Raw genomic sequence first — 42,531 nt, 5'->3', positions numbered from 1 at the left:
AGGTGTTGGAGCCATTGTGTGCTTTGCACACATGTGTCGGTCCCTAGCCGGGCGCGGTCGATTCCGCCTCGAGGCACCATTACAAAAAGGTGCTGAATTCTTTGTATGCTTTCATACATGTGTCAGTGCTTAGCCATGCGCGGTAGATTCCGCTTACAGGCAACCGTATATTGATGTCCAACGTGAATTCGTTGAACAATCAATTCCCCCTTAGTTCAGTTGGTAGAACGGCGGACTGTTAATCCGTATGTCGCTGGTTCAAGTCCAGCAGGGGGAGCCACCTTCAAAGCCCTGGTCGAGAGACCGGGGCTTTTTTGTATTTGCTCTAAAGCAAAGCTTGCTAAGACGGATACAAAAAATGGGCCGCTATGACCCATTTTTTAAGAACGCTCTGTCGTATTGTGAAACCGCTATCGATAGCAGCAACAGATCACGAAGAGAGTGCAGTTCTCTCTATCTTTACTTTGCGACATTACCAGCCACATTCATAATGTCCCAAGTACGGGCGAACGGAGGCGCATAGGCAAAATCCATCATCCCAAGCTGGGGCGTCGTGACGCCCATGGTGATAGCGACAGCCATGGCATCAATGCGATGAACAGCGCCTTTGTATCCCACAATCTGTGCACCGAGAATGCGTTTTGTGTCGGCTTGGTATATCAGCTTCATGTACATATCAGATTGTCCGGCGCAGTAATTGGTATGACATTTGTCTTTGATGGTTTTGGTTTTAACCTCAAAGCCTGCTGCAATCGCCTCTTTCTCCGACAATCCAGTGCGTCCGGCTTCTAATCCAAGTACTCTGACACAACTGGTACCCAGTGAGCCCGGAAATGAATGACCGTCGCTGTCGGTCATCGCGATATTCTCACCAACCATGCGGCCAAGCTTGTTGGCACCCGTCGCGAGAGGAATATAGGCATCCGCCCCAGAAATAGCGTGAGGAATAGACGCACAGTCTCCTGCCGCCCACACATCGATTAGCGAGGTCTTGCCATGATTATCGATACGAATTGCGCCGTTACCTAGCAAATCAATTCCTGTTTCATTCAGAAACTCGGTATTGGGTTTCACACCCGTACAGACAACAACGAGATCAGTGGGATATTCACCCTTGTTGGTGACAATTCCTCGCACGCTCTCTTCGCCAACCAAGGCAGTGACGCTTTCCCCAGTCAGAATTTCCACACCAGCTTGTTGCAACTCATCATAAAAATGTTGACCAATCTCAGAATCAAATGCTTCTGGGATCAGTCGTTCCGCTCTTTCTATCAGACGGACTTTTTTGCCGCGATGAATCATTGCCTCTGCCACTTCAAGGCCTATAAAACCGGAGCCTATAATGGTGACGTGTTGGCAGTCTGGCTGTTCAACGGCCGCTTTCAAATCAATACCGTCTTGCATTCGGCGCAATGAGTGAACCCCTTTCTTATCCAGTCCTGCAATCGGTGGAAGGACTTCTCGTGCGCCAGTGGCAATCATCAGCCTGTCATAGTGAGTAACAAAGGTATGATCGCCAAAACTGATTTCCAGCTTTTTGTTGTCAGCGTCAACCTTGTTGACTCTATGACCAATGTTGACTTCGACACCACGCTCAGCAAACTGTTCTGGCGTAAATTCGGCCATATATTTGGGGTTTTGGAATTCGTCACCGACAAAATAGGGCAGGCCACAGGCGCCAAAAGATATGACCTCTGAGGCTTCATAGACCACAATCTCTGCCTGAGGGTTCACCCGGCTTGCTTTCGCTGCTGCACTCATGCCAGCGGCTTCGCCGCCAATGATGACTATTTTCATACTACTGTCCTGAAACTAAAAATACGGACGGGGAGCCAGTGCTCCCCGTAAAAATCAAAAAAAGCTGGAAAACGTGTTACGCGGTTGCATCTTCGCCATCTACGCTGATGGCTTCATTTTTATTAAAAACTGACATATCGGTTTCACCCAGTAATTTACTGGTTACTGTGCCTGCCATCGCTGAGCCTGATACGTTCAGTGCTGTCCGGCCCATGTCGATCAGTGGTTCAATGGAGATCAGCAGACCAGCCAAAGCGACAGGGAAATCCATTGCGGATAGCACGATTAACGCGGCAAAGGTCGCACCGCCCCCAATACCTGCCACACCAAAAGAGCTGATGGTAATAATGGCGACCAAAGTGGCAATGAAGCCGGGATCCATAGGGTTGATACCGAGCGTCGGAGCAATCATAACTGCCAGCATGGCGGGATAAATACCTGCACAGCCATTCTGCCCGATGGTAGAGCCAAATGATGCTGCGAAGTTAGCGATACCGTTCGATACACCCAGAGCTTTCTCCTGCGTTGCCACATTGAGCGGTATTGATGCTGCGCTGCTTCGTGAGGTAAAAGCAAATGTCAGCAGTGGGATGATTTTTTTCAGGTAGCGGAGTGGGTTGATACCGACCAGTGCGACCAGAGAAAGATGAATAGCAAACATGGTGAAAAGTGCACCATATGACGCCATGACAAAATTCGCTAGATTAATAATATCGCTATAGTTGGAGCCTGAAATGACCTTAGTCATCAGCGCCATCACGCCATAGGGTGTCAGTCGCAGTACCAGTGTCACCATTCGCATGACAATTGTCTTAGCAACATTCATAAAGTGCTCAAAGGAAGCAAAGACTTCTGGGTTTTTACGTGCAACGCCTGTGGCGGATATACCGATGAATACTGAGAATATAACAGTGGCGATGGTTGACGTACTTCTTGAACCTGTCATATCGAGGAACGGATTGGCAGGAATAAACTGAATGATCATATGGGCAAAAGAAAGATGCTCAACACTATTCAGCCGACCTTCCAGCGCCTGACCTCGTGCTGCTTCTGCCACACCTGCGGTGAGTCCCTCAGCCGTCAGGCCGAATATATTTGACCAGACAATGCCCACTAATGCGGCAATACTGGTGGTGAATACGAGAGTGCCTATGGTCATAGCACTGATCTTGCCGACCGATGAACCACCGTTAAGCTTAAGAATCGCGGAAATAATAGATACCATCACTAACGGGATGATGATCATTTGCAGCAGTTTTACATAGCCCTGACCGACAATGTTAAAGTAGTCGATGCTGGTCGCGATGATCTCCGATCCTGCACCATAATAGAGTTGAAGTAGCCCGCCGAAAACAACACCCAAACCGAGTCCAGTAAATACTCGTTTAGTGAACGAAATATATTTTTTTTGCTGCGCATACAGAAAAATAATGAGTGCAGAAAATATAGCCAAATTTATTACGACACTAATGGTCATCATCAATCCTTTTTATCTTTATCGCTAAGGTATTAATAGATATAGATTTTATTTTTCAGGTGAGGTTATAAAAGTCAGCAACTGAAAAAATATTTTTATTTTGTATTTTAATGACTTGGTTGAAATACAACCAAAAAACGCAAGCTATTGATTATTGTCACTAAAATTTTAATATTAAATCGATTACCAATTTTTAAATAAATTGTTAATTAAGTTAAAATAAAGCGGTTTAAACGTTTGATTTTATATTTTTTGTTATAATTTTTTTTCGTTTTAGATTATCTTTTCTTTTAAGGATGAGGATTATTATTCTTTATATTTTATTTTGGTAATGAATTTTAAATATACTTAATTACTTTTAATTATTTATTTGAATAATAATTGTCCATTCTTTTATCTATTTATTAGATACCTATCATTAAGATGTTGGTACTCCATTTCTGGGCACCAAGATTCAAGTAGCCCTTCATGGCCTTTTGCTTCCTTTGTTCACCTTTTGTGCAGTTGATCTGTATCACGCTTTTCCTACTAGATGTGAGTTTCTCCATCAGCTTTAACTCGTCAGCTACTGTAACTTCCTGATCTTATTTGAAGCTTATTAATAGGAATAAAAATATTTTTTGAGATTTTTGTTGTAATGATAATAATTCGCATTACAATTTTCACCGCCCAATTCAGCATACACCGAGTATGAATTGAGCATGAGGTTAGGTTGGGTTTAAAACCAAGGACTTGTCGTAAGTACCTCTAGGATAAGAGAAACACCACTCACTGACAGTGATGGCCATGAGAGTTGCCGAAGGATAAATGTTCTCTTCGTCTGAACGTCTTTGGTCGATACAAAGGGATTTGGGTCGTTGTAAACGCCTTTCCCCGGTGACTATCCGATGAACTTAAGACGCTTCTTCTCCTTCTCTGCCTCGAAATGACAGTCCACTCCTTGTTTGGACAAAATTGATTTAGTTGGGATGACTATGCGAATTAATTATACGCCATGGCCGGAAAAAGATGCCGAAGAGTTCAAATCAAAGGGTTTTTGGATAGATAAAGAGCTGACTGATATTTTGTGTAGACAGAGCGGACAGCGCCCTGAGTCTCCTGCCATCATCTCAGAAGACGTCACTTTAAGTTACCGTCAGTTAGAGAGTTATTCTGATCGTCTGGCAAGTTATTTGAGTCAGCGTGGCCTCGAAGCGGGTGACACCGCTTTGGTACAACTGCCTAATGATTATCCCTTCTATGTGGTGTATTTCGCACTCCTCAAGCTGGGTGTAGTGCCAGTTAACGCGTTGTTTAATCATAACAAAGATGAGCTTTTTCATTACGCAGACCAACTGCGCCCCACACTGATCATTGGTGACTCAACGCAGGCCTTGTTCAGCGATAGCACCTTTACCGACTCGCTACAACAAGACTTGGATCTCTCTTTTACGCTGCTGATTGATGGTGACAGAGAGCGGTCACTGCGAGATACGTGGCTCAGTGATAACGACAACGAAAAATCCTTCCCTGAGCGTCAAGCCACACCGAATGAAGTGGCCTTTTTCCAGTTGTCAGGCGGCAGTACCGGAACACCCAAACTGATCCCAAGAACACACAACGATTACTACTACAGCATCCGCCAAAGTGTTGAGGTCTGCCAATGGGATAGCGACACCCGCTATCTGTGTGCGTTGCCCGCTGCACACAATTTCTCGCTCAGTTCACCCGGTGGATTGGGGGTACTTTACGCTGGCGGCACTCTGATATTGGCGAAAGACCCATCGCCATCAACCTGTTTTCCTCTAATTGAGCAACATCATGTCAACTGGACCGCATTGGTTCCTCCAGCGGCTATCTTGTGGCTGAATGCGGCAGATAACAAAGCGGCATTAGCCAGCCTGCGTTATCTGCAGGTTGGAGGCGCAAAACTGAGTGCCAACCTTGCCCGCCGCGTCGAAGTGGAGCTAAACGTGACCTTGCAGCAAGTGTTTGGTATGGCTGAGGGACTGGTGAATTATACCCGTCTCAATGATGACGCCTGGACTCGCCATAACACCCAGGGCCGGCCTATGAGTGAAGCCGATAAAGTCATCGTGGTTGACGAGAACAATCAACCCGTATCTATCGGAGAAGAGGGGTTGCTGACTACCTCGGGTCCTTACACCTTCAGAGGATATTTCAACGCTGACGCACACAATTCCCACGCATTTACTGAAGAAGGGTTCTACTGCAGTGGTGACCGGGTTATCCAAACCGAAACCGGGCACTTAATTGTTGTTGGCCGCGACAAAGATCAGATCAACAAAGGTGGCGAAAAAATTGCGGCGGAAGAAATAGAAAATCATTTGTTGTCGCACCCTGACGTGTTCGATGCCGCCGTGGTTTCTATGCCCGACGACCTCTTGGGAGAGCGAATTTGCGCATTCGTTATTGCACAGCCCAACGGCACAACACTCAAGCCCGTCACTCTTAATAAGTTCATGCGTGGTAAGCATCTGGCCGATTATAAATATCCGGATCGATATGAACTTGTCGACACTTTCCCGAAAACAAAGGTGGGTAAAGTAGATAAGAAATCACTTCGTTCGCAGGTCGAAGAAAAGCTTGCATCGCACAAATCATCCAGCCGCACCTCAGTTTAGGGAAAGAAATCATGGCGATACCAAAAATAGCTGCATATAACCTGCCGATGGCAGACGTGTTTCCAGACAACCGGACTGATTGGCAGCCAGATCCTGCCAAAGCTGTTCTGCTTATCCACGATATGCAGGACTATTTTGTTAATTTCTTTGACGTTAGTGCGTCTCCGATCCCTGAATTGGTGGCCAATATCCAGCGATTGAAATCGGCCTGTAAGGCTGCGGGTATTCCAGTGGTTTACACCGCTCAGCCCGCTAATCAGGATCCTAAAGAGCGGGCCTTACTGACAGATTTCTGGGGGCCTGGTCTGAAAGACAGCACCCCAATCATCACAGCGCTCACCCCAGAACAAGACGATATTGAATATGTTAAGTGGCGCTACAGTGCATTTAAGAAAACCCCGTTGCTCGACCAAATGCGTGAAACCGGTCGTGATCAGTTAATTATTTGTGGTATCTACGGCCATATCGGCATTTTGTCCACCACCTTGGATGCCTTCATGCTGGATATCAAACCCTTTGTGGTTGGTGACGCAATTGCAGATTTTTCTCTTCAGGATCATCAGCATACCCTCGACTATGTGGCGGGCCGGGCTGGAAATGTCAAAACCGTGGAACAGATAGAGCAAGCTGTCTCCAAAACAAAGTCAGCACTTAGTCTCGCCGTCTTACAGCAGGATGTCGCTGAAGCCCTGATGCTGGATATTGAGGATGTGGATGTTGAAGAAAACCTGACCTACATAGGTCTGGACTCCATCCGAGCCATGGTACTGCTTGATAAATGGCGCGCTCTCGGCGCAATGGTGAATTTTGCTGAATTAGTCAAAACCGTCACTTTGAAAGAGTGGTGGCAGACAATTGAAGCCAGTCTGGCGGCTAACACAGCCAATAGCCGTGAAGAGGATGTGGTGGCATGAATGAACAGGTCAGACTGCCACTGACTCAGGCGCAGTTTGGGATCTGGCTCGGGCAGTCGATCAGTCCCGATAGCACTCGTTACAACGCCGCAGAATACCTGAAGTTTGAGGGTGATCTTGATGTCGCTGCCTTTATGGCAGCGGCAAATACCGTCATGCAGCAAACGACGGCATTGAACATGGCGTTTGAGAAGGTTGGTGAGCAGCCTCATCATCATTTTATCGGCAATGAAACTGCCGCCCAAAACACGATCACGTTTATCGATCTATCTGCTGAAGCTTCGCCATCTGAGACGGCTATTGCCCGCATGAAAGCGGATATCAATATGCCGCTGATGATTGCTGAAGGGCGGAACTATCGTCAGGCTCTGATTAAGACCCGTGAACAGCAATATATCTGGTATCTCTGTATTCATCATATTGCCAGTGATGGATACAGCTTCGCCTTACTGGCTCAACGAGTGATTGATGAATACAACAATCGTCTTGAAAATATTGACGCCTCAGTCGGCGAGCTAAGTGATCTTGCGGAGTATGGCAAGCTTGCTCAGGAAGATACCGCTTACCGTCAGTCTCCTTACTTTGAGAAGGACCGGACGTTCTGGCGCGAGCAACTGGCTGAGGTCGGGCCGGCGAGAAGCCTGATAAACCAATCTGTCACCGTGAGTGAAAACACGATATCTTCGTCCGATGTGCTGTCTGAAACGGAATTGACCCATCTCGCAGAGGTGGCGATGAGGTACCAGACCAGTTGGGGCGATATGCTGTTCAGTTTGGTGGCAGCACAGTTATACCGCTTCACTGGTATGCGTCAGACCGTGATGGGAATGCCATCGGCGGGGCGTATGGGCTCTGTCGCATCCACCATTCCCTGCATGCACATGAATATTGTCCCTGTGTGGGTTGAATTTGAGGGTGTCGAAACATTACAAAGCCTTCACCAGCAACTCAGTCACCGCATTCGCAAGAGCCGTCGACATTTCAGGTATCGCTATGAAGATCTGAAACAGGATCTGGCAAAAAACACGCCTGACAACCGACTGTTTGGCGCCGTAGTCAATATTCTGCCTTTCGAGCGCGCCTATTCAGTTAAAGGTTGTGATATCAGCGCGCATACCCTGAGTGCAGGCCCGGTCGAAGACATTGCTTTTTCCTTTGTAAAGCAGCCAGATGGTGGCCTGAGGCTCTCCATTGAAGCGAATGCTGAATGTTATGAGCAGACAAAGCTTGATGAGATTAAACAGTCACTGTTGACTACCATCAGGGATTTAGAGGCTTGTCTGGAGGCACCACTCGCTGTTGATTACCAACACCTCTCCATATTGTCTGCTGCCGACCTACCGGACGACGCAGCGCATTCAACATCCTTGTTGGCCCGTATTTATCACCAGTCAGAGGTAAACCCTCATAGCCCGGCACTCTCGGTGGCGGGCGGGAAGCCCCTGTCATACTGTCAGTTGGTCGCCAAGGTTAACCGATTGACATTGGCGCTCGGTGAACTGAACCTGACGCCCGGACAAATCATTACGCTTGCGATGCCGAAAGGTCAGGACGCCATCATTAGCATGTTGGCGGTTTTGGTGTCTGGGCAGCGTTTTGTCTGCGTTGATCCCGAAGCGCCGCTGAGCCGCAATCGTCTTATCCTTGATGATGCTGACCCCGCTTTGGTGCTGTATGCCAGCTCAGTCTGCGATGAACTCAAGACTGCCTTCACTGATATACCTCATCAGGATATTGCATTACTTCTTGGCGATGAAGCTGATGCTGAGGATGCCAGAGACTGGCGTGATCTCGACAGACAAGATGACCAGCAGGCCTATCTGATTTATACCTCGGGTTCTTCTGGTACGCCAAAAGGCGTGATGATCTCAATGCAGGCATTGAATGACTTCTGTCTGGCGGCGGCACACGATTACGGTATTCAACGCGACGATACCCTGTTGCAGTTTGCTCCCCTGCATTTCGATGCCTGTATTGAAGAAATTTTCGTTGGCCTTTCGACCGGGGCACACGTGGTGGTGCGCAACGATGCCATGCTGGAGAGTATGTCAGCTTTCCTGACGTCGTGTCAGGCATGGCAAATCAGTGTGCTGGACCTACCGACTGCCTTCTGGCATGAGCTGACGCTGGCTATTGACGAGCAAGATCTGGTACTGCCTGCGTCGATTCGAACAGTGATCATTGGTGGGGAAGCAGTCAAAGCACCTTATGTTGAGCGTTGGCGTCAGTCAGTGCCAAATGGGGTCCGCCTACTTAATACCTATGGACCGAGTGAGGCGACGGTGGTGGCAACTTTCGCCGACCTGTCAGTTTCTGCCTCACCGACCAGTATTGGCACGCCGCTCTCTGGTCGTCATATTGCGGTTGTTGACGAAACACTGACACCGGTTCCTACCGGTGAAAGCGGTGAGCTGGTTCTGCTGGGGGCTGGGCTGGGTGACGGTTATCTCGGGTTAACAGATAAGACAGCAGATAGCTTTGTTTCGCTGAGTTTACCCGGCCATTCACTTGACGATGAACGTGGTTATCGCACTGGCGATCGTGTTTGTCTGATGCCTTGTGGCAATATTGAATTTCTTGGCAGAATTGATCAGCAAATCAAGATCAGTGGCTATCGTATTGAACCGGGTGAGATTGAGCATGCCTTGCTGTCATTGCCGGATGTCGCGGATGCTGCGATCACTGTCAGTATCTCTCCCGACAGCCAACAAGCTGTAATTGCAGCACACTTAGTCTCAGATCCTCTGCCTGATCTGACAGCGCTCAGACAATTACTGGCTGAACAACTCCCTGCACCTATGTTGCCGTCAGCACTGAGAGGTTACGAGACACTACCCGTCAACGCCTCAGGTAAAGTGGACAAAAAAGCCCTGCTGGAAAGTCTTGAGTTGGACAAACCGACAGAACAAGAGGACCAGCAGTTCTCACCATTTGAGATCAAAGTTGCCGGTATATGGCGTGATGTGCTTGGCATTGATCATATCGGCCGCTTTGACGATTTCTTCCTGATTGGCGGTCAATCGCTGCAAAGTATACAGGTAGCATCGCGTCTCTCCTCTTTATTGGCGAGAACCGTGCCCGTCTCGGTGATTTTCGATCATCCAAGATTTCAGGACCTGTGTGCTGCGCTGATTTCCAATCAAACAGCAGCCAGTGTGGATATGTCGGCGACACTGACTGAAGATGTAAAGGCCGCAGCCCAGCGCCTACCTGCACAAATCCAGCCTTGTATTTCCCACGACGCGAACACCGTGATGTTGACCGGTGCCACCGGGTTTGTCGGCAGCCAACTACTGAACCAGCTTCTTCTGCAAACATCAGCGACCATTATCTGTCCGGTTCGTGCTGCAAACTCAGAGGGAGGACTGTCGCGGGTGAGACAGGCGCTTCAGGCGCAAGGGCTGGATATGTCACAGCTTCATCGGGTTGAGGTGTTGGCGACCGATCTTGCCAGTCCTTATCTCGGCCTTGATGAGTCGGCATACCAGCAGTTGGCACAGCGGCTGGATGGCATTATTCACAATGCCGCCGTGACCAGCGTGATGCGTGACTACCAGAGTCTGAAATCTGCCAATGTCGATGCCACTGAAGCCATGCTGCAACTGGCGTCGATCAGAGGCATTCCATTTAGTCATGTGTCTACCATTGCGGTTGCTCCCTCGGATCAGGGCAGTGTGCCGGAAGACTTTGTTGCATGTCATCAGGGCTTGAAAGATGGCTATCAACAGTCGAAGTGGGTTGCTGAAGCCTTGGTGGAAGAGGCGAGTGCTCGGGGTTTACCCGTCAATGTTTACCGCCTGGCTAGGGTTACGGGTGACAGGCATCAGGGCTATATCAATGCCAATGATCTGGTCTGGAGCATTATCCGGGCGGGACTGAACAACAAGGTCTTGCCTGATATTCAGGTTCATGAGCCATGGACACCCGTCGATATCATCAGTGAGTTTATGGTCCGCCATTCTCTCTGCCAACCGGGGGAGGGAGTGTTTAACCTCACACCTGAACGTAGCGTTGGTATTCAGCAGGTATTCAATTGGTTGTCAGCTCTATCCTTTGATTTCCGTTCAGTGTCTATCGGCGAATGGTGTCAAATTTTGGATACCGAAGGCAGCGATCAGGACAAGACTATTCTCAGTTTCTTCACGCGCGGAGAACAGGAGCAAAATCAGGCTCCAGTCTCTCTGGCACCTTTTTGTTCAGGTAAATACCGCCAATTCAGTCAAAAGCACAACCTGATAATGCCGTCTATTGACCGGCAAATATTCAGCTTATATCTGCAATATGGGGTAGAGCATGATCTCATCCCCTCACCGAAAAACCCGTTGAAACCTCAAATCAGTGCCTTTGTTAATGCAGGGCAAATAATAGATTCAGCGGAAACACATGGAGACAAGCAATGAGTGATAACAGAGCGCCGCAGCGCGTACCACCCCGACTGCTGGAGTGCGTGCGAACCGCCCAAATTTCAAAAAACCTGATTCGGGTGACGGTTACCGGAGAAAGCCTGAAAGGTTTTCCGACCGATAAAAAAGGTGCCCACATTAAGCTGTTTTTTGCCAATCGAAAAACAGAGACGCTGACGCTGCCACGCTCGACGGTGACCGCATTATCTGGCCTGTCGATAAACCCGTGACCCGGGCCTATACCGTGCGTGACTACCGGGAAGAGGTGAACGAGCTGGATATCGACTTTGTGACTCATGGTGACAGCAGTCCTGCCTCAGGCTGGGCAGTGAATGCCAAACCGGGATCAAAAATTGGCGTAGCGGGACCGGGGGGACCGGATCCTCTGTTAGCGCCTGCCGACTGGCACATAATGACAGGTGATCTCACCGCCGTGCCTGCGATCAGCGCGATCCTTGAAACCTTGCCTACAGACGCTAAAGGTCATGCTCTGATCGAAGTGGATTCTCTTGAGGATCAGCATGACATTACCCATCCCGAAGGGTTTACCGTTAAGTGGCTACAGCGCGATAAAAGCCGACGAACTCCTCAGCTTGCAGAGCAAATCGGTTTGCTTGCGCCACCCGAGGGAACGACGTCAATTTCTGCTTTTATTGCAGGTGAAAACAGCAGTGTCGTGGCCTGTCGTGACAAGCTGATTGCAGACTATCAACTGACGAAAAAACAGCTCTACGCCATTCCTTACTGGCGTCGTGGACAGGATGAGGAAACTTACCACGAAGAGCGCCATACCATTATGGACAAAGTGTACTAACCCCCAATATCAAAAATTTATCAACAGGGCACAAGACGATGTGCCCTGACACAATATGTTTTAGGGAAGACTATGACTACGCATACCAGCCAGACGCTAAACCTGACCGAATCCTTGTCATTGCATCAGGAAGGTGAAAAATACATTGCCGGCTTTACTCAGTCGATGATGAAAAAGCCTGAGCAGTTCGCCAAAGGCCACTTTCCTGTTTACCTTGCGAAAGGACAGGGTTCCAAAGTGACAGATGTCGATGGTAACGAATACATTGATTTTATCTGTGGACTGGCCGCTAACACCCTCGGCCACAATCATCCTGCGGTTGTGAATGCGATTACAGAAAACCTGACTAACGGCCTAATCCACTCGCTCCCCGCACCTGTAGAAATTAAGACGGCGAAAAACCTGATCAGTATTATTCCGGGCGCGGAAAAAGTCCGCTTCTTCAAAACGGGAGCCGATGCCAACTCAGCGGCTATCCGTCTGACGCGTCACCTGACCGGGCGTGAGGAAATCGTCACCATCGGCTACAACGGCTGGCATGATCAATACCAGTTTGATACCCCGGGAGTGCCCGAGGGCATTCAGAAATATACCCATCGTATGCCTCTATTCACCCCGATGGATGAGCCAAAAATCCTTGAGCTGCTTGAATCTCGCGGCGATAAGATTGCAGCAGTGCTGATGTCTGTGCCATATAACCGCACCCTGACCGCTGATTTTGTTAAAACCGTGCGCCAGCACTGTTCAGACAAAGGCATTTATCTGGTGTTTGACGAAGTGGTTACCGGATTCCGTCTGGCACTGGGTGGCGCGCAAGAATTCTTTGGCGTACAGGCAGATCTCGTCACCTTGTCAAAGGGAATTGCAGCAGGTATGCCATTGTCAGCGGTTGCGGGTCCAAGCGATACTTTATCGCGGATGGACGAGCTTCAGGTTTCCACTACTTTTGGTGGCGAAATGCTGTCGCTGGAAGTCTGTAATGCCGTGATTGATGAATACAAGCGCACCGATTATATCGAGCGCATCGCCAAACTGGGCCGGATCCTGAAAGAGGAAGTAAATGCGATCTCAGCATCGCTAGGCACGCCTTTGAATGTGGTGGGCTACGATCCGATTCCTATGTTCCTGTTTGCCAAAAATCCTGTTGAGCATGTGAAATATGCCGAACCTTTCCTCGCTGAAATGGCTAAACGCGGGGTGCTGATGCGTCGTGAAGTCAACTTTATCAGTGGCGCGCATACCGAAGAAGATATCAACGTTGCGATTCAGGCGGTCAAAGCATCGCTGGAAGCCATGAAGGCCAATGGCCTGTTTGAAAATGCCGCGAAATAAAGGGGAGAGACGATGAGTTGCACTTGTCTACGCCCCTCGTGGCTGGAAGGCTTGATGTTGTCCCTCTCTGAAAATCACGGTGCTTCGGCACCGTCTTTTGCTGCGGGAAATCAAAAAGATTCACTCAGTGGGTTTTCTCCCCAACCGGCTAACAGAAAAGTGGCGAAAACGTCTGGTAAAACACTGATTAAAAATGGTTTTCTCTATGCTGCGGATATCAATAATACCGTCATTGAAAACGCCTGGATATTGGTAGAAGGCGATCGCATACAGGCGATCGGCAACATGGCGGATCCTTTACCTGAGGCTGAACACCATGTTGATGCCAGTGGTAAATTACTCTTGCCCGGATTTGTCAATCCGCACTGGCACGAGAGCTTTGTAGCCCCAAATCACGAAAAGCCAGATGACAGCGATCTTGTACCAACAGCCTATTCGAATGGCGGAAATATTGAAGCCTTGGGTTCGATGTTTGGCTTTATCTCTACCGTTGGACAAAAGCTGACCCTCAACGAGGGGATTGCAATTGCACGCTGGAGCATGTGGACCCAATTGCGATCAGGGACTACAGCGCTGGGCGATGTCGGCTCAGCAAACACAGCAGATGCGATGGCAACAGCGGCGATTGACCTTGGCATGCGCTTACGGGTGAGTCGCTGGGGGTCGGACATTATGATCCCTAACGGCGCGTCAAAATACAAAACCATTGCCAACACTCAGGCTCAGACTGATGACTGGGTTGAACTCCTTGAACGCTGGCACAATCATGAGTCTGGTCTGATTGGCGGTATGCCGTCAGTGATGGGCGCGTTCGGCAGTTCAGACGAGCAACTGATGGCGCTGCGTGAAATTGCCAGCCGCTATGATGCTCCTTATGCCACCCACCTGGCTCCCCTGAAAAATGAGCGTGAAGCCGTCAGAGGTGTTTTTGGTCTCACCCCGGTGCAACGTTTTGACCGTTTTGGGTTGTTAACCGATAAGCTGGTGGCCGTTCACACCGCCTATGCCTCTGAAGAGGAATATGCTCGATTGATCGAGACTGGCGTGAATATCTGCCATGCACCAGCACACTATGGCATGTTGGGCGAAACCACGATGAGTGAAACCGGACAACTGGGCCGCTTCCTGCGCGATGGCGTCTGGGTGTCGTCCTCGACTGACGGTGATATCACCTTCACAGGTGGCATGTGTGAAGCGATGCGCGGTGCACATCTCGGCCATAATGAGGCACAGAACTGCAACACTGCATGTCCTCCAACACTGGCGTTAAAAACCGGTTCATTGTTTGGTGCGAAGGCACTGGGCTGGCTGGACAGAATCGGTTCACTGGAGGCGGGTAAGCAGGCTGATATTGTGATGGTTGATATTGATGATTATCGATATCAACTTGGCAATCATCCACTGAGAACCTATTTGGTGACGGGTTCCAGCCACGATGTCGACAGTGTCATGGTTGCGGGTGACTGGCTTGTTCGCGATAAAAAGAGTACCCGTTTTGATGAGCAGGCACTGTTTGCGGATTATCAGCAGGCGGTCGAGTCAGCCCGTGCCCGAATAGGGAGGCCATCGTGAGTAATCTCTCTCCCATATCGTCAAATGCTCGTAAGTTACATTTGCTGTTAGCCAGCACCATGACAGTGATGGCGGGTGCCACCTTGGCACCTGCGCTGCCCGGAATGCAGGCCGCTTTCGCGGCTTTGCCGCAGTCAGAATTTTGGGTGAAGATGACGATGTCTCTGCCCGGCCTGATGATTGCGCTATGTGCGCCTTTTGCTGGCATGCTGCTTGATAAACCTTACAAGAAAGTCATGTTGATCTCGGCGATGCTCCTTTACGCAGCGACGGGCGTCATTGGCTATCTATCGCCTGATTCGCTGTGGACCATACTCGCGAGTAGGGCGGCTCTCGGTGTGGCGGTGGCCTTTATTATGGTTGGCTGCACCACATTGGCCGGTCACTATTTTCAGGGGCCCAAGCTTGCGGGCTATATGGGTCTACAGGCTGCATTTGGTGGTTTTGGTGGCGTTGTGTTCCTATACTCCGCCGGGCTGTTAGCTGATATTGAGTGGCACTACGTGTTCACTATTTACCTGCTGGCATTGCTGATTGTTCCTGGTGTTTTGCTGTTTATCAACGAACCTGAGAAGACTGGCGCACCGCCAACCAAACAGGGAATCCCAGCGCAATCTGAATTGAATAAAGCGTCACTGGTCACCTGTTATGTGCTGGCAGGGTGCGAGATTCTGGTGCTGTATGGCATCACGCTGAATTTGCCGTTTATGCTGCAATTTCTCGCCCTTGGGTCACCCTCAGAGACTGGCTTTATGTTGTCCTTCTTCCTTTTAGCGATGTCGTTGTGCTCGCTGGGATATGGCAAGTTGAGTGCCCGTTTCAGTATTGCAGCCATTCATTTTACTGGCTGGACAATGATTGGACTTGGACTCGTCGCCGTCAGTCTGTTTGAGACAGAGGCCACCCTATTGGCAAGTCTAACGTTAGTCGGCATTGGCTTGGGTGTGATTCGTCCCAACCTGATTTTTTGGCTGTTCTCGTTTACGCCGTTGCATTTGCGAGGAAAGATGATAGGTGGGATCACTACTTGCTTCTTCCTTGGGCAATTTATCAGTCCGATTCTGATGGAGCCTGTGGTGCAGTTATACGGTGAGTTGTCTGGTTATAAGGCTCTGTTTTTAATCATTGGTATTCTCTCTCTGTTGACCACTGGTGGGTTAGGATTAAGGTATTTCGCCCGCCAAAAGTTCACGGCTAAGGCCTCAACGCCGTAAGCCCTGTATATACATAAAGATAGATTTATAAATTAAGCGGCCCACAACTGTTTACATGCATTGTGGGCCTATTTTTTTGTTTGGAATATAGATAAGTATGTAACTGACAGGCACTTGAGGCTTCTGGGCGGATTCGTTGCGAAGCCATGAGCACCTTACTTATACCTGAGTAATACTTCATCCGTTATATCTGAAATCTCACCCAGACCAACCAAGTTACTCAGTTCCTGCTCAAAGTCCCTAATTTTATTACTGGCTGATACAAGCAGCGCGGTGACCTCGGGCCCTTGAAGGCTATCTAGGATATCTCTGACAGGCATAATCTGATTTCTCAGAGCGATGAATTGGCCCAGTGTTCTGGCATTGTGGATGAATTCTCTTCTTTCTTGATAGCTGGCAAAATCTGAAGGCTGCTTAACAAGGGTTTTTGTCTTTTTTCTTGTTACCTGAAAAATGCCTATGTACAGCTCGATATATTGTGGATATTGGGTGGTTTCTTTTCTGCAGGTTTGTTTAAGCAATGCGATTAACTCTTCATGATATATGGCTTCTAATGTTAGGTTAACTGCCTTTCTCTTATCTATTAATATATGATTGATGAAATCTGTTAGCTGACTAATAAAAAAGGTGTAGACAGATATCCTCCCCTTTTCTTTACTCAAAAAATAAGAGGTTGATTTTTTATTCTCTAGCAGGAAATTAACTAATTCATCACCCTCTACAGAGGTTTCATTTGATTTTATCACTTTTATTTGACGTGATTTTCTCTCAAAAATAGTATATTTATTTAAATTTTCAGTATTTTTGTGCGATAACTGGTTGAAGAGGTAGTCATCTTTAGTAGATGTGTTGGTAATGTCATCTATTGTTACCATATGAGAGATTGAATTAATGTTCTTAACATGTATTTTTTTTGTGTTTTCTTTAATTTCCTTAAGTCTAACTTTAAAAATTCGCCATGTGTCATGTGGTGCGGACAACTGCCATGCTAACAACAAATCATCCTCGATAAGCTCTTTATCAGTCACACAAAAATAGTACTTTCTCTCGACGTCATAGTAGCTGAAACAGTAAATATTAATTTCTTTATGTTTAATTAATAATTCATGCTTTTTTCCGCTAATAATCTGATCAAGGTAGCTAGTGCTATTATCATCTAACCAATAATGCCATATTTGAGAGTTATTATGATTAAGATACACATATTGAATAATATCATTGTTTAGGAATAGTGTAAGTGAGGAGTTATTCTTTGAAATATAAGACTGAAGCGTATTCATCTTCAGGCTATTCATTTTTCCACCGCTTTCCTCTATCAACTTATTTTGTGGATCACTATTTTTTTTATTAATCGAATTGATGACCACTGAATAGTCATCTACTGCAGCAAGGCCAAGCGAAATATAATTTTTTGAGTGACTATATTCACCAATTCTGACCACCCGATAGGCGTAAGCATTATCAATTTTGGATAGTTCATTGATATTTGGTGAAGAAAAGAAGTAAATTTGTAGGATATCATCAAGTTGATAATCGTATTTAGATGATACTTTTATTTTCAGACCTGACTTTGAAATATCAAGTGAAGTTGCATGGAGTATTTTTCCGGACTGATTAACGGCTGTAATCGCTGATACCAACTTATAACGGCTTTCTTTTCTAACAAAACTATTTTGGTATTCAAAAAAACTAGCCCTGAGCCAAGGTTTTTCATTGTTTTTTATTGGATCATCTACTAAGTGGCTTAGCTCGTTGGGTTTTATCAACGACAATATTTCCTCTTTTAGTCCTTGAGTGAATCGGCTTTTGTAAATTGGCTCGCGAGACATGAAGTAATTTAGGCAGGTATCATTCATCCAGAGAGTTTTACCGTCAATGATATATTTACGGCATTCATCTATCACTCTTCCACGGAGATCTATGCCCTTATCGCAGGGTTCACTCAGGCGTTTTATCTCCATTTTTATCGATAATTTTGCTGATGAGGGCAATGTACTTGTCGTCTCTATCAGGTGCTCCTCAAACATATCGGTATTAAAATACGGAAGTAGCTGATTGACCTGTTGAGTATATTGGTGAGTGTTCCGCTTATTATTTTTCAAACGATAGTCACCTGCCGATAAGAGAGTTGATATAAGTGTAGACGTTGTCTCGTTTTTTATTAATTTCGGAGGGGGCAGTCAAACAACGCTCTAGCCGAAGTTACAGTTTCTGACAACACGTATTCCAGATACCGGTAAAAAGGATAAGACGGTGAGCCATGGTAAGGTTAATGCCGTAAGGTAGGTTTCAAATAACTTATATGGAGAGGGATTTATGCGTTCGTTGATTATTCTTTTATTTGCTATTGGCCTGACAGCCTGCACAACACGGTACCCAGCACAGTCAGTGAAAGGCAAAGTGTTTCCTTCCGTGACGGGCCAAACGTTGGAAAAAAATACTGTAAGCATTCCACAAGATTTCAACGATGACGCGACCTTACTATTGGTAGGTTATGTGCAGGATACGCAATTTGATATTGACCGCTGGTTGATTGGTTTGGATATGACAAAAACTCAGGTTGCCACTTATGAAATTCCAACCATTCAAGGCATGTTTCCACGCATGTTCAGTACGTTTATTGACAATGGTATGCGTTCTGGAATCCCCAAACCTTTGTGGAAAGGCGTGATCACCGTTTATCAGGATGGCGACAAAGTACAAGCGTTTACGGGTAACGACATGCCAAGAAACGCACGGGTTCTATTGCTGAATACTGCAGGTGAGATTTTATATTTTTACGATGACGGCTTCTCTGTACAGGCTCTCAATGAGCTGCGTGAAGTACTTGCTAACAACCGCTAACCCAAACGTGGTCATGGGAATGTAATCACCTCAGCCAAGCGTTTTTCCAGTGAAGTATATTATTGCCTCATTGTACAACAGGGATGAAAACGGGGATGGAAAAGCTATCTGTTCCCTGTTTTATCTCCCAAGCGAACAAAGTTGGTCAGTGACAAGACGTAGTGTATCTTTTTGGTTTATTCTGAAAACCCTATTATAACAAGGGATTATTGATGCTTTTCGCAATAATCCTTGACATCGTTTAAAGCAAATTTCAATAATGCGCCCCTGATTATGATAATCATTATCATTCTCTTGTTGGTGTTCAGTGAACTCTGTACGCCAATATTTAGCCCGAAAAGGATGTTCCAGCAGAGGAAAGCATGCATAAGTTAGCCAATTTCATTGACGCTAAAGCGCTGTGTCGTTTGCCCAGTGTTGATGCGCTCAGTGAGAAAATTAGCCTTCAAGAACAACATTTACGCTGGATTTTTCAGCAGAGAAAAGAAATAGCCGATGTACTGGCGGGGAATGATCCTCGTTTGTTAGTGATTGTCGGACCTTGCTCGATTCATGATACTGATGCCGGTCTTGAGTATGCAGAAAAACTGTCGTCCCTGAAAAAGGACTATCAGAATGAATTGTTAGTCGTGATGCGCACTTACTTTGAAAAGCCAAGAACCCGTACAGGTTGGAAGGGCTTGATTGTAGATCCACATCTCAATGATACTCACGATATTGAAGCCGGTCTGATAAAGGCGAGGCGCTTTTTGCGTGATGTAATTGAACTTGGTGTACCAACAGCAACAGAGTTCTTGGATACATCTCTTTATCCCTATTTCAGTGACCTGATATGTTGGGGGGCGATTGGAGCCCGGACTACTGAGTCTCAGATTCATCGCCAAATGGCGTCAGGTTTACCTTGTCCAATTGGATTTAAAAATGGTACAGACGGAAATATTGACATCGCGATTGATGCAATACACGCTGCAAAGTCGCAACATTTGTTGTGTATTCCCGGCACTGGAGAAGCACCAGTCGCTGTGCTGACGAATGGAAATCCGAACGGCCACATTATTCTTCGTGGAGGTAAAGCGCCTAATTATGGTATTGAGCATGTTTTAGCCGCAGCAAATAAGCTGAGAGAGCAGCAACTCAATGATCGGCTCATTATCGATTGCAGCCACGGTAACAGCAGGAAAGTTGCAAAAAATCAGTTATCTGTTTCTGCTGATGTCGCTCGTCAGATAAAAACAGGGGATACCTATATCGCTGGCGTCATGTGCGAAAGCTTCCTCATTGGTGGAAAACAGGCGATGTCAGGCAACGAACTCATTTATGGCAAGTCGGTGACAGATGAATGCTTGAGTTGGCAAGACACTAAATCGTTCTTGGATATTCTGGCTGAAGCAAAAGCGAGTGTGAAAGAGAAAGCGGAACCTGAATTGGTTTGATGCTTGTGGTGATAAGAGGTACCGAGCAATAAGCCAGTACCTCTTGTTGCAGTCTTAACGCAACCGCGAACCGATTTACGCCATTTATTAGTTATCTAGCGTCGCACCACCATCAATTCTCAAGTCATGCATTGTAATATGATTGGCTGCGTCAGAGAGAAGAAAAAGAATGCTCCGGGCGATATCTTCGGGCTCTGCAATTTTTCTTAACGGAACACCAAGTCGAAAGCCTTCATTATTGCCTGCAATGACTTCATTTTCGCCGTAATTTTCTGTCCAAAGTTGTTTTTGCATATCTGTACGTGTTGAACCCGGGCTAATAATATTGCAGCGGATCCCATGCTCAGCCAGTTCGATACCCATATTTTTGACCATACTGTGCAAGGCTGCCTTCGATGCTGAGTAAGCCCCCATATTGGGTCGTGGCGTGTTTGCAGCGTTAGAGCCGACAATGACCATACTCCCCGAACCATGCTTTTTCATTGAGGGAGTGATGGCCTGCATCAATGCTAAATTACCAAAGGTGTTGACCGTGAATGTATCGATGATTTGGTTCATTGGCATGTCAGCAAGCGAACCAATGTGGAGTATTCCGGCACAGCTTACAAGATGGTCAATGTCCCCATATAAATCTATGATCCTTTCCACTTGTTGGGCTACGTCGTCGAATTGGGTGATATCTAGTGTTTGGCAAATCAGGTCATCTGCATAACGATTTTTGAGGCTCGCGGTGTTCGTCTCTAGGAGTTGAGAGTTGACGTCTGTAGCAACCACAGTCGCTCCTGAGAGCAGAAGATGAGACGTTACACTCAGCCCAATTCCTTTGGCCGATCCTGCTACTAACACCCGTTTGCCACGAAATTCTTGATCCATGTTTTAAACTTTTCCTATGAGGTAGATTGCAGGCAACACTATCAAAAAGAGCTTTGTCTCTTTTGTGATTAAAGTCTAATTTCTGTAATGATAATCTAAATAATAACTATTTTCATTGCGACTTTTTGTGATGTGGGTATAGTCAGCTCGTTAATTAAATGACTGACTTATCAATCACTTTTTTGCGAGGAAAGCAATGAAACGTGCAGTGGTGGGCTACTCCAAAATGAATCAGGAACTTGTTGAACAACACTTATCGGAGGCAAGTTTCTTCTTTTCTTCTCCTTCGAGCACCATGATGGGAGTGGGCAAATTAGCAGAATTCAAACAGGCTATTAATTTCAGTTGTCTAGCTAATGAGGCCAGAAAAATGCTGGAAGAGGCTAAAACAGAAAATCAGGATAATCCGGTGCTGTTTGGTGTTGTACCGTTTGATCCTCTTACGCCGACTCGCTTCGTCATTCCTGAAACGCTTTATGTGTCGAGCAGTACAAGAAGCCAGGTGACAACAGAGCATCAAAGTAGTCATGCCACCCTTATTAGCGAAAAATCATCTGACACCTATATGCAAGGTGTTGAGACTGCATTGGAGCTATTCTCAGCGTCGGAGTTATCCAAAGTGGTACTCTCGAGAGCGATTGAAGTGGCCACTGAGGATGAAATTGATAAAGCTCAATTTTTAAAAAATCTACTGTCAGTCAATAGCAAGGGTTATACATTTTCGGCTGATATTGGTGATAATAAGAAATTAATGGGGGCCAGCCCTGAACTATTGGTGGCTAAAAAAGGGACGAGCCTGATATCCAATCCGCTCGCAGGCTCAAGACCTAAATCGTCGTTAGACGAAGAAAATCAGACACTAAGCCTCTCTTTACTCAATACTGCAAAAGATTTGCACGAACATGGGCTGGTGGTAGAAGAAGTCGAAAGAGTCATGAACAGGTATTGTCGTAGCCTCTACACACCGATGGTACCCTCTGTTATTGAAACGAATACCATGCTTCATCTGTCTACACTAGTTGAAGGGCAGGTTGATGATCCGAACATCAGTGTTCTTCAGGTAGCGTCTGAGCTTCATCCAACTCCGGCTGTCTGTGGTTACCCGCGACATAATGCCTACGAGGCAATAAGAGATATTGAAGAGTTTGATCGCGGTTATTTCACGGGAATGGTTGGGTGGTGTGACGCCCGAGGAAATGGTGAATGGGTAGTGACGATCCGATGCGCTGAAGTTGATCAGAAAAGAATGAAAATCTTTGCGGGAGCAGGTATCGTTGATGAGTCCTTACCAAAATCAGAACTAGATGAAACCAGTGCGAAGATGAAAACGATCCTCAAAGCCGCTGGAATATCATTGTGTGACCAGGCAAGTTAAGGCCTAACATTCTAAAAAGAGCTGAATCCTGTCCAAGACCAGCTCTTTTTTCGTCAGCTTCATTCTGTTGACGTTTGTTATCATGATAGATGTCACTGCAATCCCAAAACTATCGGTCTCATATTGAAAAAAAGTGCAAGAGACAATGATGCACTCCCATCAAGAACAGAAAACGATAATTTCTATCAGTTTCAAATATTGTAAATAAATATCAATGTTTTAATAGTATCCCTCCATTTTCTCTTCATCGAGAGAAATAAATAAATCCCAATAATATTAATGTGTTAAAAGGCTTGTTGATATAAAAATACTGTTGTATCAAAATAATAATTTTTACATATGTTTCTATTTTTTATTAGATATATTTCAGATAAAAATAATAAATTGAAAAAAAATTCAAAATTATTTGGAACTCACTCTATTATTAGAATTATCAGATATACGGAGGGAACAGCCAAGAGGCCACTAACAGGGAAGTAGAGAACAAACAATATAATAATGAATAAGAAATCCGAACGCTGTTTATACAGCATCTCAGGAATTTCTGCGCTAAGCAAAGTATATGCTACATATTACATATATAAACTAGTTAAACAATACTTTTATTAGCCGCTCATTATTCCTCTTTTCCTTACATAATTATAAATATGTGAAAAGGTAATTAACATATGACTTTATGTGGAATATATACGTTTTGTTACTCACATGATTAATTTTTTTGTAATTACTTTTTAAATATTCACGAGATGATTTGTGTTGCATATAAACTCGTTTTTTTAATGATATGGGGATACGTGTTTATTTACACGGCGAAAAAAATTTTTATCAATTAATATATTTTTTGAATTTCAAAGGAGAAATACCATGGTAGCAGTCAGTACAGTAGGTGCGAATACTGGAATTCCAATGGCAAGAATACAAGACGCTCCAGCAGGAAATCCTGCGGCCGCAGCCAGTGAAGCTGGCATGCATGGTGGTACAGGTAATGGTATGAAAACTGGCCAAAATAAAGACTTGGGCGGTTTGCTGGGAGGGATTGGCAATCTCTTCACTGGAGGTGGTGAGGGTGGTGGAAACTTCTTAGGAGGTATTTTAGAAACTTTTGGGAATGTTGTACCATTTGTTATTGAAGGCGGATTAAAACTTTTTGGAATCGATCCAGAAAAGACAACAGTAAGTGATGCTATAACTCAAAGTAAAGAGAAGATCGGCGGTATTTTCGAGTTCTTCAAAGGCGTTGCCGACTTTATTGGCGGGCTGATTGGTTTGTTTACAGGAGGTAATAAACAAGACAACCAAAACGGTGGTAACGCTCAACAGGCATAACTTTTTATACAAACATTTTCTTTAGATTCGAAAGGCTGGCATTTGCCAGCCTTTATTTTTATATATTTTTACTTTCTAATTCTGGGGTGCTTTATCAATGCTATATTATTCATGAATCAATTAAATGAGGAATGATATTATTAATCTCCATCATGAAGTTAATATTTATCTTTGATTATTTCTCCTGACTTATCATAAGTACTATGTCTCGTAGGTATTATGTTTTTAAGGTGTTATGTCCTTTAGCATTGTTTAAGTAACAAAGAAAAATCAATGATTCTCTTCACATTAAATATGCCCTTTTCTTGCCATTTTTTGCACTTACTCGCATCAGCAACTGAGCAATAATGCATCAGCTAAAATGATTTGGTTTCATTGCTCGGAGACTACGCAATCAAACCGAATAATAGTCTTAATTGCTAGATACACCATTCAAGACAGCATATGATTTGTATCGAACGTCTGACTGAGTAAGTCTTTAATGAACCGTCAAGTCAAACTGACTTGATGAACTGATTTATGATTAACAAAAGCCAACGGCTTTCTGGGGGAAATTATGTTTGTATCAAAGAAAATCAATCGGGCTGTGAGTTTGATTGGGCTGGTATAGTTTAGTTTACACCTACCTCAATACTGTCTTGTGTAGACGCACTGCGTTCCTCCTTCCTCATCGCCCGGAACTTCCGGGGTCAACATCTTGAATGACCCACGCATTTTCTTAATGACAAAAATGTATATGGGATATTTCACACATGAAAACAACATTCAATCAGTTTGGTTCTATTTCTCTGCAAACATTGGGTTGGAGGAATACGTTTCAGCAGCAGTTATCACTTGAGCTGGCTGCCCCATTAGAACCGGCAAGGGTTATTGCACAGCACAGAAGTGAATATTTGCTGGTGTCTGAAAGCGGACCACTGAAGCTTCCTGTTAAAACATCAATGGAACCAATGACTGTCGGAGACTGGGTGGTTGTCGATAGTCATCAAAATTATCAACTGCTGCAAAGACAGTCTCTCTTTGCACGAAAGGCAGTTGCGAATAATGGAACAGAGAAATTGATTGCAGCCAATGTTGATACTGCATTTATTGTTTGCTCATTAAACAATGATTTTAATCTCAACCGGATTGAGAGGTATTTGTCTCTTTGTCACCAAGCTCAGGTAAATCCTGTTATTGTTCTTTCGAAAGCAGACTTATGTTTGGATATTGAGGTGTATCTGGAATCCGTTCAGTCTCTTGACCCTTTATTGTCAGTTCAGGTGATTAACGGTCTATGCCCAGAGAGCGTCAACGCGCTACATCCTTGGTGCGAGTCTGGGCAGACCGTGGTTATGCTCGGCTCATCAGGTGTTGGCAAATCGACACTTATTAATACGCTTTGCGGGCAAGTTATTCAGGATACGGGGGGGATAAGGGAGGACGATAGCAAGGGACGTCATACTACTTCATCCCGCTCAGTTCACCTCATGCCGCAGGGGGGATTATTGATTGATGTGCCCGGCATGAGGGAAATTCAGTTGTCTGACTGCCGAGAGGGTATTTATGAGGCGTTTGCGGATATTGAACGTTTAGTTGCCAATTGTCGTTATTCAGATTGTCAGCATAAAACGGAGCCGGGCTGTCAGGTGATCGCACATCTGGAAAGCGGCAATCTTGATATAAGACGATAGAAAAACTACCTCAAATTACTGAGAGAACAGGAAAGAGCGTCTGAAACCATCGCTCGAAAGAGGGCTAAATTTAAGGCGATGAAACGGCAAAACAGGCAGCACAACAAGGAGCTCCAAAAAATGAAGCAAAGATAGCGGTCTTCATCTGATTTTTTTGTCAATGTCTTTGCAATATGACTCGCCATCTTCACGTATCAATCGCCGTGATAATAAGGGGTTAAGTTTATATCTTTCAATGTTGATGTCGTGATGGCAGTACCTTTGTCTGCATCATAACTGCCCATTCGTCTGGCTAATCACTCGATAGAATATTTCTCTAATTCTGGAGTGGTTAGCCAATTTTTTAGAATAAAACTTCGCTCTACTCGACTAATGTTTCAGTTATGTGATGTGTCAATTACCGCTTTTTTCATACCTTGCACTGACACGCAAAAATAAAGGTTATTGATATATAAAGACTATTTTATATCGAGTGAGTTAACATTCCCCAAACGACACACTAACAACTCGTGTTTAAGCATGCTTTTCTAATTCAGCTTGCTGATGGCTAGGACCTAGCTATCCCATAGCCTGAATATTCTTACAATGACACGAGGTCAAGAATGCAAACACGACTCACAGTAATTTCAGCAGCGCTGATGACAATGGGATTGTCAGCAGCGGTGCAAGCTAACGATCCACTTTACCCTGAACAATGGCATCTCAAAAATACGGGTCAGAATGCCTTTGCTCAAAACCCGGCGATCGCGGGTCATGATATGAATACCGACCTGACACAAGCCATGGGAATTGGCGGTGTGGGCGTTAAAGTTGCCGTTATCGATACTGGTCTTCAAACGGATCATATTGATCTGAAAGACAATGTTGTACCAGGAAGCCGAAACCTGATTGAAGACTCTGAGTATCCGGATGATTATCCCATTGATACTAATGGTCACGGTACTGCAGTTGGTGGACTCATTGCGGCTGTGGGACAAAACAGTGAGGGCGTACGTGGTGTTGCACCTCGTGCGTCACTGCTTGGTTTTAACTGGTTATCTAGCCAAACAATTGAAGGTTGGTTGATTTCACATGGTGCTGATCCATCAACGCGCGATGTGAGAGTATTTAACCAAAGCTATGGCTTCAGCCCAATTGACCCTATCCCTTTCGACGAAAACGACCCTGAGTTTAAGCTTGAACTTGATACCATGGCAGATGTCAGTTCAGGAAATTACTACAATAACGGTGGTTCTATCTTTGTTAAGTCGGCGGGTAACGGTTACCGTTACTTTAGTACCGGAGGCTTCTTTGTCCTTCCTGGCGACTTTTTTGCTGGTGGCAACAACAACGGTTTGCCAATGCATAATGCTAACCAGTCATATGACAATGCCAACTACTACAACCTGGTGACAAGTGCGATGAAAGCCGATGGTACGCTGGCAAGCTACTCATCTGTTGGCGCGAATGTATGGGTTACTGCTCCGGCTGGCGAGTACGGTAGTGACTATCCTGCGATGGTGACGACTGACCTGATGGGATGCGATGAGGGTTTCAATACTACTTCAGGCTTAGGCAGAAACGGCCTGCATGGCGGTACAGAATATGATCCAGAGTGTAACTACACCAGTGCGATGAACGGCACCTCGTCGGCAGCACCAAACACTGCAGGTGTTATTGCTGCTGTGATGTCGACAAATCATGCTCTGTCAGCTCGTGATGTGCGTGCTTTAATTGCAGAGACAGCCTCTGCTACTGACGCTGATCATTCTGGTGTTAATCTTGAATTTACTGATAGCGAAGGCGACGTTGTGAGCTATGAAGCTATCTCTCCATGGAAGAAAAATGCGGCGGGTGTGAGCTTCCACGACTTCTATGGTTTTGGTCTTGTTAACCTTGATGAAGCAATGAAACGCGCCCGCATGACCAACAACGTGTTGCCACCGCAGCAAATCAGCGATTGGGTAAATAACGACACTGAAGTATCTGTACCTGACGCAAGTTTGGCGGGCGGTGAGTCATCTATTACCTTGACCGACGACCTTACTGTCGAGTCAGTTCAGGTAAAAATTACACTAGATCACGCGCGTATTCCGGACCTTGCAATAGAACTGATTTCACCGTCTGGCACTCGCTCTGTACTGCAAACACCACGCAGTGGCTTGGTTGGTCAAGCACTTGATCCAACTATCACTGGTTTTGAAAATCAGCTGATGTTGAGCAATCAATTTTACGGTGAGTCAGCAAAAGGTGACTGGACACTGCGTGCGATTGACACTAACGGTGACGAGGTCTTCAGCTTCATCGCTTACTTCAACCGCGACGCCATCTATCAAGTTCCGATGGATAACAACCAGCAGCCTGGTGTGATCAAAGATTGGTCACTGCGTATCTTTGGTCATTAAGGAGTTATTGTAATGAAAAAACACACTATTACTGCTGTTGCTATGGTCGCCTTGATGTCTGGCGCTGCCAATGCTCAAGAAAAAGGTCTTCAAGAATTGAGTAATCCCTCTTTGGAGCTCAACGTGAAGAGTCTTGAGGTGAATGGGAATGACTACCAAAAAGTGATTCCACAAACGCTCACTTCCGGCGAGGAGCTTAAAGGTCTGTTTAAAGGTGACAAACTGGTTGAAAGCATGTTTGCTAAACCGTTGAAAGTGACTGGCCTTATATACGCAACATTGTCAGACAGTGATAATGCCAATGAAGTGGCGACAGAATATGGTCTAGAGTTGGTATACAGCCGCAAAGGTAACTCTGTATTCCGTGCTCCTGAAAATGCGGATCTCCTGTCAGTCAATGAAAACCTTAGAAATGACAGCCGTGTTAAAGCGGTGAAAATTGAGTTGAATGACAATAAATATCAATCTAATTAATTGATATGCCGTTACTGAAAAAACCGGGCAAAGCCCGGTTTTTTTATTTAAGCGAGGTAGCCAATGAATTCGCACTCTCAGTTTTTTGATTTTAATAGACTGGATTTTGTATTGTTCATCATCACAGTGGATTACCATCGACGTCTTTAGCAAACAACCTCAAGCCATCTGGGTCGCGTCCCGTAGGGATCCACTTCGAAAGGCATTGTCTGTCATTAACACAAGGGTCGGTAAGTGACTCTAAAAAGGCGACTAGATTATTTATATCTGCATCTGACAGATTAAGTTGTGGCAGTTTTGATTTTCCCTGAGACCTCAAAGTCGTGAGGGCTTGCAAGGCGGGTTCAGTATTTTCCCTCAATTTTTCTATTTGCGTACCCACTGGGAGATGGTTGATGCTGTAGTTATCCAGAAAGGATTGCGGATCAATGTGTTGAATCACTGCATCCCTAAGTGTTGGAGCAGTGCCAGCATGAAAATATGGACCTGTTTTTTCAACATTCAGCAAGCTTGGTGTTCTAAAAGCAAATCGATCAGATTCCTCTTTTGTCACATACCAACGACCTTGATCCATTCTGTTTGGTTCTTTACCTCGTCCAATTTGAGGCGTAGAGAGAACATGAAATTTCTCATCGGTAAGCGTATTACCCGAATGACAACCACTGCATCCGGCCCCACCATTCATCGAGGACCGAAAAAAAAGCAATGCGCCTTCTTTGGCTCGTTGGTCAATTGCCGAGTTATCTCCCTTCATAAATCGTAACCAAGGAGAGTCAACAAAAACCATACTCCGCTGGTATTCACCGATTGCGTGAAAAATATTCGGATCAGTAATGAGTTGATCAGCCGTTCCTGAGGGGTGAGAAAAAGCGGTTTGAAACTCTTCAAGCCAGTAATTTTGAGGCAGTTCATCCTCGAAGCCGGGAGCTGCTGTCAGTCGATTGACAATCAGGTCCCTTATATCTTGAGTACTTCCGTTAGGCTGAACACTAAAGCCTTTCATTTCCTCCTTCGAGGTGACCGGGAAACGAGCTTGTGCAACAGCGAGATTACCTCCCACCATAATATTGAAAGCGCCACTTGGGTTGTCAGGGGTCTTTATACCGGATGACATTGATGCCCCATTTTGTCCCGGTGTTTTTGACATACTTTCAATTCGACCATCATGGAAAATAAAATCATCCCAAAGTGCAATGTTAAAGCTTGTCGGTGCATTCCTTGGAACCGTAGGACCCCCATCAAATTCATGTCCGTTAGGACTGTGTGTCCTGCCCGGACCTATCAGATCAGAGACTGTTGCGTCGACACCGACAGGAAGCGGCATGTTATCACCTCCACCGAGAGTGGGATGGTGGCAGCTTGCACAGGCGGTATCTTTGTTACCGCTCAGGGACTTAGAAAAAAAGAGTTTCATTCCCAGCTGTGGTAAAGGTTCTGATATATCAGGAAAGGTTCTACCGTCGGCAGGACTTCCGGTAAATCCAGCAATTGTGGCTGTATCTCTGACCAATTCAGATTTATCTGATGTTATCGAGGTCTTTTCGTTAATGAACCACGAGCGACAACCTGTCGCCATTAAAGTCACTGCAGCTATGGCTGCTATTTGTATAATTTTATTCACTGCTCATCCTTATTTTCGCGGTACTTCTGTGGCGTCCGAAGCCAGTGCTAGCGAAAACTGTCCCGTTGGTAGATTATTTTTAATAAGTGAGTGCTAATTAATGGGGGGCAGTTCCAGTTATAACTAATATTCAACCTGTCATTGGAGCCAGAGTGACTTACCCTCCGCCGACTGGTATATCGAGAATGTTAAAGGGTGAATGACAAAGGCAATATGACGGTCATATAGGTAGACGAGCTTGGTGCCCTTTGACCTGCAAAATGTTTGTTTGATGAGAAGTGATTTTTACTTTGAAGATGATAAAAGACCGCCATTTTGATGGCCATTGCTATCGTGCATCAATAGCACCACTGATAGTAATGTTAACAATTTGAGAATTAACTGTAAAAAATCGCCAAAGTCCATTTTAACAGTAGTTTTTATAGGGATATGTGGGCGTAAATTTGTCTTATACCACAATATGTATACAGTAAATTAGACATGTTTTATTAAAAATGTGACATATGCATCATAACTAATATAGTGAAATCTGTTAGAGTTTTAAGTGAATAATAATAAATATTAGCACTAATTTTATGGTTTGTTGGTGGAGTTAATATCATAACCTGTAGTACTTATTTTTTGTGTATAGAGCGTTCTATTAAAGAATTTAATAACGAAGCTATCGTCAACAGTAAGCTATTAGTTTATCTTCAGACTTGACACTGACATTAACCCTTAGTGATTTCTTTTTTAATTAAAAGTTAACGAGGCTAGAGTACTAAAATGACATTTCACACCAAGGCATGTCCTAAATGTGGTAAGCGAACTGTCTTTCATCGGGTTAAAAGAAATTTATACGAGAAAACAATAATATATCGGGGATGGACTAAGCTTGAATGTGATGATTGTGGTTGTAATTTTTTCGTTCATAATAAACGACCAAAAATTAAAATAGCATAATTAAATAATGTATGTATGACTGCGAGATGTTATTTTAATTATATGCTATTTTGAAAAACTATTTTTAATTTTAATATCATTGGATTTTATCTGCGCAGTCTATTTCTCTATTCCTTAGCGTCAAGCTATTTAGACATTTATAATATTAATTATCCTAATAGCTTTTACACTGAAAAATTCTGAGTAATAGACTTTCATTCTTGCGATGATAATCCTTCTTTTATCCTGTCAATTTATTCATCTTTTCAACTTCCACTGTTTGGCTTTTTCAAGCCCTAAACCTACGCGCAGTATGAATCACTCAATAGAAGCAAAGTACAAAAACTTTGACAGTAACAAAAAGGTATTTTGAGTTTTTCATACTCTTCCGCTAAGTTGGTCTTGCAATCATCTTTAAACGAAATAGAATGATAATCGTTATCATTTGCAATTGGAACTTGATGAAATGCCTGAAACCCTTAAAAAGATAACAAGTCAGGGCGTGAACAGCCCCTTGTTTATCATAGAGAAAAGAAGACTTTTAGTACCCGCAATTCTCGTCGCTTTAATGCTCGCGCCCAACACCCATGAGCTGGTTACTGGTGTGCTCTCTGACGCATTTTGGCAGGTGGCAAGCTACGTAGCAGCGACCCTAGCATTGTTCCACTTTGTGACAGAACGCTTTGATAAGAACAATCAGTGGACAAAAAAGCTCGCTGGTAGTCAGTTATTGCAGGTTTCATTTGCGTCTTTTATGGGAGCGCTTCCCGGTTGTGGAGGCGCGATAGTAGTCGTTACTCAATATGTGAGGGGTAATCTAAGCTTCGGCAGCGTCGTTGCTGTTCTCACGGCCACGATGGGTGACGCAGCTTTTCTGCTTCTGGCGACCCGACCGGTAGACGGACTGATGATTGTTGCGTTGGGCTCAGTTGTCGGATGGATATCTGGTATGTGTATAGACAAGATACACGGCATCGATTTTTTACGCCCTGAGTACAAAGTGCAGGAAGTCGACCCAAGTGAGGCTGCTGCCGAGGAAAAGCGTCCAATCAAGTACATTCAGGCAAAGTTTTGGCAGATTTTATTACTACCGAGTTTTGCAATTGCTCTTATCGGTTCTTTTCAGCTGGACCCCAACGAAGTCTTCTTTCTGCCCGAGGGTACGATAGAGTATGTTGGTGCCATATTGACGGTGTTGGCGGTATTAATGTGGGCCTTTAATGGTGAGATAACCAACTACCAATCTGCAGTATCCGAAGACCAAAAAACTAGAGGGTCAAATATCTTTCAGCGCGTGGCGCAAGATACTAACTTTATCTTGGTGTGGGTCGTTGGCGCATTTCTACTTTTTGAATTGACTGTCTTCTGGCTCAATATCGACCTGTCTAGCGTGTTTAGCGGTTGGGCGTTGCTACTGCCACTTATGGGTGTGTTAATAGGGCTGCTGCCGGGTTGTGGGCCTCAGATTCTGGTTACCAGTCTCTATGTTAGTGGTGTCGTGCCTATGTCGACTCAAATAGGTAATGCGATTTCCAACGATGGAGATGCATTATTTCCCGCAATTGCTTTGGCACCAAAGGCTGCTTTGGTTGCGACAATCTATTCTGCAATTCCGGCTATGATCGCTGCGTATGGATACTTTTTCCTCTTCGAAGCTGTTTGATAAAACAATTTACCGCCCAGTGGTCAGTGTTTTTTAGACGCTGATTACTGGGGAGGGTTATCTATGGATATATCACTCAGTACTGCCTCTTGACCTCTTCCTTATCCCTTCCTCCGGTTAAACAGAAATGTAATATAAATGTACCTTCACTGTCTATTTTGTGTGATTTATCGCAAATTTGAAGGTAAATAAATAGAATTTCTCTTTACTGAGATTGGGGTGAGACTGCTACTCTCGGCGCGATAAGAAATTTAAATATCGCGAAAAGGAGAGTTTGCAATGATGGTGCAAACAAAAAAACTATCTTTGACCAGCCGCGTTTTACTGGGAATGGTGTTAGGTATTGTTTCAGGTTTTGCTATTAGATTTTTATTCCCAGAATCTGGCTTTGTTCATAGTTATCTGGTTGAGGGTTTGTTTGATGCGGGCGGTAAGATTTTTGTTGCTAGCTTAAAGATGCTGGTTGTTCCGCTCGTATTTGTCTCTTTGGTTTGCGGAACCAGTGCATTAAAAGATATCGCGACCCTCGGTCGATTGGGCGGTAAAACACTGGCTTTTTATCTTAGTACGACGGCACTCGCAATTACATTGGCGATCGGGCTGGCACTTTTAGTCGGTCCGGGTAAGGGGGCGGATTTATCGTCCTCCGCCGCCTTTACCGCCTCGGAAGCACCTTCACTTTCTCAAGTGATTATTGGCATGTTTCCAACCAATCCAATAGGCTCCATGGCGCAGGGTAACACCCTTCAGATAATTATTTTCGCTGTTTTATTTGGTATCGCTATCAGTGCCTCGGGTAAGCCGGGTGAGCGCATTGCCAATTTTTTCCAAGATCTGAATGAAGTTATCTTAAAGTTGGTTGCGCTTCTGATGAACCTTGCACCTTATGGTGTTTTTTTGTTTGATGGCCAAGCTGTTTACAACTATTGGTTTATCGGCAATCGTTAGTCTTTTTGCTTACTTTATGGTGCTTGTGGGGGCCTTGGTCATTCACGCTACCGTTACTTACACTACTTTATTCCGGCTATTCACTGGCTTGAACCCTAAAATCTTCCTAAAGAAAATGGAAGATGCAGTAATGTTTGCATTCTCGACAGCGTCTTCAAATGCCACCATTCCTGTCTCAATGGAGACAGCTACACGTCGAATGGGCGCCGATAATAAAGTTGCATCATTCACCATTCCTCTTGGCGCTACCATCAATATGGATGGCACTGCGATGATGCAGGGAGTGGCAACTGTATTTATTGCACAGGCCTTCAATATTGATTTGAGTCTGAGTGACTATCTCACTGTCATTATGACGGCAACATTAGCGTCAATTGGTACCGCTGGTGTACCAGGAGTTGGCTTAGTCATGTTAGCTATGGTGCTTAATCAGGTTGGTTTGCCTCTGGAGGGAATTGCCTTGATCATGGGTGTTGATCGCTTACTTGATATGATTCGAACTGCGGTCAATATTACAGGGGATTGCGCGGTCACCTGTATTGTGGCGAAAAGTGAAGGTGCATTAGACGTCGATACGTTTAACGATGTCCATGCGGGCGAGAAAGATGAAGAGATTCATCTTCGTCCAGCTTCACAGTAACTTTGCCAGTAAAAGCGCTGCATCTGTAGCGCTTTCTCACTTTTCAATGGCCCAGCCTGTCAGGAGTAATATCTGACCTTTATAAAACGTGCTCTAAATAACCTTGGTCAAGAAAAGGCACGTCAAACATCTCATCAATGAAACCTTTCACTAAAAGTAACAAAATCAGATAAAAAAACGTTTGAGTTCAAATCATTTGTTACAATGTTTGTCCCAAAAATATATGTAAAACATTGGCTGACAATTCAGATTGAATCAGCCAGATTGAGGCCGAATGGATTCTCGATCTATGTTAAGGAGTACATTTTGAGTGACAAAAGCCACGAAGAATTAATGGTCCCTGATGGCAAGGTGAACCCAATAGATACCGACTATCAGGTAGGGCAAGATAATATTGCTCTCAGCATTGGTCCATTCGGTTTGGATATCCATAACCGGGTCTTTTTGGTATCCGGCCTTGCTATCATCCTTTTTGTTGCCGCCACACTGATTTTTCAGAATCAGGTAGCGCCCCTATTTGGTGATGTCAGAAGTTGGCTAACATCAAACCTTGATTGGTTTTTCCTCAGTGCAGGGAATATCTTTGTTCTTCTTTGCCTCTTTTTGATTGTTTCGCCTCTCGGTAAAGTTCGTTTGGGTGGTACTGAGGCAATTCCTGATTATTCATATCTAGGCTGGTTTTCGATGTTATTTGCAGCAGGTATGGGCATAGGACTGATGTTTTATGGCGTATCAGAGCCCTTATCTCACTACGCTTCGTCGCTCGGCGGTACTGCCAGTGAAGGCGGTGTAAGGACCGACTGGGCACCATTAGGAGCTGCTGCTGGCGACCCGGAGGCTGCTCGTGGTCTTGCCATGGCTGCAACAATTTATCATTGGGGTCTTCATCCATGGGCTATTTATGCGGTTCTCGCTCTTGGACTGGCACTATTCTCCTTCAATAAGGGATTACCCCTCACAATACGGTCTGTGTTTTATCCACTGTTCGGCGAAGCCGTCTGGGGCTGGGTGGGGCATGTCATCGATATTCTTGCTGTTGTTGCTACCCTGTTTGGTTTGGCAACGTCCTTGGGGCTTGGTGCTTCTCAGGCTGCGGCTGGCCTGAATTATTTGTTTGGCATTCCCACTGGAGAAATTACCGAGATCGTTTTGGTTGTGTTGATCACCTTGTTGGCTCTGACATCGGTACTGGCAGGCCTAGACGCTGGTGTTAAACGATTATCGGAAATCAACATGGGCCTGGCGATACTTCTCTTGTTGTTTGTTATTGTCGCAGGGCCAACGCTGGCCATTTTAGGTGGATTCTTCAGCAACATAGGGTCATATCTTGAAAATCTTCCCGCTCTTTCTATGCCATTTGGCCGTGAGGATGCGAACTTTTCACAAGGTTGGACCGCATTTTACTGGGCGTGGTGGATTTCATGGTCGCCATTCGTAGGTATGTTTATTGCGCGCGTATCACGCGGACGAAGTGTTCGAGAGTTTATTGTTTGCGTGTTGCTTATCCCCTCGACGGCCTGTGTGTTGTGGATGACCGCATTTGGCGGAACGGCAATCAGCCAGCTGGTTAATGATGGTTATACAGCCGTGACTGAAGCTGCATTACCGCTCCAGTTGTTTGCAATGCTGGATGCGCTTCCTCTGTCATCAATAACTTCATTCATTGGTATTATTCTGGTGGTGGTTTTCTTTGTGACGTCTTCAGACTCAGGCTCCTTAGTCATAGACACGATTTCAGCAGGCGGAAAAGTTGACGCACCTAAGCCACAACGCGTTTTCTGGTGTACGTTTGAAGGATTAGTCGCCATTGCTCTGATACTTGGTGGCGGGCTGGTTGCTTTGCAGGCAATGGCGGTTTCGACCGGATTTCCGTTTACCATTGTATTGTTGGTTGCCTGTATTTCGGTGGTGAAAGGGCTCGCAAGCGAGCCTAAAAGTTAAAATTAATACTCAGCAATTAGAGTGATATCATCAAGGCAGATCATCGATCTGCCTTGCTACTTTTTTGGAGACAAAGAGTGGAAGCTGAACAGAGAGAGGTGGCCAGCTTTCTGGCCCAGTATGCGCCTTTTGATGAATTGCCGTCAGATACGGTCGATAGTATTGCCCAGCAAATAGAAATTGCATATTTCAGAGCGGGGTCTGAGATCCTCAAGTTTGGTGATCCTATCCATGACTTGTCTGTGGTAAGAAGCGGTTCTGTGGAAATATTCCGGCGAAATGGTGAGTTGTACAATCGCTTGACGACTGGTGACCTGTTCGGGCAAATGGGGCTCCTGATGAACCGGAAAGTACGTCTTCCAGCAAAGGCGCTGGAGGATACACTCATCTACTTTATACCCGATAAGGTATTCGACAGTCTGTTCGAGGAATTTGAACAATTTGCTGATTTTGTCGAAATTGAGGGTCGGACAAGGCTCCGGCAAGCAGTCGAAAATCACCATGACAGTAACGACCTGACGACCTCGAAAGTACGTTCCCTGATAATGCGCGAACCCATATCTGTCACTGAACAGGCGACTGTGCGTGAAGCGGCAGAAGTGATGGCGGCTGACGATGTATCTTCAGTCCTGGTCCTCTATTCTGACATTGAAACGGGACAACCTGACATTGATATTGACTCTCATGGAGCGGATGAGTCGAATGTGCCAGGCGGGCTTGCTGGCATAGTAACCGACAGAGATCTTCGTAATCTCGTTCTGGCAGAGGGGCGATCGCCTGATACCCTTATTTCAGATATTATGTCACCACAGGTCATGTCTCTTGACCACAATGCCTATGTATTTGAGGCAATGTTGGTCATGCTGCGTAATAACCTCCACAACCTACCTATTTTACGCCGTGATATACCGATCGGCGTGATCTCAATGTCTGACATTGTCCGCTACGAATCCCAGAGTAGCCTTTTTCTGGTCAGTAGCATTTTCAATCAACAGTCCGTTGAGGATCTGGTCTCTCTGTCTCAAGACGTCAAGCCATGCTTTGTGCGTATGGTTAATGAAGACGCAAACTCTCACATGATCGGAAGTGCGATGGCAGTGATTGGACGAAGCTTTAAGCAGCGATTGCTTGAGCTGGCTGAAGAGAAGTTGGGTTCCCCACCAGTGCCTTATTGTTTTCTTGCTCTCGGGTCAATGGCACGTGATGAGCAGTTGATTGTCACAGATCAGGATAATGCGATCATTCTTGATGACAGATACGATCCCAGTGAGCACGAAGAGTATTTCAGTGCATTGGCAACCTTCGTTTGTGACGGGTTAAACCTCTGTGGTTATCCTTATTGCAAGGGCAACATCATGGCTGTTAATCCAGAGTGGAGAAAAACCCGTTCAGAATGGGAACGTACCTTTTCTGAGTGGATAGATGAACCCAACCCCAAATCTTTGCTCAATAGTTCTATTTTCTTCGACCTTGATGGTGTCTGGGGGGCGACGAACTGGGCAGAACAGTTGAAAGCATTCGTAGGCCGCAGAGCGCGTCGCAACAACCGTTTTCTTGCCTGCATGGCAAGAAACGCGCTGAGCCGTAAACCACCACTGGGTTTTTTTAGGGGCTTTGTGATGGAGCAGGACGGTCGACATAAAAACTCTATCAATCTGAAGCGGCGCGGGGCAGCGCCGTTGGCCGAACTCATTCGGGTTCACGCTCTCGCAATTGACTCACGTGCTCAGAACTCGTTTGAACGCCTCGACGACATTATTGAAGCGGGAATTCTCCCTACCGGCAGGGCAGCAGACTTACGAGATGCCTTAGAGTTTATTTCTACTGTTCGGATAAGACATCAGGCGCTGGATATCGAGGCTGGTATAGACCCTGACAATAACATTGAGCCAGAAAACCTCTCTGACTTTGATAAACGTCACCTGAAAGATGCTTTTCAGATCCTGAGTAATGCCCAGAGTTTTCTGAAGTTTCGCTATCAGCCAAATAGAGGAAACTGATTATAAATGCTGTACTTAGGAAGAGATGAAAGACTTGCTGGTGGCCCGAGAGGGCCAGATTGGACGTTAATCAACAAACGCCTCGGTAAAAAGGCAAAAGACAGTCGACTTAAAAAGTTTTATCAAACAGGAGTCGTTGATGGTGCGACTCCCTTATCAGATGTGGATTTTGTTGCCCTTGATTTTGAAACTACTGGGCTCGAACATGCACACAGTGACATAGTCAGTATCGGACTTGTGCCTTTTTCGTTGTCTCGAATATATTGTAATCAGGCAAGGCACTGGATCTTGAACCCTCGAAAGCCTCTGGCAGAAGAGTCTGTGGTGATACACGGCATTACTCATAGTGATATTAAAGAAGCGCCAGATTTACGTGGAGTACTGGATGAAGTATTGGAAGCGCTGGCTGGGAAAATTGTTGTGGTGCATTACCGTCGTATAGAGCGAAACTTTTTTGATCAAGCGTTAAAAAGACGGATAGGTGAGGGCGTATTGTTCCCTGTGGTTGATACTCTGGAGATAGAGGCAAGGTTTCATCGCCGACCATGGCATAAATGCTTGTCATGGTTGATAAACAAACCTATGGCTTCAGTCAGGCTCGCAGATAGCCGTTCCAGATATAAGTTACCCTTTTATCAGGGACACAACGCGATGACAGATGCGATAGCGACAGCAGAGTTGTTGCAGGCACAGGTTGCTCACAGATATTCACCTGTTCACCCAATTCGTGGGCTATGGTGCTGACCATCACTATTACTTGTCGGCAGTGGATTGAAAATAAACATTATTTTATCCATTGTCGCAGTATAAAACCGAATATCAACTAGACTTGGAAATAGTTGTAGCTGGATAAATAATTGATACGACGAGAGTCGTTACGTTGCTTGAGATAAATTTTAAGGACTGAACAAGGATTTATTGTAATGATTGAGAAAGATAAAGTTGTAGTTATCGAGTACACGGTACAGGACCTCGACGGAGCAGTTATTAACTCGAACGAATCAGATGAGCCAATGGCATTCATCTTCGGTGCAGGTCAAGTGATTCCGGGGCTGGAGACAGGTCTCGCTGGCAAAGCCGCTGGTGATGCCTTTGACGTCCGCTTAGAGGTTGAGGAAGCTTACGGTCCGCGCGTTGAGGAACTCGTGCAGGAAGTACAGCGCGCTGCATTCCAGGGAGTCGACAACATAGAAGAAGGTATGGTGTTTACTGCTAATGGCCCGAAGGGTGACATTCAAGTAACGGTTGTCAGTGTGACTGATGACAAAGTGGTTGTTGATGGCAATCATCCCCTTGCCGGTAAGGGATTGCACTTTGTTGGTAAGGTGGTCGAAGTTCGCGATGCGACTGATGAAGAACTCAGCCATGGTCATGCACACTGATTGTCAGTATCAAAAAACAGAAAAAACGGCTTGAAAGGCCGTTTTTTTGTTTAGTCAGGGAGCTTGTTGTCCTGTCGTCAGGTCAATTCTTCCAGTTCAGTTAGGGTTGCCATGGCATACACATTACTGGTTCCACAAATTGTGGCGTCAGGTTTAAACTGGCTGCATACCTTGGGTCTTTCCGGCTTACCGAAGAGACGACAAAGGTTTTTCTCGTTTAACTGAACACACCTTACTCCCGCTGGTTTTCCAGACGGCATACCCGGTATAGGCGAGGATATACTCGGAGCAATACAGCAAGCACCGCAGCCCAGTCGGCATTCAGTGGACGTTATTAGGTTAATCCTATTCATTACTTCTTACCAACACAGCTGAATCGGCCGCACATTAACACTCTCTCTTTGAAATGCAAAGCTTCGCAGGGAGTATCATGAGTAAACCGTTTTCTGGTTTGAGCTTGAACTTTACTCTCAGTATGGTTATAACCATCGCCTTTTAGCGTAAACATACCGATAAGCAGGACAAAGTAAGATGACAGCTCCATTCTGGCAACAGAAGCAATTGACCGAAATGACCGACAAAGAGTGGGAATCTCTTTGTGACGGCTGCGGTAAATGCTGCCTGCATAAACTCATCGACGAGGAAACTGACGAGCTTTATTACACCAATGTCGCTTGCAGTCTGCTGGATAAAAAAACCTGTTCGTGTAAAGACTACGCCAACCGCTTTAGCTATGACGAAGAGTGTATCAAGTTGACGCGGGACAAAATTGATGACTTTTACTGGTTACCTCATACCTGTGCTTATCGTCTATTAGCGGAAGGGAAGCCCATTCCTGATTGGCACCCCCTGATCACAGGATCTAAAGAAGCCATGCACAAAGCAGACGAATCGGTAAAAGAGAAAGTAGTCTATGAAATTGATGTCATCGACTGGGAAGACCACATTTTGAATCATCCAAATAGAATCGGCTGAGACCTAAGATCTCATTCTATTTGTATACTGTCTGTTGAGCTTATACGCCTGACGATATAGAGAACAAATAACTTTCTGCGCCATCTTTCTGTTCTTCAAATACGAAGCTTGCTGGCTACTTTTGGAATATTCTTTACCAAATGAATTTGTTGTTACAAGACCATAGTTCTTGATGCTTTTTGTTTACCTGATACTGAATGACCCCGATGAACGAAGTTACGATTGATATCCTTACACCATTGATTCACCTCAACCCTCATAGTGTTACGAGTTGGGGGATCTGCACATGCGTTTAATTCTGGGACCAATGGAAGGGGTGCTGGATCCCTTGATGCGTCAGATCCTGACCGAGATCAATCCATACGACATGTGCGTGACGGAGTTTGTTCGTATCGTCGACCGAAAGCTACCTGCCAGAGTGTTTCACCGAGTCTCGCCCGAGCTCAATCAAGGTGGAAAAACCTTGTCAGGTACACCTGTCAGGGTGCAGCTTCTGGGGCAATCTCCCCAATTTATGGCAGAAAATGCAGCGTTAGCGGTCGAGCTTGGTTCTCCGGGAATTGATATCAATTTTGGTTGTCCTTCCAAAATAGTTAACGGCAACAAGGGAGGAGCAGCATTGTTGAAAGAACCTGATTTGATGTATCAGGTTATTCGCTCTGTAAGAGATGCTGTGCCATCTGACCAGACAGTCAGTGCAAAAATTCGTCTGGGCTTTGATGATTGTTCCCCTTACCGTGAAATCACTGATGCGGTGCAACAGGCTGGTGCCGATGAACTTGTTGTCCACGGTCGAAGTAAAGCTGATGCTTATCGCGCTGGCACCATTCGCTGGGATTTGATCGGTGATATCAATCAGCGTTTATCCATCCTTGTTACCGCCAATGGAGACATTTGGAACCAACAAGAGGCGATGCGTTGTCAAGAGGTTACTGGTTGTAAGACGCTTATGGTATGTCGTGGCGCACTTAATATGCCAAACCTTGGTGCTCATATTAAGTTGGGTGAGGCACCGATGCCTTGGCCAGAGTTGCTTGAGCTGTTAATCAAGTATTCTCAGTTTGAGATCAATGGTGATAAAGGTATGTATTATCCGAATCGGGTTAAGCAATGGTTCCGATATCTTCAGGTGCAATATCCGGAAGCAAAATCTTTGTTTGTTAATCTCCGTCGGCTTAATGATAAAAACGAAATCCTGCGTGAGATACTTGTTGAGCGCGAAGCAGTAAAAGATTCACAAATTTTTATTTAAGTAATTGATAGATAATATATAAATTACATTTACCTCTTGTTACAAATTGACTGTTGCGCATGTGACTAATCACTCGTTATTATCGCGCCGCATTCTAGCCAAGAGGTAAATATAACAATATATGGACGACCCCTCGCGTTGTTTCCGATTTTTCCGCTTCTTAACTAAGGAGTCGGCATTATGATAGAGCTTTTCCTTCAACCTGAGTCACTGATTATTCTCGCTACCCTGTTTACATTGGAACTTGTTCTGGGTGTCGATAACATTGTCTTTATTTCAGTGCTTTGTGAGCGTCTTCCTGCTCACCAGCGTAAATTTGCCCGTAACCTAGGTATTGGTTTGGCAGTAGCAGTACGCATACTGTTAGTATTTTCGATAAGTTGGCTAATGTCGCTGACTGAGCCGCTGGTTGCGCTTGGCAGTGTCAGTTTTACTGGCCGTGATCTTATTCTTATTGCCGGTGGTGCTTTTCTGCTGGTCAAAAGTATCAAGGAACTTAAGCACTGGTTACTGCCGTCAGATGATATGGCTGGGAGTAAAGTGGCTGCTGGTTTGGCATTGGTTCTCCTGCAAATTGTTGCGGTAGATGCGGTATTCTCCATGGATTCGGTGATCACTGCGGTAGGTATGACGTCCGAAATCCCTCTTATGGTAGCGGC

At 45.3% G+C, this 42,531-nt stretch carries 26 protein-coding genes, 1 tRNA gene and 3 pseudogenes (1 of these 30 cut by a window edge); 24 read left to right on the top strand and 6 right to left on the bottom strand.

The features are described 5' to 3' along the window. Positions 1-204: 204 nt before the first annotated feature. Positions 205-280, top strand: a tRNA-Asn gene (locus A8L45_RS10075). 179 nt (positions 281-459) lie between these two features. On the opposite strand, the gene A8L45_RS10070 is transcribed toward A8L45_RS10075, so the two are convergent. Together A8L45_RS10070 and A8L45_RS10065 are read right to left on the bottom strand one after the other, a co-directional pair. Then, entirely contained in the window at positions 460-1,797 is a 1,338-nt protein-coding gene (locus A8L45_RS10070) for a CoA-disulfide reductase (protein ID WP_068901827.1), read from the bottom strand. Between the two features lie 76 nt (positions 1,798-1,873). Continuing rightward, on the bottom strand, positions 1,874-3,274 hold the full coding sequence (locus tag A8L45_RS10065; protein WP_068901825.1) for an L-cystine transporter: 1,401 nt from the start codon (positions 3,272-3,274) through the stop codon (positions 1,874-1,876). 974 nt (positions 3,275-4,248) lie between these two features. On the opposite strand from A8L45_RS10065, the gene A8L45_RS10060 reads away from it, so the two are divergent. The 7 genes and pseudogenes from A8L45_RS10060 to A8L45_RS10030 all read left to right on the top strand — a co-directional run bounded on the left by A8L45_RS10060 (position 4,249) and on the right by A8L45_RS10030 (position 16,147). Then, the gene (locus A8L45_RS10060) at positions 4,249-5,898 is read left to right on the top strand and encodes a (2,3-dihydroxybenzoyl)adenylate synthase (RefSeq protein ID WP_068901823.1); all 1,650 of its coding nucleotides are present in this window, start codon (positions 4,249-4,251) and stop codon (positions 5,896-5,898) included. Positions 5,899-5,909: 11 nt separating this feature from the next. Beyond that, positions 5,910-6,812, top strand: a complete 903-nt coding sequence (locus A8L45_RS10055; protein ID WP_068901820.1) for an isochorismatase — start codon at positions 5,910-5,912, stop codon at positions 6,810-6,812. After that, positions 6,809-11,212 (top strand): non-ribosomal peptide synthetase, encoded by a 4,404-nt coding sequence (locus A8L45_RS10050; protein WP_068901818.1) that lies wholly within the window; start codon positions 6,809-6,811, stop codon positions 11,210-11,212. Before A8L45_RS10055 ends, A8L45_RS10050 begins: the two co-directional genes overlap by 4 nt. Next, positions 11,209-12,029, top strand: a pseudogene (locus tag A8L45_RS25275) (siderophore-interacting protein). The gene A8L45_RS10050 and the pseudogene A8L45_RS25275 overlap by 4 nt, the downstream one beginning before the upstream one ends. 72 nt (positions 12,030-12,101) lie before the next feature. Then, positions 12,102-13,361, top strand: a complete 1,260-nt coding sequence (locus A8L45_RS10040; RefSeq protein WP_068901816.1) for an aminotransferase class III-fold pyridoxal phosphate-dependent enzyme — start codon at positions 12,102-12,104, stop codon at positions 13,359-13,361. A gap of 12 nt (positions 13,362-13,373) precedes the next feature. After that, entirely contained in the window at positions 13,374-14,933 is a 1,560-nt protein-coding gene (locus tag A8L45_RS10035; protein WP_068901813.1) for an amidohydrolase family protein, read from the top strand. Then, positions 14,930-16,147, top strand: coding sequence for an MFS transporter (locus tag A8L45_RS10030; RefSeq protein ID WP_068901812.1), 1,218 nt, complete (start codon positions 14,930-14,932; stop codon positions 16,145-16,147). Before A8L45_RS10035 ends, A8L45_RS10030 begins: the two co-directional genes overlap by 4 nt. A 155-nt stretch (positions 16,148-16,302) precedes the next feature. Here the strand turns inward: A8L45_RS10030 and A8L45_RS10025 are convergent, their stop codons facing one another. Next, positions 16,303-18,249, bottom strand: a complete 1,947-nt coding sequence (locus A8L45_RS10025; protein ID WP_068901809.1) for a PilZ domain-containing protein — start codon at positions 18,247-18,249, stop codon at positions 16,303-16,305. Positions 18,250-18,463: 214 nt separating this feature from the next. Here A8L45_RS10025 and A8L45_RS10020 point away from each other — a divergent pair, with 214 nt between their 5' ends. Together A8L45_RS10020 and A8L45_RS10015 are read left to right on the top strand one after the other, a co-directional pair. After that, entirely contained in the window at positions 18,464-18,991 is a 528-nt protein-coding gene (locus tag A8L45_RS10020; protein ID WP_068901807.1) for a hypothetical protein, read from the top strand. Positions 18,992-19,353: 362 nt separating this feature from the next. Continuing rightward, positions 19,354-20,424, top strand: a complete 1,071-nt coding sequence (locus tag A8L45_RS10015; RefSeq protein WP_068901805.1) for a 3-deoxy-7-phosphoheptulonate synthase — start codon at positions 19,354-19,356, stop codon at positions 20,422-20,424. Between the two features lie 87 nt (positions 20,425-20,511). On the opposite strand, the gene A8L45_RS10010 is transcribed toward A8L45_RS10015, so the two are convergent. Then, positions 20,512-21,297, bottom strand: coding sequence for a 2,3-dihydro-2,3-dihydroxybenzoate dehydrogenase (locus A8L45_RS10010; protein ID WP_068901803.1), 786 nt, complete (start codon positions 21,295-21,297; stop codon positions 20,512-20,514). 196 nt (positions 21,298-21,493) lie between these two features. On the opposite strand from A8L45_RS10010, the gene A8L45_RS10005 reads away from it, so the two are divergent. The 5 genes and pseudogenes from A8L45_RS10005 to A8L45_RS09985 all read left to right on the top strand — a co-directional run bounded on the left by A8L45_RS10005 (position 21,494) and on the right by A8L45_RS09985 (position 28,529). Next, a complete protein-coding gene (locus A8L45_RS10005) occupies positions 21,494-22,672 on the top strand; it encodes an isochorismate synthase (protein WP_068901801.1) in 1,179 nt (392 codons plus the stop codon). Positions 22,673-23,536: 864 nt separating this feature from the next. Continuing rightward, positions 23,537-23,998, top strand: a complete 462-nt coding sequence (locus A8L45_RS10000) for a hypothetical protein (RefSeq protein ID WP_068901798.1) — start codon at positions 23,537-23,539, stop codon at positions 23,996-23,998. Positions 23,999-24,750: 752 nt separating this feature from the next. Next, positions 24,751-25,806: pseudogene (gene rsgA / locus A8L45_RS09995) on the top strand (ribosome small subunit-dependent GTPase A). A gap of 467 nt (positions 25,807-26,273) precedes the next feature. Further along, the gene (locus tag A8L45_RS09990; RefSeq protein ID WP_068901795.1) at positions 26,274-28,055 is read left to right on the top strand and encodes a S8 family peptidase; all 1,782 of its coding nucleotides are present in this window, start codon (positions 26,274-26,276) and stop codon (positions 28,053-28,055) included. A gap of 12 nt (positions 28,056-28,067) precedes the next feature. Further along, the gene (locus A8L45_RS09985) at positions 28,068-28,529 is read left to right on the top strand and encodes a hypothetical protein (RefSeq protein ID WP_068901793.1); all 462 of its coding nucleotides are present in this window, start codon (positions 28,068-28,070) and stop codon (positions 28,527-28,529) included. A 121-nt stretch (positions 28,530-28,650) separates the two neighbouring features. Here A8L45_RS09985 and A8L45_RS09980 read toward each other — a convergent pair whose 3' ends face one another. Then, complete coding sequence (locus tag A8L45_RS09980; RefSeq protein ID WP_083228288.1) at positions 28,651-30,150, bottom strand: cytochrome-c peroxidase; 1,500 nt, start codon at positions 30,148-30,150, stop codon at positions 28,651-28,653. A gap of 1,387 nt (positions 30,151-31,537) precedes the next feature. On the opposite strand from A8L45_RS09980, the gene A8L45_RS09975 reads away from it, so the two are divergent. The 6 genes and pseudogenes from A8L45_RS09975 to A8L45_RS09950 all read left to right on the top strand — a co-directional run bounded on the left by A8L45_RS09975 (position 31,538) and on the right by A8L45_RS09950 (position 39,645). After that, positions 31,538-32,734, top strand: coding sequence for a putative manganese transporter (locus A8L45_RS09975; RefSeq protein WP_068901790.1), 1,197 nt, complete (start codon positions 31,538-31,540; stop codon positions 32,732-32,734). A gap of 279 nt (positions 32,735-33,013) precedes the next feature. Beyond that, positions 33,014-34,322, top strand: a pseudogene (locus A8L45_RS09970) (dicarboxylate/amino acid:cation symporter). A gap of 333 nt (positions 34,323-34,655) precedes the next feature. Continuing rightward, positions 34,656-36,263 carry a BCCT family transporter gene (locus tag A8L45_RS09965; protein WP_175401965.1) on the top strand — a complete coding sequence of 536 codons (1,608 nt, stop codon included), beginning with the start codon at positions 34,656-34,658 and terminating at the stop codon, positions 36,261-36,263. 77 nt (positions 36,264-36,340) lie between these two features. Continuing rightward, on the top strand, positions 36,341-38,263 hold the full coding sequence (locus tag A8L45_RS09960) for a DUF294 nucleotidyltransferase-like domain-containing protein (RefSeq protein ID WP_068901786.1): 1,923 nt from the start codon (positions 36,341-36,343) through the stop codon (positions 38,261-38,263). A gap of 6 nt (positions 38,264-38,269) precedes the next feature. Beyond that, positions 38,270-39,007 carry a 3'-5' exonuclease gene (locus A8L45_RS09955; RefSeq protein WP_068901784.1) on the top strand — a complete coding sequence of 246 codons (738 nt, stop codon included), beginning with the start codon at positions 38,270-38,272 and terminating at the stop codon, positions 39,005-39,007. A 179-nt stretch (positions 39,008-39,186) separates the two neighbouring features. Beyond that, on the top strand, positions 39,187-39,645 hold the full coding sequence (locus A8L45_RS09950) for an FKBP-type peptidyl-prolyl cis-trans isomerase (protein ID WP_068901782.1): 459 nt from the start codon (positions 39,187-39,189) through the stop codon (positions 39,643-39,645). Positions 39,646-39,722: 77 nt separating this feature from the next. Here A8L45_RS09950 and A8L45_RS23795 read toward each other — a convergent pair whose 3' ends face one another. After that, positions 39,723-39,998: a YkgJ family cysteine cluster protein gene (locus tag A8L45_RS23795; protein WP_083228287.1), complete on the bottom strand. Its 276-nt coding sequence runs from the start codon at positions 39,996-39,998 to the stop codon at positions 39,723-39,725. A gap of 178 nt (positions 39,999-40,176) precedes the next feature. On the opposite strand from A8L45_RS23795, the gene A8L45_RS09945 reads away from it, so the two are divergent. The 3 genes from A8L45_RS09945 to A8L45_RS09935 all read left to right on the top strand — a co-directional run. Beyond that, positions 40,177-40,620, top strand: a complete 444-nt coding sequence (locus A8L45_RS09945; protein WP_068901780.1) for a YcgN family cysteine cluster protein — start codon at positions 40,177-40,179, stop codon at positions 40,618-40,620. A 286-nt stretch (positions 40,621-40,906) separates the two neighbouring features. Next, positions 40,907-41,872: a tRNA dihydrouridine(16) synthase DusC gene (dusC, locus tag A8L45_RS09940; protein ID WP_068901778.1), complete on the top strand. Its 966-nt coding sequence runs from the start codon at positions 40,907-40,909 to the stop codon at positions 41,870-41,872. 180 nt (positions 41,873-42,052) lie between these two features. Further along, positions 42,053-42,531, top strand: partial view of a TerC family protein gene (locus A8L45_RS09935; RefSeq protein ID WP_068901776.1) — the 5' portion only. The gene runs 286 nt beyond the window's last position; 479 of the gene's 765 nt are visible here — the first part of the coding sequence; the start codon lies at positions 42,053-42,055; the stop codon falls past the right edge of the window.

Source organism: Veronia pacifica (assembly GCF_001707825.1).
Classification (GTDB): Bacteria; Pseudomonadota; Gammaproteobacteria; order Enterobacterales; family Vibrionaceae; genus Veronia; species Veronia pacifica.
The sequence above is the reverse complement of the archived record's forward strand: the minus strand, read 5'-3'. Positions and strand labels throughout refer to the sequence as shown.

What these genes read in the sequence shown, in the direction of transcription:
- A8L45_RS10070 (WP_068901827.1), bottom strand. Translation starts at nt 1,797, where the DNA reads ATGAAAATAGTCATCATTGGCGGCGAAGCCGCTGGCATGAGTGCAGCA.
- A8L45_RS10065 (WP_068901825.1), bottom strand. Translation starts at nt 3,274, where the DNA reads ATGACCATTAGTGTCGTAATAAATTTGGCTATATTTTCTGCACTCATT.
- A8L45_RS10060 (WP_068901823.1), top strand. Translation starts at nt 4,249, where the DNA reads ATGCGAATTAATTATACGCCATGGCCGGAAAAAGATGCCGAAGAGTTC.
- A8L45_RS10055 (WP_068901820.1), top strand. Translation starts at nt 5,910, where the DNA reads ATGGCGATACCAAAAATAGCTGCATATAACCTGCCGATGGCAGACGTG.
- A8L45_RS10050 (WP_068901818.1), top strand. Translation starts at nt 6,809, where the DNA reads ATGAATGAACAGGTCAGACTGCCACTGACTCAGGCGCAGTTTGGGATC.
- A8L45_RS10040 (WP_068901816.1), top strand. Translation starts at nt 12,102, where the DNA reads ATGACTACGCATACCAGCCAGACGCTAAACCTGACCGAATCCTTGTCA.
- A8L45_RS10035 (WP_068901813.1), top strand. Translation starts at nt 13,374, where the DNA reads ATGAGTTGCACTTGTCTACGCCCCTCGTGGCTGGAAGGCTTGATGTTG.
- A8L45_RS10020 (WP_068901807.1), top strand. Translation starts at nt 18,464, where the DNA reads ATGCGTTCGTTGATTATTCTTTTATTTGCTATTGGCCTGACAGCCTGC.
- A8L45_RS10015 (WP_068901805.1), top strand. Translation starts at nt 19,354, where the DNA reads ATGCATAAGTTAGCCAATTTCATTGACGCTAAAGCGCTGTGTCGTTTG.
- A8L45_RS10010 (WP_068901803.1), bottom strand. Translation starts at nt 21,297, where the DNA reads ATGGATCAAGAATTTCGTGGCAAACGGGTGTTAGTAGCAGGATCGGCC.
- A8L45_RS10005 (WP_068901801.1), top strand. Translation starts at nt 21,494, where the DNA reads ATGAAACGTGCAGTGGTGGGCTACTCCAAAATGAATCAGGAACTTGTT.
- A8L45_RS10000 (WP_068901798.1), top strand. Translation starts at nt 23,537, where the DNA reads ATGGTAGCAGTCAGTACAGTAGGTGCGAATACTGGAATTCCAATGGCA.
- A8L45_RS09990 (WP_068901795.1), top strand. Translation starts at nt 26,274, where the DNA reads ATGCAAACACGACTCACAGTAATTTCAGCAGCGCTGATGACAATGGGA.
- A8L45_RS09985 (WP_068901793.1), top strand. Translation starts at nt 28,068, where the DNA reads ATGAAAAAACACACTATTACTGCTGTTGCTATGGTCGCCTTGATGTCT.
- A8L45_RS09975 (WP_068901790.1), top strand. Translation starts at nt 31,538, where the DNA reads ATGCCTGAAACCCTTAAAAAGATAACAAGTCAGGGCGTGAACAGCCCC.
- A8L45_RS09965 (WP_175401965.1), top strand. Translation starts at nt 34,656, where the DNA reads ATGGTCCCTGATGGCAAGGTGAACCCAATAGATACCGACTATCAGGTA.
- A8L45_RS09955 (WP_068901784.1), top strand. Translation starts at nt 38,270, where the DNA reads ATGCTGTACTTAGGAAGAGATGAAAGACTTGCTGGTGGCCCGAGAGGG.
- A8L45_RS09950 (WP_068901782.1), top strand. Translation starts at nt 39,187, where the DNA reads ATGATTGAGAAAGATAAAGTTGTAGTTATCGAGTACACGGTACAGGAC.
- A8L45_RS23795 (WP_083228287.1), bottom strand. Translation starts at nt 39,998, where the DNA reads ATGAATAGGATTAACCTAATAACGTCCACTGAATGCCGACTGGGCTGC.
- A8L45_RS09945 (WP_068901780.1), top strand. Translation starts at nt 40,177, where the DNA reads ATGACAGCTCCATTCTGGCAACAGAAGCAATTGACCGAAATGACCGAC.
- dusC (WP_068901778.1), top strand. Translation starts at nt 40,907, where the DNA reads ATGCGTTTAATTCTGGGACCAATGGAAGGGGTGCTGGATCCCTTGATG.